The organism is Pimelobacter simplex, assembly GCF_900114845.1.
GTDB classification, from domain to species: domain Bacteria; phylum Actinomycetota; class Actinomycetes; order Propionibacteriales; family Nocardioidaceae; genus Nocardioides; species Nocardioides simplex.
On the sequence record NZ_FOUK01000006.1, the window covers coordinates 57,672 to 112,987 of the forward strand.

Below are 55,316 nucleotides of genomic sequence, written 5' to 3' on the forward strand. Positions count from 1 at the left end.
CGAGCTTGCTCGCACGCTCCTCGGCGAGCACGCGCAGCCGCGAGTTGGCCGCGACCCCGCCGCCGATCATCAGGTCCTCGATGCCCTCGGACGCAGCGGCGTCGAGCGCCTTGCGGACGAGCACGTCGCAGACCGCCTCCTGGAAGGACGCCGCCACGTCGGCCACCGGCACCGGCTCGCCGGAGCGCTCGCGGGCCTCGACCCAGCGCGCGACGGCGGTCTTGAGGCCCGAGAAGGAGAAGTCGAAGCGGTGCCGCTCGAGGTCGCGCCGGCTGGTGAGCCCGCGCGGGAAGTCGATGGCGACCTGGTTGCCCTCGCGGGCCGCCCTGTCGATGTGGGGACCACCCGGGAAGGGCAGGCCGAGCAGCCGGGCGACCTTGTCGAAGGCCTCGCCGGCGGCGTCGTCGATGGTGGCGCCGAGCGGGTCGACGCCGCCGTCGTGGCCGGTGATGTCGGTGACCTTGAGCAGGCTGGAGTGGCCGCCCGAGACGAGCAGCGCGAGCGAGGGCTCGGGCAGGGGGCCGTGCTCGAGCTGGTCGACGGCGACGTGCGCGGCGAGGTGGTTGACGCCGTAGATCGGCTTGCCGAGCGAGAGCGCGAGCGCCTTGGCCGAGGCGACGCCGACGAGCAGCGCGCCGGCCAGGCCGGGGCCGTGGGTGACCGCGATCGCGTCGACGTCGCGCAGGCTGACGCCCGCGGTGTCGCAGGCCCGCTGGATCGTCGGCACCATCGCCTCGAGGTGCGCCCGGCTGGCCACCTCGGGGACGACGCCCCCGAACCGCGCGTGCTGCTCGACGCTGCTGGCCACGGCGTCGGCGAGGAGCGTGTGGCCGCGGACGATCCCGACACCGGTCTCGTCGCACGAGGTCTCGATGCCGAGGACCAGGGGTTCGTCGCGGGTCATGGGTCCATTGTGACGGGTGTGCTGAGCACGAGCGCGGTGGTCCCGTCCCGGTAGTAGCGCGGACGCCGGCCGAGCTCGGCGAAGCCGTGCCGGTCGTAGAACGTGCGGGCGATGACGTTGTCCTCGCGCACCTCGAGCAGCAGCCGGGTCGCGCCCCGCTCGGCGGCGAGGGCGCGGGTGGCGGCGAGGAGCGCCGCCGCCACGCCGGTACGACGCAGCGCGGGCGGGACCGCGATCCGCTGCAGCTCGGCGTCCACGTCGACGACGCTGACCACCGCGTAGCCGGCGAAGACGCCGTCGTCAGGAGAGCGGGCGGCGAGCAGCGCCATCGTCGGCACCAGGCCGCCGACGGCCTCGCGGAGCAGGTTCGGCGACCACGGGTCGAGCGGGAAGGCGGCGGTCTCCAGCGCGGCGATCTCGTCGATGTCGCCGGATCCGGCCGGGCCGACCCGGACGTTCACCGCGGCGACGGCTCGTCGGCGAGGACCGCCTTGGGCGCGCGCGGGATCTCGGCGTCGGGACGACGCAGGTAGAGCGGCTCGGGCTCCAGCACCGTGAAGCGGCCGGCGACCACGCCGCGCGCCAGCCAGGCGGCGCTCGGCCGCTGCGGTCCCCGGGCCACCGGGAAGGCGTCGGGGTAGAGGGTCGCGCCCTCCCCCACGACCGGACGGTCGCTGGCGAGGGTGGCCGGCCGGTCGACGACCGGGTCGTCCTGGCGCACCGCACCGGCGTCGTACGACGCGAGGTAGACCTCCTTGCGCCGGGCGTCGGTCGCGACGAGGAAGTCGCCGTCGACCGCGCCGGTCTCGACCGCCTCGAGCGCGAGCGGGTCGAGCGAGCAGACGCCGTGGACCGGGACGTCGAGCACGTGGGCCATGGTGCGCGCGGTGACCAGGCCGACCCGCAGCCCGGTGAACGGGCCGGGGCCGACGCCCACCGCGATGCCGGTCAGGTCGGCGGGCGTCGCGCCGCCGTCGGCGAGGACCTGGGCGATGAGCGGAGCGAGCTGCTCACCGTGGCGCATGCTGCTGGTGGCGGTCGCCTCGGCGACGACGTCCGTGCCGTCGTGGAGGGCGACGGTGACCGTCGGGGAGGCGGTGTCGAACGCGAGCAGCACGCTCCGAGCGTAGTCGGTGCGTGCCGCCGCGCCCTCAGGACCAGGCCTTGACCCAGTCCACCGTCAGCGTCGAGGTGTCGGGCATCTTGGCCGTGCGGGTGTTCCACGCGAGCCCCCACACCTGGGTGAGGATCATGTAGAACGGCTTGTCGAACGGCTGCGCCCCGGTCATGCCGGTGGGCTTCCAGGAGTGCGAGTAGCAGAGCCGGCCGTCGTAGTAGAAGCGCATGACCTTCGGCGTCCACTCGACCGCGTAGTTGTGGAACGCGGTGCTCGCGGTCGGCATCTTGCAGTTGTAGCCCGAGCTGAGCCGGGTGTCCTCGCCCGCGTAGTGCACCGACGGGTAGACGTTGGCCGGCAGCCCGCTGAACCACTCGGCGATGTCGACCTCGCCCGAGCCGGGCCAGCGTCCGTAGGCCTGGTCCTGCGGGTAGAGCCAGAAGGCCGAGTGCGAGCCGGGGATCCCCGACTCGGCGGGCAGCTTGAGCCGAGCCTCGAAGCGGCCGTACGTCTGGGTGAACTTCGAGCGGGTGGCGACGGTCGAGACCTCGGCGTTGGTCGTGAACGAGCCGTAGGGGCTGCGGCAGAGGAACTCGGTGGGCAGGATCGTGGACGTCAGCCGGAGCAGTCCGCCGCGGACCTGGACGGTGCGGTCGTTGTCGACGTAGCAGCCCTTGCTGCCGCCGTACATGCCGCTGAACGCGGTCTGCTGGACCATCCACTTGCTGCGGTCGAGCGTGTCGCCGTCGAAGTCGTCGTAGAAGCTGCAGGCGTAGTAGCCGCCCTCAGCGCGCTTCGGGCGGCTGCCGCAGGTGTCGACCGGCGCCGGAGCGGCGGGAGCGGCAGGCGCCACGACGGGCGTCACCTGGCGCTTCTGGCTCACCCGGCCGGCCGCCTTGACCCGGTAGGTCCGTGCGGTTGCCGGCCGCGCCACCACGATCTTGAACGCGCCCTTCTTGGTCGCCCGGCGCTGGGCGACCGTTGCCCAGCTCGCGTGCCGGCGCTCCTGCAGCCGGACGACGGCCCGGGCGCGGGTGCGGCCCGAGAAGACGACGGTGGAGCTGCGCGCCACCGGCTTCGTCAGCACCGGGCGCTCCGCGCGCTCCGGCGCGGCACTCGCCGTCTCGGCGGTGACGGGCGCGGCCAGCGCGCCCATGCAGATCAGGGCCGTCAGCACGGCCTTCAGTCCCCCCATGGAACTTCCCCTCCAGAAAGTTGAACCCTCGCTCTGGAGACTAGGAAGGAAGCACTTCCTGACGACACGGGTACGCGGTCGGACTCGACCGGGTCCGTGGGGACTACGGCGTGCGGGACCGGTCCTCGATCAGCGGGCCTAAGGTCCCAGGTCGGGAAGCGCGGTCGCGAGCCAGCGCAGGCCGACCGGGTCGAGCTCGACGACGCGGGGGTCGGCCTCGGGGTCGACGTCGGTGCGCGCGGTGGCGCGCGCGATCCGGATCTCGAGCCGGTCGTCGGACAGGCTCTCGGCCACGCCGGTCCCCCACTCGACGACGGTCACCGCCGCGTCGAGGTCGGTGTCGAGGTCGAGGTCGTCGAGCTCGGCCTGCCCGCCGAGGCGGTAGGCGTCGACGTGGACGAGCGCCGGGCCGTCGGCCAGCGAGGGGTGCACCCGGGCGATGACGAACGTCGGCGACGTGATGCCGCCGCGCACGCCCAGTCCTGCGCCGAGACCCTGCGTGAAGGTGGTCTTGCCGGCACCGAGCTCGCCACTCAGGACGAGCACGTCGCCCGCGCGCAGGTGACCGGCCACCCGGTGGCCCAGGTCGCGCATCGCCTCGGCGCTCGGGACGTCGACCGTGACCGGCACCGGCCGCGCCATCTCGACGTACGGCGCATGCCGGGCCGTCTGCACGAAGCCCATGTCGCGCCAGAAGCCCACGGTGCGCGGGAGCTCCTCGCGGGCCAGGATGACCACCCTGGTCGCGCCCATCGTCCCGGCGGCGCGGAGCCCGGCCCGGACCAGGGCCCGGGCGAACCCACGCCCCTGGGCGGCCGGGTCGATGCCGAACCGGCGCAGGTAGACCGCGTCGCCGACCGGGTCGAGCACGACCGCACCGACCGGCTTGCCGTCGGCGCGGATCAGCAGCCCGCCGCCGGGCGCGAGCATCGCGGCGATCGACGCCTCGTCCTCGGCGAGCGCCTCGGTGGGCGGGTCGAGCACCGGGCGCGCGGCGAACGCGGCCCGGACGACGGCCAGGACGTCGGCGGCGGCCTCGGGGCCGACGCGCGTGGTCTCGACGGTCACCGGGCCGCTGCCCTCGCGGTGGCGGCGGTGATGAGCTGGTCGAGCTCGGCGTTGACCAGCTCGTGGCGCTCCATGATGACCATGTGCCCGGCGCCCTCGCACTCGAGGAGGCGGGAGCCGGGGATGCGCGAGTGCAGCTTGCGGGAGTGGCCGATCGAGGTCAGCTTGTCGGCGGTGCCGCAGATGACCGACGTCGGCACCTGGCCGAGCAGCTCGACGAAGTCGAACTTGTCGAGGCCGGCGAAGTTCGGGAAGAAGTCGGCGACGACCTCGAAGGGCGTCGCGGCGAGCATCCTGTCGACGAACTCGACGTAGCCGCGCGGCACCTCCTCGCCGAAGGCGAAGCGGTCGGTGGCGACCGTCGCGACGGCGCCGCCCGCCCGTCGTACGCCGTCGATGGCGTGGTGGCCGAGGTGCAGCGTGCGGACCGCGCCCCGGGTGAAGGGGCCGGCGAGCCGGGCCGGCACCATCGGCAGCAGCACCCGGCTCGGGTCGAGCCCGCCGGCCGTCGTCGAGATGAGCCCGACGCCGATGATCCGGTCGCCGATCAGCTCGGGCAGCTGCTCGGCGAGCGCGACGATCGACATGCCGCCCATCGAGTGGCCGACGAGCACGACCGGTCCGTCGGGGACGACCTCGTCGAGCACGCGCTGCAGGTCGCGGCCGAGCTGGTCGATGGTCGCGTGGGCCCGGTCGGAGCGCCCGGAGCGGCCGTGGGAGCGCTGGTCGTAGTAGACCGCGCGGACCAGGCCGCGGTAGGCCGCCCGCTGGAAGTGCCAGCAGTCGAGGTTGAGGCAGTAGCCGTGGACGAAGACGACAGTGACCGGCGACGGGCTCGTCCCGCGGCGCAGCAGCCGCTCGACGGCACCGCCCGGCGGGGGCGGGTCGACCTCGTCGACCTCGACGTGGAGCGGCACGCCGTCGTCGGCGACGACGGTGATGGGGGGCGAGTGCAGGGAGCCGAAGGGAATGTCGTCGCCGGCCCGGCGGCTGATCGCCCGCTGCTGGCGGGCGATGCCGAGCGCGGCGCCACCGGCCGCGGCGACGCCGAGGGCGCCCGCGACCGAGCCGAGGATCCGGCTGCGGCGGCTCATGAGGCGTCCCCGGTGGCCTGGCCGACGTACCTGCGGGTCATCCGGCCCCCGATCCTGGTGACGATCTCGTAGTTGATGGTGCCGCACGCCTCGGCCCAGTCCTGGGCGGTGGGCCCGCCCGCGGAGGGCGGCCCGAACAGGATCACCTCGCTGCCGACCGGCGGGCGGTCGCCACCGAGGTCGACGACGACCTGGTCCATGCACACGGTGCCCCGGATCGGACGGCGCTTGCCCTCGATGCCGACGGCCGCGGCAGCGTCGGGCGCGTCGGGCCGCGAGGCGTGGCGCGGGAGCCCCTCGCCGTAGCCGACCGGGACGAGGCCGACGGTCGTCGGGTGCTCGGCGACCCAGTGCTGGCCGTAGGAGACGGCGTCGCCGGGGGCGAGGTCCTTGACCATGAGCAGCGGGGCGCGGACGGTCATCGCCGGGACGAGGCCGATGTCGGTGGCCTCGCCGGGCGCCGGGTCGAGCCCGTAGAGCGCGATGCCGCAGCGCACGGCGTCGAAGCGGGACGACGGCCGCAGGATCGCCGCGGCCGAGTTGGCCAGGTGGCGCAGCTCGGGGCGCAGCCCGTGCTCGCCGGCGAGCGCGAGCGCGTCGTGGAAGGCCTGCTCCTGGCTGTCGTTGGCCGGGTGGTCCGGCTCGTCGGCGCAGGCGAAGTGCGACCAGAGGCCGGTGATCGTCCAGGAGCCGGCCTGCTCGCCCTCGCGGGCCCGGGCGAAGAGCTCGGCCCAGGCGGCGCGGGGGGCGCCGCTGCGCGACAGCCCGGTGTCGACCTTCAGCTGCACCCGCGCGGGCCGGCCCGCCGTCGCGGCCGCCGCGGCGAGCGCGTCGAGGTGGGCGGCGCTGGACGCGGTCACGTCGAGGTCGGCGGCGACCGCGGCCGCCAGGTCGGTCGCGGGCCCGATGATCCAGCAGAGCACGCGGCCCTCGACGCCGGCCGCGCGCAGCGCAAGCGCCTCTTCGACGGTGGCGGCGGCGAGCCACTCGGCACCGCCCTCTTGCGCGGCGCGGGCGCAGGCCACCATGCCGTGGCCGTAGCCGTCGGCCTTGACCACGGCGATGAGCGGGACGCCCGCGGTCGCGCGCAGCAGCCGCGCGTTGGCCCGGACCGCGGCCAGGTCGACGACGATCTCGGCGGGGCCGAGGGGCTGGGTCATCTGCCTATCGTCCCATCACCGGGTGGTCAGGGTGGCGAGCAGGTCCGGGAGCGCCGCGGCCACGTCGGAGGCCACGATGGGTCCGTCCTGGGCCGCCAGCGTGGCTGCGGCCCCGTGCAGCCAGGAGCCCACGGAGGCCGCGTCGAAGGGGTCCAGGCCGGTTGCGAGCAGCGCGCCGACGAGGCCGCCGAGGACGTCGCCCGCGCCGGCCGTGGCCAGCCAGGGGGTGCCGGTCGTGGTCACCCGGGCCCGGCCGTCGGGACGGGCGACGACGGTGTGCCGGCCCTTGAGCAGGACGACCGCGTCGTGCTCGCGCGCGGCCCGGCGGGCGTGCTCGAGCCAGCGGGCCTCGACGTCGGCGCGCTCGACACCGAGCAGCCGGGCCAGCTCGCCGGCATGCGGGGTCAGCACCGCGGGACGGCCCCGGGTCAGCCGGGCGAAGGCGAGCGCGTCGGCGTCGACCACGATCGGGACGCCGTCGGCGACCGCGGCGCGCAGCGCGTCCTCGGCGCCGTCGTCGCTGCCCGAGCCGACCACCCAGGCCTGCACCCGGCCGGGACCCACGACCTCGGGGTGCGCGGCCCGGACCAGGTCGAGGGCGGCCGGGTCGCCGTCGTAGCGGACCATGCCGGCCAGGCCGCAGGCCGCGCCGGCCACGCTGAGCAGGGCGGCACCCGGGTAGGCGGCGGAGCCGGAGCGGACGCCGACGACGCCGCGGGTGTACTTGTGGGCGTCGGCGGCCGGGCGCGGCAGCAGGGCCGCGACGTCGGCGGCCTGGAGCGCCTCGACGGGTGCCTCGGGGAGGTCGAGCCCGATGTCGACCAGCTGGAGCGCGCCGCACGCCTGGGCCGCCGGGTCGACCAGGTGGCAGACCTTGTGGGTGCCGAAGGTGACCGTCAGGTCGGCGGTGACGTGGGAGCCGCTGATCTCGCCGGTGTCGACGTCGACGCCCGACGGCGTGTCGACGGCGACCACCGGGACGCCGGCCACGTGGGCGAGCGCCGCGACCGCGTCGGGCCGCAGCCCGGGCCGCCCACCGATGCCGACGATCCCGTCGACCACCACGTCGAGGCGGCCCGTGGGGCCCGGGGTGCCGATCCGGCCACCGGCACCGCGGAGCGCGGCGACGCCGCCCTCGTGCGCCGACGACGACAGCAGCCAGGCCTCGACCTGGACGCCGCGCCGGGCGAGCACGGCTCCCGCGTGGAGAGCGTCGCCGCCGTTGTCGCCGGAGCCGACGAGGAGCAGCACCCGGCGGCCGTAGCCGCCGCCGAGCAGGTCGAGCACGGCATAGGCCAGGCCGGCCGCGGCGCGCTGCATGAGCGCGCCCTCGGGCAGCCGGGCCAGCAGCGCGGCCTCGGCCGTGCGGACCTGCTCGACTGTGTGGGCGCGGAGCATCAGGACTCCAGGACGACCACGGCGGAGGCGATGCCGCCGTCGTGGGTCAGGGACAGGTGGACCGAGCGCACGCCCTGCGCGTCGGCCTCGGCGAGCACGGTGCCGCGCAGCACGAAGCGCGGGCGGCCGCTGTCCTCGGAGACCACCTCGGCGTCGTGCCAGGACATCCCGCGCGGGGCGCCGAGCGCCTTGGCGAGCGCCTCCTTGGCCGCGAAGCGGGCCGCGAGCGAGCGGACGTGCAGCGTGCGCTCGGCCTCGGTGAAGAGCTTGTCGACCAGCGCCGGCGTACGACGGCACGACTCCTCGAACCGGGCGATCTCGCACACGTCGATGCCGACGCCCACCACCGGCATCGGGTTACTCGACGGTGACGGACTTGGCGAGGTTGCGCGGCTGGTCGACGTCGTGACCGAGCACGGTCGCGAGCTCGCAGGCGAACAGCTGCAGCGGGACGATCGCGACGAGCGGCTGGAGCAGCACGGGCACCTTGGGCAGCCGGATCAGCTCGTCGGCGTAGGGCTCGATGGAGGTGTCGCCCTCCTCGGCCAGGCAGATGGTCCGGGCACCGCGCGCGCGGACCTCCTGGATGCCGCTGAGCATCTTGCCGTGCAGCTGGTCGCGGCCCTTGGGCGGCACCACGCACAGCACCGGCAGGCCGTCCTCGACGAGCGCGATCGGGCCGTGCTTGAGCTCGCCGGCGGCGAAGCCCTCGGCGTGGAGGTAGGCGAGCTCCTTGAGCTTGAGCGCCCCCTCGAGCGCCACCGGGTAGCCCGCGTGGCGGCCCAGGAAGAGCACCGAGCGGGACGACGCGTGGTCGGCGGCGAGCGAGTAGACGGCGTCGGCACCGGAGAGCACGGTCTCGATGTGGCCGGGCATGGCCTCGAGGTGCTCCATGATCTCGTCGATCTCGTCGCCGAAGCGGGTGCCCTTGACCTGCGCGATGTAGAGCGCGAGCAGGTAGCAGGCGACGAGCTGGGTCAGGAAGCCCTTGGTCGAGGCGACGCCGATCTCGGGGCCGGCGTGGGTGTAGATCACCGCGTCGGACTCGCGCGGGATCGAGGAGCCGTTGGTGTTGCAGATCGCGAGCACCTTGGCGCGCTGGGAGCGCGCGTGCCGGATCGCCTGGAGCGTGTCGGCGGTCTCGCCGGACTGGCTGATCGCGACGATCAGCGTGGTCGCGTCGATGATCGGGTCGCGGTAGCGGAACTCGGAGGCGAGCTCGACCTCGACCGGCGTCCGGGTCCAGTGCTCGATGGCGTACTTGGCGACCATGCCCGCGTAGAAGGACGTGCCGCAGGCGATGATGATGATCTTGTCGATGTCGCGCAGCTCCTCGTCGGCCAGGCGCATCTCGTCGAGCTGCAGCCGACCGCTCGCGTCGCGCCGGCCGAGCAGGGAGTCGGCGACCGCGCGCGGCTGCTCGAAGATCTCCTTGCGCATGAACCAGTCGTGGCCGTCCTTCTCGGCCGACGAGAGGTCCCAGTCGACGTGGAAGCGCTTGGCCTCGACCGGCCGACCGTGGAAGTCGGTGACGTCGACCCGGTCGCGGGTCATCACGACGATCTGGTCCTGGCCCAGCTCGAGCGCCTCGCGGGTGAACTCGATGAACGCGGCGACGTCGGAGCCGAGGAAGTTCTCGCCCTCGCCCAGGCCGACGACCAGCGGCGAGTTGCGGCGCGCGGCGACGACCGTGTCGGGGTCCTCGCCGTCGATGGCGACGAGCGTGAACGCACCCTCGAGCTGCTGGCACACCCGCTGCATCGCGGTGACCAGGTCGATGCCCGACCGGACCTGCAGCTCGAGCAGGCGCGCCACGATCTCGGTGTCGGTCTCGGAGACCAGCTCGTGGTCGTCGGCCTCGAGCCGCGCGCGCAGCTCGAGGAAGTTCTCGATGATGCCGTTGTGCACCAGCGCCACCCGGCGGGCCTCACCGGTGTGCGGGTGCGCGTTGACGTCGTTGGGCGGCCCGTGGGTGGCCCAGCGGGTGTGCCCGATGCCGATCTGCGCCCGCGGCATGGGCGTCTCGTCGAGCACCTTCTCGAGGTTGGCCAGCTTGCCGGCCCGCTTCTCGGTGCTCAGGACGCCGTCGCTCACGACGGCGACGCCGGCGGAGTCGTAGCCGCGGTACTCGAGCCTGCGGAGACCGTCGATGACGGTGTCCTGGGCCGACCGGGGCCCGATGTATCCGACGATGCCGCACATGATCGGCCAGTCTAGGCGCTGCGGCCCCGCTTCCCCGCCTCGGCAGCGGTGTGGCGCCCGACGCGCCGGCCCGCCGCGCTCCCCCGCGACGTCCGGATCGAGGACGCACCGGAGGCCGCGCCCGACCCGGCTGGAATGATCGGCGCCATGACGACGGGCGCGAGCACGGCGGAGCCGCACCACGGCGAGGAGGCGCCGCGGGAGGCATCGCCGTACGTCGAGCTCGACCGGGCGACCTGGGCGCTGCTGGCCTCCGAGACCGAGAGCCCGCTCACCAAGGACGAGGTGCACCGGCTCCGGGGCATCGGCGACTCGCTCGACCTGCGCGAGATCCGCGACGTCTACCTGCCGCTCTCGCGGCTGCTGTCGATGCGGGTGAGCGCGGCGACCGAGCTGCACCACGCGCAGGAGGAGTTCCTGCACGGACGGACGCCGCCGCGCACCCCGTTCGTGATCGGCCTGGCCGGCTCGGTCGCCGTCGGCAAGTCGACCGCCGCTCGCGTGCTCCAGCAGATGCTGGCGCGCTGGCCCGAGCACCCCAACGTCGCGCTCGTCACCACCGACGGCTTCCTCTACCCCAACGCCGAGCTCGAGGCGCGGGGGCTGCTGCAGCGCAAGGGCTTCCCCGAGTCGTACGACCGGCGCAAGCTGCTGAAGTTCGTGATCGACATCAAGTCGGGCATCGACGAGGTCGAGGCGCCGGTCTACTCGCACCTCGTGTACGACGTGGTGCCCGACGAGAAGATCGTCGTCAAGCGCCCCGACATCGTCATCGTCGAGGGGCTCAACGTCCTGCAGCCCGCCCGGGTCCGCGGGGACGGCAAGACCGGCCTGGGGCTGTCGGACTTCTTCGACTTCTCGATCTTCGTCGACGCCAACACCAACCACATCCGCGACTGGTACGTCGACCGCTTCCTCAAGCTGCGCGAGACCGCCTTCCGCGACCCGTCGTCGTACTTCGCGAAGTACGCGTCGCTGACCCACGACGAGGCCGTCGACGAGGCGCGCCGGATCTGGGACGCCATCAACGGCCCCAACCTCGCCCAGAACGTGCTGCCCACCCGGTCCCGGGCGACGCTGGTGCTGCGCAAGGCGGCCGACCACTCGGTGCGCTACGTCAGGTTGCGCAAGATCTGAGGCAGAACGGCCGGATCGCGCGGATTCCGCGGGTTTCCGACCCCCTTTCGGGGCAAGTACTCAGAGCATGAACACGCGCAAGAAGCTGACCGTGCTCACCGCCCTGCTCGCCACGTCGACCCTCGCGCTCTCCGCGTGCGGCGACGACGAGCCCGACAGCAAGGGCAGCGACCCGACCCCCGAGGCGACGACGGAGGCGACCGAGGCCAGCACCGACGCCAGCACCGCGACCACCGAGTCGACCGAGACCGGCGCCGCGACCACCGGCGACGAGACCGCGCCGGGCACCGAGCTCGCGTTCGGCGAGCCGGCCGTCGTCCCGTTCTCGTCGGGCGACGCCACCGGCACCGTCCAGGTGACCGTCACCGGCATCACCCAGGGCTCCCCCGCCGACCTGGAGCCGCTGAACCTGGGCGACAAGGCCAAGGGCTTCGTGCCGTACTACATCATGCTCGACGTCAAGGGCGTCTCCGGCAGCGCGGACCTGTCGAGCTACTCGATCAACGAGTCGATCGAGGGCACGCTGCCCGACGGCAGCGAGGCCCAGAACATCTCCATCATCGGCACCTACGCGCCGTGCGACGGCGAGTCGTTCCCGAGCGGCTTCTCCGACGGCGCCACCTTCACGACCTGCGTGCCCTACCTGGCGCAGGAGTCCTCCGAGGTCAGCGGCGCCCGCTACGCCCCCAACGACGGCCCCTACGCCTCGTTCGACGGCAAGCCGGTCGTCTGGAAGCGGTAGTCCCCGCCCCCACCTGACCCACCGACCCACGCGGCCGACGTCCCCCGCCCGGGAGGGGACGTCGGCCGCGTCAGCGGTAGTCGTCGAGCGCGAACCGCTCCCGCACCAGCCGGGTCCGCCCGTGATCGGCGAGCACCGTGACGACGAGCGTCTCGGCCGCGCGCAGCACCGGGACGCCGCCGGGACAGCGCAGCTCGGGGCACAGCGAGCGGTACGGGCTGTCGGCGGTGATCCGGAGCTCGGAGACCGACGCGGTGCCGTCGGCGCCGGCGACCACGGAGTGCCGCGCCACCTTGGGGTTGCCCGGCAGCTCCCACTGCACCGCCAGGGTCTGGTCCGTCGCGAAGCCGCGCAGCTGGAGGTCGAACCAGTCGCACGGCGCGGGCACCCGCTGGCCGGTCTGCGCCTCGACCAGGTCCGTGGCGTCGCAGGTCGCCGACGGCACCGGGACCAGCTCGACCGAGCGTGGCTTGGCCGTGCCGCAGACCTCCCGCTCCGGTCCGTCGGTACGGCGCTCGCCCGCCACCGCGACCAGCCGGAGCCGAGCACAGCCCTCCGCTCCCCCCACCGGCACGTCGATCGCGAACGCCGGCTCGACCTGGCGCCACTGCCCGGCGTCGTCCTGGCGCTGGACGACGGTCCGCACGTCCCCCTCGTCGGGCGGCAGGTCGACCGTGACCGCCACGGCCCGGTCCCGGGCCACGACGCTCGCCTCGACCGCGGCCGGGGCGGCCGGCGCGGTCGCGCCGGCGTCCGCGGCCGGCGGCGGGGCGTCGTCGCGGGTGACCCACCAGGCCCCGGCCGCGAGGGCCGCGGCGACGAGCACCCCGGCAGCGAGGAGCACCGGCACCCGCCGGCGCCCGCCCCGCGACGGCGGTGGCGGCGGTGGTGGCGGTGGCGGGGCGGGGGGCCGGATCACGGTGTCCGCGGGCCGCGGCGGCGTCCACGCGCGCAGCACGGCGGCCAGCTCGGCAGCGCTCGCGTAGCGGTCATCGGGCCGCTTGGCCAGGCACCGGGCGACCACCTCGTCGAGCGCCTCCGCTCCCGGCACCGTTGCGGGCAGCGCCGGGACCGGCTCGTTGATGTGCGCGTGCGCGGCCTGGAAGCTCGTCCCCTCGTAGGGCGCCCGCCCGGCGAGCAGGTTGTAGAGCAGGCAGCCCATCGCGTAGATGTCCGTGGCCTCCGTCGCCGGCTCGCCCAGGTGCCGCTCGGGCGCCATGAACGGCGGGCTGCCGGGCACGGCGCCGGTCTGGGTGAGGCTGAGGTCCGCGGCGACCGCGATCCCGAAGTCGGCGAGCACCGGCCGCAGCTCCTCGCCGCGGCGCCACAGCAGCACGTTGGCCGGCTTCACGTCGCGGTGGATCACGCCGAGCGCGTGCGCGTCGGCCAGCCCCTCGGCGAGCGCCGCGACCAGCGGGACGGCGACCGCGGGCGGCATCGTGCCGTGCCGCTCCAGCCAGCCGGCCAGGTCGCCGTCGCCGAGGAAGTCGGTGACGAGGTAGAACCGGCCGTCGCTGCGGCCGTAGTCGAAGATCACCACGACGGACGGCGACCGGACCCGCGCCAGGATCGCGGCCTCGCGCTCGAACCGGCGCACGAACTCGGCGTCCACCAGCTCCTGGCGGATCACCTTCACCGCCACGATCCGGTCGAGCACCCGGTCCCGCGCGCGGTGGACGACGCCCATGCCGCCGCTGCCGACGATCTCCAGCAGCTCGTAGCGGTCGTCGATCACCTCGCGCGGCGTCGGCGTCGGTCCCGGGGTCACGGCCGCTCCCTCAGTACCGCACCTGGAACGCGCACGTGGCCGCGCGCCCGGGGTAGAAGGCGCCCAGCACGTCGAGCGGGTCGACCGTGGGCCCGGTCGGCGCGGTGGTCGTCTGCTCGGCCGGCCGCACGTCGCGGACCACGGCCGGGGCCGGCGGCCGCGGCGGCGGGGCCTTGACCCGCACCCGGACCGCCCGGCGCGACATCGCCGTGGTCAGCCCGTCCTTGCCCTGGACCTGGACGGCCAGGACGTAGCGACCGGCCCGCGGCGGCTTGTAGGCGACGGTGAACCGGCCCTTGCGGTCGGTGCGGACCCGGACGTTCGCGCGGCGCAGCAGGCCGCTGCGGCCCGCCACGCGCACGGCGTACAGGTCGACGACGCGCTTGCCGCCGGGCACGACGCGGCCGGCGAGCAGCAGCCGGCGGCCGGCCAGCGCCGCCTTGCTGCGCTGGGCGAAGGTGACCGTCGGCGTGGCGACGACCCGGAAGGCGCCGGACGACTCGTCGGTCCCGTCGGCGCCTCGGGCCTGCGCCGCCACCCAGCCGTTGCGGCTGAACCTGATCGGCACCTGGTTGATCCCGGCCTGCGCGGTGCGGTCGTGCACCAGCGTGCCGGTGGCCTGGGTGTTCTCCACCGTCGAGAACCACACGCGCAACCGGCCCGCCCGCGCCATCCGGACCGGCTGGGTCGAGACGTTCGGGTACGACGGGTGCATGACCAGGCAGCCGCTCCGGCTGCCCACGAGCGGGTCGACGAGCCGCACGAAGTCGACACCCGAGGGCCGCAGCGTCCACCGGCCGCCCGGGTCGGCCGCGTTGACCCGGAACCGGACCTCGTCGCTCACCACGAACCGCCCGGTCACGCAGGCGGTCACCTTGGCGGGGATCGCGCCACCCCTGCGGCAGAGCGGGATCCGCTCGGAGGCCAGACCCGGCCGGCGGCGGAAGAGCGCGAGCTGCGGCACGGCGGGCAGGGCATCGTCGTGGAAGGCGAAGGAGAGCGAGCCCGGGCTCACCGGCGCGGTGACGTCGACCGCCGGCTGGAGGTCGCCGCTCGCGGCGTCGGTCGTCGTTCCCTCGACGACGGCCACGCCGGCCGCGGTCCGATCGGGGCGGTAGACGGCGTACAGCGGGTCGTCCGCGCTCGTCGCCGGGTCGCAGGGGCGACTCGCGTCACCCGCGGCGCCCGCCGTCCCGCAGCTGCCGGTGCCGAGCCGGGCCCCGCCCACGACGGTCCCGGTCGCGCCGACCGCGGCGCCGCCCGCGACGCTGAGCCCGCCGGAGAGCACCTCGATCCGGCCGGTGCCGTCGTACCGGACGTTGAGCGAGCTGCGCCCGCTCCCGGCCGACTTGGTCACCGTTCCGGCATTGGTGAGGTGCGCGAGCTCACCGTCCGGTCGGGCATTGGCCATGCCCTCGAAGACGCTGCCGTCGCCCTTCAACTCGAGCGTCCCGCCTGCTTCGACGGAGATCGCGGTGTCCCGGTCGGCGGCGACGTAGCCGGTGCCGCCGTCGACCCGGATCCGGCCACCGGAGGCCGCCTCGAGCCGGTAGCCGTCGGAGAGGTTCACGCCCCGTCCATGCACCTCGAGCGAGCCGCCGTCGCGCACGCGCAGCACGCCGGTCGTGGCGATGCCGGCGCAGGCAGCCACCTGCTGGCCGACGGGAAAGTCGGCGCAGTAGTCGTTGTCGAGCGTGGCCGCCCCCGTCCCCGACTCTCCCCACACGACGGTCCCGTCGAGGTCGATCTCGCCTGGTCCGCCGAGTGTGCTCTCCCGCAGGATCAGCGTCGCCGTGTCGTGGATGGTGGAGGTCCGGCTGGCGGCGGGTCCGTAGACCATGATCCGCGCGCCGGTCGCGTCGAGCGTGGCGTTGGCGACCTCGAGCGCCTGGACGTGCACGTGGGCACTGCTGTCGAGCGTGATCGTGGCGTGGCTGCTCGGCTGCACACAGACGAAGCCGCGCGCGCTGTCGTCAGTGCCGGGTACGGCGCCGTAGTACGTCGGCACGTCGTGGCCCACGTTCGCGCCGGTGCGCTGCCAGTGGCTCGGGTCGGTCCACGAGCCGCTCCCGCCGATCCAGGTGAAGCGGACATCGTTCGTCCCCAGTGCTCCGGTGCAGCCGGTCACCGTGGCGGCGCGCGCCGGAGCGGCAGCCCCGAGCACAGCCAGCACCGGCACCACCAGGCCCAGTACCACCAGGACCAGCACACCGCCGGCCCGTCGTCGTCTCGACATGACACCCCCCGGTCGTCGCCCGAGACCCGGGTTCAGCCTAGGCCGAGCGGCGACCGGCGTCCTGGGTTCAGCCGATGTCGCGACGCAGGGTGGTGAGCCGGCCGATCACGCCGAGCACGACGACGTACGCCAGGAGCACGAGGACCGCCGCCCAGCGCGGGAGCAGGTCGACGTCACCGGTGGCGCCGAGGAAGGAGGCGCCGATGAGCGAGTCCGCCGCTCCCCCGGGCAGGTACGCCGCCACGCCGGCCAGCGCGTCGACCTGGCTCAGCACCACGCGGGCCAGCGGCTCGACGAACTGCGTGAACGCCAGGATGACGACGATCGCGGCCACCTGGTTCGAGAGCACCGAGCCGACGGCGACGCCGATCACCGCCCAGAGCGCGATCGCGACGACGCTGAACAGCAGGCCGACCAGCACGTCGCTGCGACCGAGCATCGCGCCGTCGCCCTTGATCTGCAGCAGCGGGGCGCCGCCGGCCACCGTGGCGAGGACGCCGACCAGGCCGGCCACCAGACCGACCGGCACCACCGAGAGGACCTTGGCGACCAGGAAGCGGGTCCGGTCCGGCTCGACGAGCAGGCTCTGGGTGATCGTCTTGTGCCGGAACTCCGTGGTCATCGCCAGGCTGCCGATGATGAGCGGGAAGACGTAGCCGACGCCGTTGACGACCGAGTAGACCGACCGTGCCGCGGCCTCGCCGGCCAGCGGCGGCTCCTGGCCGTCGGGCACGAACACGAACGTCGTCGACACCACAGCGGCGATGAAGACCAGGTAGCCGACCATCACGATCAGCAGCAGCCACCACAGCCGCGTGGTGAGCAGCTTGCGGTACTCCGCGACCAGTGCGGCCCTCATCGGGCCTCCTCCGGCCGGGTCAGCTCGAAGAAGAGCGCCTCCAGGTCGACGTCGCGGCGGACGAGCTCGTGCAGCTCCAGTCCGGCCGCGTGCGCGGCGGCGCCCACCTCGGCCGCGTTCGCGCCGTCGACGAGGGTGCCGTCGCCGTCGGGCTGGACGGTCCAGCCGCGGTCGGCGGCGAGGGTCGCCAGGGCGTCGGGCCGCGGCGTCTCGACGTACGCCGCGGGGGTGGCGCGGGTGCGCAGCTCGGCGAGCGTCGAGGCGTGCCGGAGCCGCCCCTGCGCGATGACCACGACGTCGTCCACGCTCGCCTCGACCTCGCGCAGGAGGTGGCTGGAGACGAGGACGGTGCGGCCCTCCGCCGCGAACTGGCGCAGCAGCCGGCGGATCCACACGATGCCCTCGGGGTCGAGCCCGTTGGTCGGCTCGTCGAGCACGATGACGGGCGGGTCGGCGAGCAGCGCCGTCGCCAGACCGAGCCGCTGGCGCATGCCGAGCGAGTACTTGCCCACGCGCTGCTTGGCCGCGTGGTCGAGCCCGACCGCCTCGAGCACCTGGCGGCAGCGCTGCTTCGAGACCCCCACCTGGGGTGCGAACACCTCGAGGTGCCCGAGCCCGGTGCGGCCGGGGTGGAAGCTCGACGCCTCGAGCGCCGCGCCCACGACCGTGCCCGGCCGCTCGTACGACGTGTAGGGCCGGTCGCCGACCAGGGCCCGGCCCGCGGTGGGCCGGGTGAGCCCGAGCAGCATCCGCAGCGTCGTCGTCTTGCCGGCGCCGTTGGGCCCGAGGAATCCGGTGACGGCGCCCGGGCGGACCGTGAAGGCGAGGTCGTCCACCGCCTTCACGGCGCCGAATTGCTTGGTGAGTCCGTCGATGACCAGTGGGGGGACTGTCATGGCCCCACCCTGTCAGGTCGGCTCCGGGCTCAGATCGCGAGGCGCTCCCGGACGACGTCGGCGAGGCCGTGCGCCACGTCGTGGGCCTGCTCGGCGGTCGGCGCCTCGACCATCACGCGCACCAGCGGCTCGGTGCCGGAGGGCCGCAGCAGGATCCGCCCGGTGTCGCCGAGCTCCTCCTCGGCCGCCGCGACGGCCGCGAGCAGGGCCGCGTCGTCGGTGCGGGCACGGTCGACGCCGGCGACGTTGACGAGCACCTGGGGCAGGCGCGTCATCACGCCGGCGAGGTCGGCGATCGACCTGCCCGTCGCGACCATCCGGTGCAGCACCTGCAGCGCGGTGAGCAGGCCGTCGCCGGTGGTGGCGTACTCGCTCATGATCACGTGCCCGGACTGCTCGCCGCCGAGCACGTAGCCGCCGGCCTTCATGTCCTCGAGCACGTAGCGGTCGCCCACGGCGGTCTGCCGCACGGTCACGCCGGCCGCGGTGAGCGCCTGGACGAAGCCGAGGTTCGACATCACGGTCGCGACGACGGTGTCGTCGGTGAGCCGGCCCTGCTCGCGCAGCGAGAGCGCCAGGACGGCGAGGATCTGGTCGCCGTCGACGACCTGGCCGGCCGCGTCGACGGCGAGGCAGCGGTCGGCGTCGCCGTCGAGCGCGAAGCCGACGTCGGCCCCGTGCTCGCGCACCGCCGCCTGCAGCACCTCGAGGTGGGTCGATCCGCAGCCGTCGTTGATGTTGAGGCCGTCGGGCTCCGCACAGATCGCGACCACCTCGACGCCCGCGTCGCGCAGCGCCTTCGGCCCGACCACGGACGCCGCCCCGTGGGCGCAGTCGAGGACGACCTTGAGCGGGCGCCCCCCGGTGCCCGCCGCGGGCGCGAGGTCGCCCACGGTCGCGACCAGGTGGGCGGCGTACTCGTCGACGGCGGTGGGGTGCGGGGTGACCCGGCCGACGTCCGCGCCGGTGGGGCGGTCCCACGGCTCCTCGAGGCGCGCCTCGATGGCGTCCTCGATCGCGTCGTCGAGCTTGACGCCGCCGCGGGCCAGGAACTTGATCCCGTTGTCGGGCATCGCGTTGTGCGACGCCGACAGCATCACGCCGAGGTCGGCGCCGAGCGCCGCGGTCAGGTGCGCCACGCCGGGCGTCGGCAGCTCGCCGAGGAGCAGCACGTCGACGCCGGCCGAGGCCAGCCCGGCCACGACGGCGGCCTCGAGGAACTGCCCGGAGATCCGGGTGTCCCGCCCGACCACGGCCAGCGGCCGGTGCCCGGCGAAGGTGCCTCGCTCGGCCAGGACGTGGGCCGCGGAGACGGACAGGTCCAGCGCCAGCTCGGCGGTGAGCTTGTCGTTGGCCAGGCCACGGACCCCGTCGGTTCCAAAGATGCGCGCCACGCGCTCCCCCTTCAGTGCGGTGTGCTGGGAGTAAAACGGCCGACAGGGCCACGGACCGCGGCAGCGGTGCGTGGCCCTGTCGTGTGCTGTCTGCCTGGGCGGCGGATCAGCGCTTCGAGTACTGCGGGGCCTTGCGGGCCTTCTTGAGACCGGCCTTCTTGCGCTCGGTCGCCCGGGCGTCGCGGGTCAGCAGACCGGCCTTCTTGAGGGTCGGGCGGTTGGCGTCGAGGTCGATCGCGTTGAGCGAGCGAGCCACGCCGAGGCGCAGGGCGCCGGCCTGACCGGTGATGCCGCCGCCGTGGATGCGGGCGATGACGTCGAAGCGGCCCTCCAGGCCGAGCGCCGCGAAGGGCTCGTTGACGACCTGCTGGTGCAGCTTGTTGGGGAAGTAGTCCTCGATGGTCCGGCCGTTGATGGTCCAGGTGCCGGTGCCGGGGACGATGCGCACGCGGGCCACGGCCTCCTTGCGGCGGCCGGTGGCCGCGCCGGGCGCGATCGTGGCGGGGCGGGCGTCGACGGCGGCCGACGGAGAGGTCTCGCTGGTGTAGGCGACACCCTGCTCGTCGGTCTCGAAGGTCTCCTCGACCTCGGTGGTGTTCTCAGTCACTTGATAAGTCCTCAGTCCTGGTCAGCTCTGTCGAGAAGTCACTGGGAGATCTGGGTGATCTCGTAGGGAACGGCCTTCTGGGCCTGGTGGGGGTGAGCCGGGCCGCTGTAGACCTTCAGCTTCTTGATCATCTGCCGGCCGAGGCGGTTCTTCGGCAGCATGCCCCACACGGCCTTCTCGACGGCCTTGCGGGCGTCCTTGTCGAGGATCTCGCCGATCGGGGTCGCGGTCAGACCACCCGGGAAGCCGGAGTGGCGGTAGACCATCTTGTCGGCGCGCTTGTTGCCGGACAGGGCGACCTTGTCGGCGTTCACGATGATGACGAAGTCACCCGTGTCGGCGTTGGGCGCGAAGATCGGCTTGTGCTTGCCGCGCAGCAGGTTCGCGGCGGTGACAGCCAGGCGACCGAGGACGACGTCCGTCGCGTCGATCACGAGCCAGGCGCGCTCGACGTCGTCGGGCTTCGGAGCGTAGGTGCGCATGATGCGTACCCTCCTTGCTAGTTCGTTTCCACGGGCGACGGTCGTCGCCCGGGTGGTGCCCTCGCAGCGGGCTGCTCGGGCGACGTCTCCTGACGAACTCAGCCCGGCCCACGCACGCTCGTCGTCACGACGATCCGAGGGCGATCCGGGTCTGCCTCACGAACGGGCGCGAAGCGGCAGAAGACGCGACCGCCAAGGCTACGGGAGCCTGAGAACGCAGGTCAAAACGGTGCGCCGCCCGGCCCACGCCGCCGACGACCCTGTGACCTGTGCCACACTCGGGCCGCATGGACTCCGGACTGGTCGCGGTCGGCCTGCCCGCCGCACTGGCGATCATCATGTTCGGTCTCGGCCTGGCCCTGACCGTCGACGACTTCCGCCGGGTCGGCAGCGCGCCGCGACCGGTCGTCGTCGCGCTGCTCGCCCAGCTGGTGCTGCTGCCCCTGCTCTGCTTCGGGCTGGTCCTCGCGCTCGAGCTCGAGGCGATCCTCGCGGTCGGCATGATGCTGCTCGCCGCCTCGCCCGGCGGCACCACGGCGAACCTCTTCAGCCACCTCTTCCGCGGCGACGTCGCTCTCAACATCACGCTGACCGCGGTCAACTCGGTGATCGCCGTGGTCAGCCTCCCGCTGGTGGTCAACTTCGCCGTCGGGTGGTTCGACCCCGCCGGCGCCGACGACATCGGCCTGCAGCCGGCCAAGACCGCCCAGGTGTTCGCGATCGTGCTGGTGCCCGTGGCGATCGGGATGCTCGTGCGCCGCTCCTCCCCCACGTTCGCCGAGCGGGCCGACCGGCCGGTGCGGATCGCCTCGGCCGTCGTCCTGGCGCTCGTCATCGTCGGCGCGCTCGTGGGCGAGCGCGAGAACCTGGGCGACTACCTGGCCGACATCGGCATCGCGACCACGCTGTTCTGCGCGGCGAGCCTGGCGATCGGCTACACGCTGCCCCGGCTGCTCGGCGTACCGGAGCGCCAGGCGCTGTCGTCGGCCTTCGAGGTCGGCATCCACAACAGCACGCTGGCGATCGCGGTCGCGCTGAGCGTCCTCGACAACGACACCCTGGCGGTCCCCGCCGCCGTGTACGGCGTCCTCATGTTCCCGCTCGCGCTGCTCGCCGGATGGCTGCTCAGCCGCGGCCGGCCGAGGGGCCCGGGTCACGCTTCGGGACACCGGCTACCGGCTCTGTGACCTGGCCGACTAAGTTGGCAGGGTGACTGACTCTCTCACCGTACGCGACAACCGCACCGGCGCGGAGTACGAGATCCCGATCGTCGACGGCACCATCAAGGCCGCGGACCTCGGGCAGATCAAGCTCAACGACGACGAGCCGGGACTGGCCACCTACGACCCGGGATTCGTCAACACCGCCTCGTGTCGTAGCGCCATCACCTTCATCGATGGCGACAAGGGCATCCTCGAGTACCGCGGCTACCCGATCGAGCAGCTGGCGGAGAAGTCGAACTTCCTCGAGGTCGCCTACCTCCTGATCCACGGCGAGCTGCCCACCAAGGAGCAGTACGAGAACTGGGTCCACGAGATCACGTTCCACACGTTCGTCCACGAGAACGTCAAGGGCTTCATGCAGGGCTTCCGCTACGACGCGCACCCGATGGGGATGCTGATGGCGTCGGTGGGGGCCCTGTCCACGTTCTACCCGGAGTCGAGCCGCATCTCCGACCCCGACAACCGGCACATCCAGATCGTCCGGATGATCGCCAAGATGCCGACCCTCGGCGCCTGGTCGTTCCGCCACGCGCAGGGCAAGCCCTACGTCTACCCGGACAACGAGCTGTCCTACGCCGAGAACTTCCTCTCGATGCTCTTCAAGATGAGCGAGACGAAGTACGCCGGCGACCCGCGCATCGTCAAGGCGCTCGACACCCTCTTCATCCTCCACGCCGACCACGAGCAGAACTGCTCGACCAACGCGGTCCGCTCCGTCGGCTCCTCGCAGGTCGACCCGTACTCCGCCGTCGCCGCCGGCATCGGCGCCCTCTTCGGCCCGCTCCACGGTGGCGCCAACGAGGCCGTCCTCAAGATGCTGCGCCGGATCGGCACCGTCGAGAACATCCCCGCGTTCATCGAGGGCGTCAAGAACGGCGAAGAGCGCCTGATGGGCTTCGGCCACCGGGTCTACAAGAACTTCGACCCGCGCGCCAAGATCATCAAGAAGGCCTGCGACGACGTCTTCGAGGTCACCGGGGTCAACCCGCTCCTCGCCGTCGCCAAGGAGCTCGAGAAGATCGCGCTCGAGGACGAGTACTTCATCAAGCGCAAGCTCTACCCCAACGTGGACTTCTACTCCGGCCTCATCTACGAGGCCCTCGAGTTCCCGCCCGAGATGTTCACCGTCCTCTTCGCGATCGGCCGCACCCCCGGCTGGCTCGCGCAGTGGCTCGAGCTGACCCAGGACAAGGAGCAGAAGATCGCTCGTCCCAAGCAGATCTACACCGGCGCCCGGACGCTCGACTTCGTCCCCGCCGAGGAGCGCTGGGCCTGAGCCCTCGCCCCGATCGCACCGCGACCCCGACCGCTGCCTGCAGTGGTCGGGGTCGTTGGTTTTCCAGTGTGCTCAGGCGAGCAGGGCGTCGAGGTCGACGGGGACCTCGACATCGCCGTAGGTGAGCACGACCTGGCCGCCGGTGTGGCGGGCGGTCTCGACGTAGAACTCGTCGACGAGCCGCATCGTGACCACGACGTGGTCGCGCGGATCGACGATCCAGTACGACGGCGCCCGCCAGGCGGCGTAGCGCTGGACCTTGGCGACGTAGTCGTTGGCCCGGTTGGACGACACGATCTCGGCGACCAGGTGCGGGACGCCGGACAGCGCCCGCTGCTCCTCGGTCTCGTCGTGGACCATGAGGTCGGGCCCGAGCTCCTCGCGCACCCCGGTCGGGATCCAGCCCCAGCCCCCGGTGACGTCCGTGCCGGGCGCGAGGTGCTGGAGCAGGATGGCCTGCAGGCGGAACTGGATCTTCTGATGACGTTGAGAAGGTTGTGCGGCCACGACGAGTGCGCCTCCGTAGTACTCACTCGGGACCACGTCCGCTTCGAGGTACTCCTCCCACGTCATCGGAAAGCGCTGCAGCTCGTCACCTCGACGGATCGCCTCCATCGCCCCAGTCAACGCAACCCGCGACGCCCTGGCAACCAGCGGCCTCAGCCCTGTGGAAAACCCGGCAGCGCCGTCTCGTACAACCACGGCCCCAGCAGCCCCGCGACGTCCGCCCCGGTCCGCTCCCCCGCGAAGTCGAGGAACTCCGACGTCGTCACCGACGCCCCGCGCCGCTCGGTCGCCCACGCCTTCAGCAGCCCGAAGAACGCCTCGTCGCCGACGGCGGCCCGCAGCGCGTGCAGCGTCAGCGCGCCGCGCTTGTAGACCCGGTCGTCGAACATGAGCTCCGGCCCCGGGTCTGCGAGCACCAGGTCCTGGGGCAGCGAGGCGAGGCGCTCGTGGTGGTGGCGGGCCCACTCGTCGCAGGTGCGGGGGCCGCCGGACTCCTCGGACCACAGCCACTCGGCGTAGCAGGCGAAGCCCTCGTGCAGCCAGATGTCCTGCCAGCGGCGCAGGGTGACGGCGTTGCCGAACCACTGGTGCGCCATCTCGTGGGCGATGAGGCGCACCTGCGACCAGTCGGTCGAGCAGAAGTTGCGGCCGAACGTCGACAGGCTCTGGCTCTCGAGGGGGATCTCGAGGTCGTCGTCGGTGACCACGGCGGCGTAGGCGTCGAAGGGGTAGTCGCCGAAGACGCGCTCGAAGAACGCCATCATCGCGGGCTGCTCGTCGAACGAGCCGGCCAGGTCGGCGTCGGGCGGCGCGATCGTGGTCAGGCCGGGGGCGTGCTCGGTCGTGACGTAGCGGCCGATCTGCACCGTCGCCAGGTACGACGACATCGGCCGGTCCATCACGTAGGTCCACGTGTCGACGCTGGCCCGGCGGCGCTTCTGCGCGAGCGTCCCGTTGGCGACGACGGTGTAGCCGGAGGGTGCCGACAGCTCGATCCGGTAGGTCGCTTTGTCGTCGGGCCGGTCGTTGCAGGGGAACCACGTGGGGGCGCCGTGGGGCTGGGCGGCGACGATGACGCCGTCCTCGAGCTCCTCCCAGCCGGCGTCGCCGTGGTGCGGGTCGATGACGGGCTGGGGCGAGCCGCCGTACGCGATGGTCAGGGTGAGCTCGCCGCCGGCGGAGACCGTGCGGTCGAGCTGCAGGATCAGCCGGCCCGAGCGGGCCGACCACTTCTTCAGCCGGGCGCCCTCGACGCGCAGCTTCGAGGCGGCGAGGCCGGCGAGGTCGAGCACGAGCCGCGAGGTGTCGTCGAGGACGACGACCGACAGGACGGCCGTGCCCCGCAGCCGGTTGCCGTCGGGCACGTAGGTCAGGTCGAGGTCGTAGTGCCGCACCGAGTACGACGGATCGCCGTGTCCCGGAAGGTAGGGGTCAGCGGTGGGAAGGCCGGGCACGTCGCGTCAGTCCTCGACCCACGGCCCGATCGGGTTCCCGATCCACCTCGTCTTGTCCGGCACCGTCTCCCCCCTCATCACCAACGACACCGGACCGACCGTAGCGTGCTTGCCCAGCGACGCCGCGGGCAGCACGACCGAGTTGGGTCCGAGGGTGGCGCCCCTGCGGAGCCGGACGGCGTCGGTGGCGAGCAGCCGGTCGTGGAAGAGGTGGGTCTGCACGACGCTGCCCTGGTTGACGGTCGCGCCGTCGCCGAGCTCGACGAGGTCGGGCTCGGGCAGCCAGTAGGACTCGCACCACACGCCGCGCCCGACCGTGGCGCCCATCGCGCGGAACCAGATGTTGATGAGCGGCGAGCCGGTCGCGAGGCCGGCGAACCACGGCGTCGCGACGACCTCGACGAAGGTGTCGGCGAGCTCGTTGCGCCAGACGAACGAGCTCCACAGGGGGTGCGCGCCGGCGCGGACCCGGCCGACCAGCAGCCACTTCGCGGCGATCGCGACGACGGCGGCCACCAGGCCCGTCCCCCACAGCAGCAGCGGTACGACGAGCACGCCGGCCGTCGCGCCGTGATCGGCCCACACGGCGAGGCTGCCGAGCACGACCAGCCCGTGGAGGGCGACGGCGAGCGCGACCGGGACGAACCGGGCGAGCTCCCAGCAGGCGCGGGCGACCTTGAGCCGGGTCGGTGGCGCATAGGTCCGCTCGTCGGCCGAGCCCTGCGCGGCCCGGCGCAGCGGGGCCGGCGGGCTGCCCAGCCAGGACTCCCCTGCCTTGACCGTGCCGCGCGCCGGCGCGGCGGAGAGGACCGCGACCAGCGAGCGCTTGGGCACCTTGCGGCCCGGCGCGGCCATCGCGGAGTTGCCGACGAAGGCGCGCTTGCCGACCTTGACCCGCTCCGCGCGCAGCCAGCCACCACCGAGCTCGTAGCCGCCGATCAGCGTGTCGTCGGCCAGGAAGGCCTGGTCGCTCACCGTCGTCAGCGACGGGATCATCAGCACCGTCGAGGCCTCGACGTCCTTGCCGATCCGGGCGCCGAGCAGCCGCAGCCAGACCGGCGTGAGCTGCGAGCTGTAGAGCGGGAAGAGCCAGGTCCGGGCCTCGTCGAGGACCCGGATCGTGCCCCACACGCACAGCGCCGAGCCGCTCTGCAGGGGGTGCGCACCGGGCTTGATCCCGCGCGCCAGCAGCCGGACGACGAGCAGCACCAGCAGCGCCAGCACGACGCAGCCGGCGACCACGCCGGGCACCAGCCACGGCAGCAGCGCCCGGACGGCGTCGCCGGCCGACGAGGTCGCCCCGAGGTCGGCCAGCAGCAGCACCGGGACGACGACCGCCAGGATCGCGAGGAGCGGCAGCAGCGCGAGCCCCGCCGCCGTGGCGGCGTACGACACGGCCCACAGGCGAAGCGAGCCGCGCGAGGCCGGCGGGCGCTCGGCCCACGGACCGCGCGCGGCCGAGCTGGCCCGGGTCGCGGGCGCGCCCGACCAGAACTCGCCGGCGGGCACCTGCCCGAACACCGCGGAGCCGGGCGCCACCTCGGCGTCGTCCCCGACGACGGCGCCGGGGCAGAGCATCGAGCGGGTGCCGACGCGCGCCCGCCGGCCGACCCGGATCCCGCCGACGTGGAGCGTGTCGCCGTCGATCCAGTAGCCGGTGAGGTCGACCTCGGGCTCGATCGAGGCGCCCTTGCCGACGGTCAGGTGACCGGTGATCGGCGGCAGCGAGTGGAGGTCGGCGCCGCGGGCCACCTTGGCGCCGAGCAGCCGCGCGTACCAGGTGATGTACGGCGCCCCGGCCAGCCTGGTGGCGCCCAGCTCGTCGGCGAGCCGGTCGGCCGCCCAGATCCGCAGGTGCACCTTGCCGCCGCGCGGGTAGGCGCCCGGCTCGACGCCGGCGAGCACCGCCTGGGCGAGCTTGGCCGCGACCAGCATCCGCCCCGGCGGGCTGACGAAGACGGCGAGCAGCAGCACGAGCACCCACCACGGCGCGGCCGGCAGCCAGGACACGTCGAGCAGGTCGTGCGCCAGCCGGGCCGCGGTGAGCGTCCCGGCGACCCAGCGGGGCGCGGCGAGCGCCCGCAGCACCGGGACGGCGAGCACCTGCGCGAGCTGGGTCTTGGGCGGGATCGGCTTCACCTTGCGGCTCTGCTCGGCCAGCGCCGACGGCTCGAGGGAGTCGAGGAAGCGCGCGAGAGCGTCGACCGTGGGGTTCTCGTAGAGGTCCGCGACGGTGAGCTCGGCGTGCTCGGCACGCAGCAGCGTGACCACCTGGGCGGCGGTGAGGCTGCCGCCGCCGAGGTCGAAGAAGTCGGCGCCCGGGCCGTCAGGTGCGGCCCCGATGACCTTCTGCCAGACCTCGGCGATGCGCGCGGACGTGCCGTGCAGGCCGGCGTCGGCGGGGTCGGCGGTCGGCAGCGGCCAGGGCAGCGCGTCGCGGTCGACCTTGCCGGACGTGCGGGTCGGGATGTCGTCGACGACCGCGAGCCGGGGGACGAGCGCCGCCGGCATCGTGGCCCGCAGGTGCGCGGTCGCCGCCGCGCCGTCGTACGAGGGGGTGGTGGCGAGGTAGCCGACGAGCAGCTGGTTGCCGGTGCTGGTGCGGCGCACGGCCGCCGCGGCGGCCGAGACGCCGGGCAGGGCCAGCAGCGCGGAGTCGATCTCGCCGAGCTCGATCCGGCGCCCGCCGACCTTGACCTGGTCGTCGGCGCGGCCGGCGAAGAGCAGGCCGGCCGGGTCGTTCACGACGATGTCGCCGCTGCGGTAGGCGCGCTCCCACCCGAGCGTCGGCATGGGGGCGTACTTCTCGGCGTCCTTGGCCGGGTCGAGGTAGCGGGCCAGCCCGACGCCGCCGATGATCAGCTCACCGCGTTCGCCCTCGGCGACCGGCTCGCCGCTCGCGGGGTCGACCACCACCAGGTCCCAGCCGGCCAGGGGCAGGCCGATCCGGACCGGGCCGTCGGCATCGACGAGCGCTCCGCAGGCGACGACGGTCGCCTCGGTGGGGCCGTAGGTGTTCCAGACCTCCCGGCCCTCGCGCACCAGGCGGGCGGCCAGCTCGGGCGGCAGCGCCTCGCCACCGAGGATGAGCAGCCGGACCTTCTCCAGCGCGTCGTCCGGCCAGAGGCTGACCAGGGTGGGCACGGTGGAGACCACGGAGATGTCGTTGGCGGTGAGCCAGGGGCCGACGTCGACCCCGCTGCGCACGAGTGCGCGCGGGGCAGGAACCAGGCAGGCGCCGTAGCGCCAGGCGAGCCACATCTCCTCACAGCTCGCGTCGAAGGCGACGCTCAGGCCCGCCATCACCCGGTCGTGCGGGCCGATCGGCGCGTCCTGGAGGAACATCCCGGCCTCGGCGTCGACGAACGCCGCCGCACTGCGGTGGGTCACCGCCACGCCCTTCGGCGTGCCGGTCGAGCCGGAGGTGAAGATGACCCAGGCGTCGTCGTCGACGCCGGGGTCGCGCCGGCTGCGGGCCGCCGCCTCGCGGCGCGGCTCGATGACCAGGCCGGTGCCGATGATCGCGGCCACCCGGGCCTCCCCGAACACCAGCCGCGCCCGCTCCTCCGGGTCGTCGGCGTCGACCGGGACGTAGGCCGCGCCGGCGAACAGGATCCCCATGATGGCCACGTAGAGGTCGGTCGTGCCCGACGGCAGCCGGACGCCGACCTTGTCGCCGGGCCCGATCCCGAGGTCGGCGAGGTCGACGGCCACCGCCTCGGCGGCCTCGGCGAACTCGGCGTACGTGACCGTGTCGTTGCCACTGTCGAGCGCCATCGCGTCCGGGTGGTCGGCGGCCGTGCGCCGCAGGACCTCGACCAGCGTGCGCGGCGCGGGTGCCTCGTCGCCGCGGAGCAGGGGGTTCACCTCTCGATCCTCGTCGATCGAGGTGAACGGGACGTGACCGGTTCGCAGGCACTCCGTTGTGCGGCTTTGTGATGTGGGCCACAATCGGCGAGGTGAGTGCGATGACGGAGCCCGAGAACCCCGCCCCTGCCACCCGCGCCTGGCCCCCTGCCACGCCGCCGGAGCCGACGTACGTCGACGACCGGCTCAACTACTGGGCCGAGGCGACCCCCGACGCCGAGGCGATGACCTACCTCGGCCGGACCTGGACCTGGAAGGAGTGGCACGACCGCGTCCACCGCGCGGCCGGTGGCCTGCGCGACCTCGGCGTCGCGCGCGGCGACGTCGTGTCCTTCCTCGACAAGAACCACCCGGCCTGCGTCGAGATCAGTCTCGCCGCCGGCTCGATCGGCGCCGCCAACGCGATCATCAACTGGCGCTCGGCCGGCGACGAGATCGACTACGCCGTCAACGACTCCGGCGCCAAGGTGCTCTTCGTCGGTCGCGAGCTGATGCCGACCATCACCGCGATCCGCGACCGGCTGCCGAACGTCGAGAAGATCATCGAGGTCACCCCCGACGGGGGCGAGGACGACGAGTACGAGCAGTTCCTCGCCGCGTCCACCGCCTGCGCCGACGGCCCCGACGTGCTCGAGGACGACGTCTGCCTGGTGATGTACTCCTCCGGCACGACCGGGCGGCCCAAGGGGGTGATGCTCACCCACCGCAACATGGTCCAGCACACGATCAACGCCCATGACGGCTGGGGATTCGAGCCCGGCGACAAGTCCATGGTGGCCATGCCGCTCTTCCACGTGGGCGGGTCGTCGTACGTGCTGTTCGGGATCCACGACGGCATCCCCAGCGTGATGACCCGCGAGCCCGACGCCGCCTCGCTCGCCGGCGCGATCCTGGCCGGCGCCAACCGGACCTTCCTGGTGCCCGCCGTCCTCGCGCAGGTGCTGCAGGCCGGGCCGGACGCCGTCCAGCTGTTCGGGCTGCTCAAGACCTACACCTACGGCGCGGCCCCGATGCCGCCGCCGCTGCTGCGCGCGGCGATGAAGGCGTGGCCCGACACCGACTTCATCCAGGTCTACGGCCTCACCGAGGTGGCCGGCGTCGCCACCCACCTGATGCCCGAGGACCACCGCACCGCCGAGGCCGACGGTCACCCCGAGCGCCTCGTCTCGGCCGGCAAGCCCGTCCCCGGCTGCGAGGTCCGCATCGTCGACCCGGCCACCCTCAGCGACGTCGGCACGGGCGAGCACGGCGAGATCTGGCTCAAGACGCCGCAGCTGATGAAGGGCTTCCTCAACAAGCCCGAGGCCACCGCCGAGGTGATCACCGACGACGGCTGGTTCCGCACCGGCGACATGGGCCACGTCGACGACGACGGCTTCGTCTTCGTCTCCGACCGGCTCAAGGACATGATCATCACCGGCGGCGAGAACGTCTACTCCCCCGAGGTCGAGCGCGTGCTCTCCGAGCACCCGGCCGTCCTCGAGGTCGCCGTGATCGGCGTCCCGGACGAGCGCTGGGGCGAGTCGGTCAAGGGCGTCGTCGCGCTCAAGGAGGGCTCCGACGCCAGCGAGGTCGAGCTCATCGAGTGGACCCGCGAGCGCCTCGCCCACTTCAAGGCCCCCAAGAGCGTCGACATCATCCCCGCCCTCCCCCGCAACCCCACCGGCAAGATCCTCAAGCGCGAGCTCCGCAAGCCCTACTGGGACTCCCAGGAGCGCCAGGTCTGACCCACGAAGTACGCCGGTTGCGGGTCCGAGATGCGAGCATCACTCGTATCTCGGACCCGCAACCTCCCCACTTCGCGCCCGCAACCCACCCACTTCGTCAGTGCGCGATCGCCGCCCGGACGCGGGCGGCGGTCGCGCCGAACTTGGGGAGAGCGCGGATCTCGTCCGGGGCGAGGTCCGGGTCGGCGGAGAACGGGACGAGCTCGTCGAGCACGATCCGGCCCGGGCGGGGGCTCATCACGAGCACCCGGGAGCCGAGGAAGACCGCCTCGTCGACGCTGTGCGTGATGAACAGGATGGTCTTGCCGGTGGCGCGCCACAGCGACAGCAGCTCGCCCTGCAGGCGTTCGCGGGTGAGCGCGTCGAGGGCGCCGTAGGGCTCGTCCATGAGGATCACCTCGGGGTCGCCGGCGAGCACCCGGGCGATCTGGGCACGCTGCTGCATGCCGCCCGACAGCTCGTAGGGACGGCGGTCCGCGGCGTCGCTGAGCCCTACCAGGTCGAGGTACCGGTCCGCGATCGCGAGCCGCTCGGCCCGGCCGACGCCGCGCAGCCGCGGCCCGAGCGCCACGTTGCGGCGGACGTCGAGCCAGGGGTAGAGGTTCGGCTGCTGGAAGACGACGCCCCGCTCCACCCCGGGCCCGGTGACCGGCACCCCGCCCACCGAGATCGACCCCGTCGACGGCGACGCGAAGCCGGCGATCATCCGCAGCAGCGTGGTCTTCCCGCACCCCGACGGCCCGGCGAGGGTGACGAGCTCGCCGGGCGCGATGTCGAGGTCGATCCGGCCCAGCGCCGCGACGGCGCCGCCGCGGGCCGGGAAGGCGTGCTCCAGACCGGCGACGGCGATGCCCTTGCTCATCGGCGCCCGCTCATCGGCCCGCGGCCGCCGCACCGGACGGGTCGACGCCGGCGGCGTACACGTCGGGCGCGGCGACGGCGTCGATGCCGTCCTGGGTGAGCAGGAACTGCGCCGTGGCGTGGAGGTCCTGGCCGAGCTTCTCACCGAGCCACTCCGCCTTGGCCTGGTCGACCGCGCGGAGGTAGGTCAGCCCGGCGAACTGCGCCTTCGCCTCGTCGGGCGTCACGCCGACCTCGACCGCCACGCTCTCCGCGGCCTTGTCGGGGTCGGTGAGGATCTGCTCGATGGCGTAGTCCTGCGCCTTCGCCCACACCTCGAGCACCTTCGGGTTCTCCTCGATGAACGACGTGCTCGCCAGCCCGAGGTCGTACGTCGGCTTCCCGGCCGCCGCGGTGTCCGCGCTGGACAGGATGACGGTGCCGCCGTCCTTCTTCAGCTGGGACAGGGTCGGGTCCCAGATCCAGGCGGCGTCGATGTCGCCCTTGGCCCAGGCCGGCGCGATCTGCTCGGGCTCGCTGTTGACGAGCTTGTAGTCGGACGGGTCCTCGCCGGCGTCGGCGATCGCCTGGAGCAGCGAGTAGTGCGCCGTCGACCCGTACGGCGTCGCGATCGTCTTGCCGACGAGCCCCTTGATGTCGGTGATCTTCGGGTCCCGGACGACGAGCGACTCGGCCTCACCGATGACGTCGTGGATCCAGACCACCTTCACCGGCAGGTTCAGCGGCGCCGAGAGCGCCTTCGTGGACGGCGACGAGCCGGCCAGGCCGAGGTCGAGGCTGCCCCCGCCGAACGCCTGGATGACGTCGCCGCCGGAGGCGAAGTTGCTCCACTCGATGGTGGCCTCGGGCAGGCAGGACTCCAGGATCCGCTGGTCCTTCACGACGACGTCGCCGTTGGGGATCTTCTGGTAGCCGATCCGCACCTTGCCGGTGACGGAGCTGTCGGCCTTCCAGGGGCAGTCGCTCGCGGACGCCTCCTTGTCCTCCCCCAGGCTGCAGGCCGACAGGGGCAGGACGAGCGCGGCGACGAGACCGGCGGCGGCGGTCCAACGGGTGCGGTTCATTTCAGGCCTTTCCTCGCCAGGGCACGACGAGCTTCTCGATGGAGCGGATGACGGCGTCAAGGGCGATCGCGGTGAGGCCGATGACGAGGATGCAGGCGACCGACAGCGCGATCTTGTTCTGCGTTCCCGAGAGATAGGCCAGGCCCCCGATGCCCGGCAGTCCGTTGACGAGCTCCGCCGCGACGACCGTCGTCCAGGCGAAGCCGACGGCGACCCGCAGGCCCGACAGGATGTCGGGCAGGGTCGCCGGGAGGATCACGTGCCGCGTGGTCTGCAGGCGCGAGGCCCCCAGGCTCCGTACGGCGTTGAGCTGGTCGAGGCGCACGCCTCGCACGCCGTTGACGGTGGCGAGCGTGATCGGCGGGAACGCGGCGAGGAACAGCAGCCACACCTTCAACGTGTCGTAGATGCCGAACCACGCCACCAGAAAGCCGATGTAGGCCAGCGGCGGCAGCGAGCGCAGGAAGTCGACGTACGGGCCGACGAGGTCGCCGATCCAGCGCACGCTGCCCATGAGCAGGCCGAGCGGGACGCCGACGACCACACCGAGCGCGAGCCCGAGGCCGATCCGGCGCAGGCTGACGAGCAGGTGCTCCCAGAGGAAGTAGTTCTCCTCGCCCCGCACGACCCGGTCGATCCCGCCCCCGACCGCGTGGTGGCTGTTGGCCCGCACGAACGCGTGCCACACCTCCAGCGGGCTGGGCGTCAGGTAGTGCGGCTGGACCAGGTCGGCCGCCGCGACCACCGACCAGACGACCAGCAGCACGACCAGGCTGAGGGCGAGGCCGGCCCAGCGGCGGGGCGCGGAGACGGAGGAGCGGGTGGGCACGCGCCGTAATCTATAGCGAGTTGGTCAACTTTGTGCATTTGGGTCTGGTGCGCGAGACGCCGACGCCCTGTGCAGGCTCAGAGGAAGTCCTCACCTCGGTCTCAGCGGGATCACAGGGAGCCTGCGCACCATGGAGGACATGACCCAGGTCCCGCCTCCCCCGCCGTTCCCGCCGCCCTCCCCCTTCGAAGGAGTGCCGGCTTCCCCGGGCCGGCGTCCCCGGCGGACCGGCTTCGCGGTCGCCGTGCTGAGCGGCGCACTGCTGGTGGTAGGCGGGGCCGGGGTCGCCGGCGCCGCGCTCTACGACAACGCCAACGGCGACGGGAGCCCGACGAGCAGCAGCTCACCGCTCCCCGTCGTCGACAACGGCAACCCGCCGGCGGCGTCCGGCAGCGTCGAGTCCGTCGCGTCGGCCGTGCTGCCGTCGGTCGTCGAGCTCAACGTGAGCGGCGGCGGCTCCGGCGGCAGCGGCTCGGGCGTGATCCTCGACGCCAGCGGCCTGATCCTCACCAACGACCACGTCGTCACGCTGGGTGGCCAGATCAAGGCCGACCAGGCCGAGGTCACCGTCTCGTTCAACGACGGCAAGAAGGCCCGCGCCACCGTGGTCGGCACCGACCCGCTCACCGACACCGCGCTGGTGAAGGTCGAGGGCGTCGACGGCCTCAAGCCGATCACCATCGGCAAGTCCAGCAACCTCGACGTCGGCGAGCAGGTGGTCGCGGTGGGGTCGCCGTTCGGCCTCGCCGCCACCGTCACCAGCGGCATCGTGAGCGCGCTCGACCGCCCCGTCGAGGTGGCCCGGGACCAGAACGGCAATGCGACGGCGTACCCCGCCATCCAGACCGATGCGGCGATCAACCCCGGCAACAGCGGCGGTCCGCTCGTCAACATGGACGGCCAGCTCGTCGGCATCAACGCCTCGATCCGCTCGACGGGCTCGGCCCAGGGCGGTGCGGAGTCCGGCTCGATCGGGCTCGGCTTCGCGATCCCGATCGACGAGGTGCTGCCGATCATCGACCAGCTCCGGGCCGGCGAGACGCCGACCCACGCCCGGCTGGGCATCCAGGTCCAGGACGCCGCCGGTCAGGCCGGGTCGAGCGACACCACGCTGACCGGCGCCCGGATCCAGAGCATCGAGAGCGGCTCCGCGGCCGGCAAGGCCGGGCTCGAGAACGGCGACATCATCACCGGGATCGACGACCACCAGATCGACACGACCGAGGGCCTGATCGCGACCGTCCGCTCGTACCGCCCCGGCGACACGGTCAAGGTGACCTACCAGCGCGACGGCAAGCAGGCCACCACCGACCTCGAGCTCGGCTCGGACGGCTGATCCGGGCTCGGGGTCGGGGCCGGACCCCACCAGACGGGCCGGTGGAGCGCGGCCGACCTGCGGGGCGTGTCGGGGGGCACGCCCGCAGGAGCCTCTTAGGAGCCGCCTCCGCCGGCCTTCCGCCGGTGCATCCGCGGTCCGCCGCCGGCCACCTCGGAGCCGTGGGCCTTCTCCTTGACCGGGCCCTCCTCGTGGACGCCCTTCTCCTTGTTGTTCTTGCGGTCCAGGGCCTCGCGCATCTTGGCCTTCAGGTCATCGTTCGCGTTGCTGGCAGCCATGGGTCCACCGTCGCACCCGGGACCCGTCCGGGCCAAGGGGTTATCCGGCGCGGCGTTGCAGCTCTGCCGAACGGGCCCGCGGGACGAAGCCCAGCTGCTCGTTGATGCCGATCATCGGCCCGTTCTCCTCGGCGTTCCAGGTGACCACCCGGCGGCCCGCGACGTCGGCGTCGCGCTGCAGGCCCAGCAGGTTGGCCACCTTGAGCGCGGCGCCGAGCCGGTGCCCGCGGTGGTCGCGGCGCACGAGCGTGCCCCACTGGTGCACCCAGTCCGTGTCGTACGACGGCAGGACGAGCTCGCTGTAGGCCACCACCTCGCCGTCGCCGGTGAGCGCCACGGCGTGCCAGGACGTGCGCCGCTGGCGGGCGTGGATCGCCTCGCGCTGGCGGAAGGCGGCGACGTCGGCGGACTCGGCCTCGCGCTCCACCTCACCGGTCGGCGCCTCCGTGGTCAGCGTGCTCGACACCGCGAGCCAGCCTGCGACGAGCGCGTCGGGCACCGGACCGCACCACGCCTCGATCCGGTACGCCGCGTGGTGCGGCGCCGCGGCCGCGGCGAGCGCGGCGAGCCGCTCCTCGGCGACCGGCAGGTCGAGCTCGCGCTGCACCTCGCCGATCCCGAAGCGGTACCCGCGCCGCGCGGCGAACGCGATGCCCGGCGTGCGGGCGCCGTCAGCAGGGCCGCCGTAGGGCCACTGGGCGCGGGCGTCGAGGCGGCTCCGGCCGTCGTGCGCGGCGATCTCCTCGAGCCGGTCGAGCACCTGGCCGCCGTACCCCAGCCGGCGGTGCGCGGGCAGCACGTGCACGTCGACCTGGGCGCCGTCGAGGTTGTCGAGGAGCCGCAGCGCGAGCCAGCCCGCGGCGACCGGCTCGCCGTCGACCAGCCCGAGGTGGAAGCCGTCGCGGCGCAGGCCGTCCGGCTCCTGCGCCACGACCGCGAGCTCCTCGGCCAGCCACGGTGTCGCGTGCCGGCCGATCTCGTGACGCAGGGACGCGGCGACCACGTCGGCCCAGGCCCGCAGGCCGGCGTCGTCGCCGGGCCGGACCTCGACGATCTCGAGGGCCGCGCTCACCGGGTCCGCTCCACCCGTCCCTCGTCCCAGACCGGGCCGTCGGACTCGTAGACCGTCCCGTCGGAGCCGAACACGCAGAACCTGTCGAAGCCGCGCGCGAACCAGCGGTCGTGGGTGACCGCGACGACCGTCCCGTCGAAGGCCTCGAGCCCCTCCTCCAGCGCCTCGGCGGACTGCACGTCGAGGTTGTCGGTCGGCTCGTCGAGCAGCAGCAGGGTGGCGCCGGACAGCTCGAGCAGCAGGATCTGGAAGCGCGCCTGCTGGCCGCCCGAGAGCGACTCGAACGGCTGCTCGGCGCTGTCGGCGAGCTCGTAGCGGTCGAGCACCCGGCTCGCCTGCTCGCGGCCCATCCCCTGCCGGCCCTGCGGCGTCCCGTCGCCGCGGTGCAGGATCTCGAGCAGCGTGCGCCCGGTCAGCTCGGGGTGCTCGTGCGTCTGGACGAACCAGCCCGGCCGCACCCGTGCGCCCAGCCGGGCCCGCCCGGTGTGCGCGACCGGCGCGATCGGCACGTCGCCGACCGGCCGGTGCTCGACGTCCGGATCGGAGCCGCCCGCCGCCAGCAGGCGCAGGAAGTGCGACTTGCCCGACCCGTTGGAGCCCAGCACGGCGACCCGGTCGCCGTACCAGACCTCGAGGTCGAAGGGCTTCATCAAGCCGGTCAGCTCGAGGTCCTCGCAGACCACCGCCCGCTTGCCGGTCCGGGCGCCGGACAGCCGCATCGTCACCTGCTGCTCGCGCGGCTGCTCGGTCGGCGGCCCGGCCTCCTCGAACTTGCGCAGCCGGGTCTGCGCGGCGCGGTACTGCGACGACATGCCGTCGTTGTACTCGGCCTTGATCTTGAGCCGCAGCACGAGCGCCTTGATCTTGGCGTGCTCCTCGTCCCAGCGCCGGCGCAGCTCGGCGAACCGGGCGAACCGGTCCTTGCGCGCCTCGTGGTACGACGCGAAGCCACCCGGGTGGGTCCACGCGCTGTTGCCCGTGCCCCCGGCCCCGAGCTCGACGGTGACCACGTGCGTGGCCGCATTGGCCAGCAGCTCGCGGTCGTGGCTGATGAACAGGATCGTCTTGTCCGAGGCCGCGATCCGCTGCTCCAGCCAGATCTTGCCGGGCACGTCGAGGAAGTTGTCCGGCTCGTCGAGCAGCAGCACCTCCTCGGGCCCCGCCAGCAGGTACTCCAGCACCAGCCGCTTCTGCTCGCCACCGCTCAGCGTGCGCAGCTCGCGGTACTTCGCCCGGTCGTAGGGCACCGCCAGCGCCTTGACGGTGCACACGTCCCAGACCACCTCGACGTCGTACCCGCCGGCGTCGGCGTACTCGGCCAGCGCGTGCGCGTAGGCCAGCTGGGTCGCCTCGTCGTCGGTGTCCATCAGCGCCAGCTCGAAGCGATCCACCTCGGCGGCCGCCCTCTGCACGCGCTCGGGCGCGAGACCGAGCAGCAGGTCCGCGACGGTCGGCTCCTCCCCCAGCCCACGGTCGACCATCTGCCGCATCACGCCCAGCCCACCGGAGCGCGTCACCGCGCCGGCGTGCGGCTGGAGGTCGCCGGTGATGATCCGGAACAGGGTGGTCTTGCCCGCGCCGTTGGCTCCGACGAGCGCGACCTTGGCCCCCTCGCCCACCCGGAACGACACGTCGTCCAGGAGCACCCGCCCGTCGGGCAGCTCGTACCGGACGCCGGAGACCTCTACATGACCCACGAGGGTCGATTGTCCGGGGTCGGCGGTTGGTTCGCGAACGAGTTTCGGGCGGCGGTCGTCACCGGACCTGGTCGAGCAGCGCGGCAACGGCATCGCGGTCGTCGCGCACGACGAGGACGGCGTGCCGCCCCTGCCGGACGAAACCGGACCACCGGGACCGGCCGCCGGCCTCCGCGCGGGACACCTCGCCCTCGGCCGTGGCCGGCTGGAAGGTGGCGTCGTCGAGGAACCAGACCCCCTCGCTGTCGGCGCTCGGCCCCACGCACTCCGGGCCGGGCGTGACCTGGACGTAGGCGCCGCAGTCCTTGCGCGACCAGGCGCCCGGGACGGTGAGCCGGACGCCGTCGTAGGTGACGACCTGCTCGTCGCCCCCGCACGGCGCACCCCCGGTGGCGGACGGGTCGGCCCGGACCGTCGCCCGCACCAGCGCCGTCACCGCGGGCGTCGGCGCCCGGACCGTCACCGCGAGACCGTCGACCGCCGTCCCTCCGGGGCAGACGGTGACGGCGGCGCCCCGCGGCTGCTCCCAGCGCAGGCCCCGGCCAGCGGTGTCCTCCCACGCGCTGCCGTCGACGACGGGGTCGCCGTCCCGGCGGGCGGTGGCGAGCACCCGGCGGACCAGGTCACGGTCGGCACCGGTGACGTGAAGCGCCCGGTCACCGGCCGGCACGTAGCCCGTCCAGGCGGTGCCGACGTCGGAGCGGACCAGGACGCCGGGTCCCACCGTCAGGGTGACGGCATCCGTCCCGAGGAAGGTCGCCAGGCTCGGCCCCGCGCACGGCTCGTCGCCGGGCGGCGCCCACCGGCTCGTTCCGCCCTCGCACCGGACCTCGCGCCAGTCGGCCGGCACCTCGGCCCGCGCGTCGCCCTGCGCGATCGTCTGCCAGCCGCCGGTCGGCCGGGGGTCGTGAGCGACGGGTCCGGCGCCGGGTCGGCTGCCCCACAGCACGGCCGACCCGGCGACGACCAGCAGGACGACCGCGACGAGCACCCGCCGCTGCCGCCGGACCCGCCCCCGGCGGCGCGCACCGTCGGCCAGCGCGCCGGCGGCCGGGGTCGGCGCCTGGCGTGCGACCGCCGCCAGGATCGTGCTCACCCGCTCCTCGGCATCACGCATCCTGCTCACCTCGCTCACCTCGCCCGTCGTGGTCCACGAAGTGGGTCCGCAGCGCGGCGAGTCCCCGGGAGACCCGGGAGCGGACCGTTCCCTCGCGCACCCCGGTCAGCGCAGCGATCTCGGCGTAGTCGAGCTGCTCGTAGTAGCGCAGCACCACCGCGGTGCGCTGCGCCTCGGGGAGCGCCTGGCACGCGGACCAGACGGCGCGGCGCTCGTCGTGCTCCGGTCCGTCGCCCTCGCCCGGACCGGGCACGGTCTCACCTGTCGCGACGAACGCGCTCGGGGACTCACGCCGCCGGAACCGGCGCCACCAGGACGTGTGCGCGTTGACCACCATCCGGCGGACGTAGGCGTCCAGGTCGTCGGCCTGCACGATGCGGTCCCAGCGCGGCAGGGCCCGCGAGAGCGCGTCCTGGACGGCGTCCTCGGCGTCCGCGGCATTGCCGGTCAGGACGTACGCCAGGCGCAGCAGCGCCGGTCCGCGTGCGGCCACCCAGGCGTCGAACGCGGGCGGGCTCGCCGTCTCCGCGTCCTCGCCGTCGTCCGTGATCACTGCCTCCACGCCCTTCCGACGCCGCACCGGCCGTTTCCGTTGCGAGCGACCGGGAGCAGTCTGCCTGTTCGGCCGCGCGATCCGGCAAATCCGGTTAACCTGCGGCGATGATCCCCCGACTCTCCGCCTGGCTCGCCCTGATCCTGGCCGCCGGCTCATTGGCCCTCGTCACCACCGCCACCGCACCCGCCCACGCGAGCGCACCGGCGCACGCCCGCGCCGACCGGGACTGCTCGGACTTCCCCAACCAGGCCGCCGCGCAGGCGTTCTACATCGCCAACGGCGGCCCCGCCTCCGACCCGCACCGCCTCGACGCCGAGGGCGACGGCGTCGCGTGCGAGACGCTTCCCTGCCCGTGCTCGACGAGCACCGGCGGCGGGGGCGGGGGCGGGCACCAGCCGCCGGCGGCGCCGGCCAAGACCCGCGTGGTCAAGGTGCTCAGCGGCGAGCTGGTGCGTGTCCGCAAGGGCAAGCAGCGCCCGTACGTCGTCCACCTGATGGGTGTGAAGGTCCCGCGCGACGCGTGCCGGTCACGCGCCGCCAAGCGCGACCTCCGCTCGTGGGTCGAGCCGGGCATGGTGGTGCGCGTGGTCGACGGGCGGAAGTCCCGCAAGCGCGACAAGCAGGGCCACCTCTACCGCTACCTCGTGCGCGTCAAGGGCGGCTACGACGTCGGCGGCTCGCAGATCGCCACCGGCTTCGGCCAGGTCGACCGCAAGCTGCGGTTCGCGAAGAAGCAGCGCTACCTGCGCGCGGAGTCGCGGGCGCGGGCCGAGAGCCGCGGGTACCACGGCACCTGCTGAGGACTCCTCAGCGAGCCCACTCGGCCGGGCAGTGCTCGTGCTCGCGGCAGCAGGCGTGGGGGTACATCTCCTCGTCGGGCCACGGGTGCGACCAGCCGGCGCCGGACAGCTCGGGGTGCGTGCACTTGTAGCGCTCCGGGCGGTCCGGCGCCGCCGCCTGCTGCAGGACGGCGGCGCGCGCGTGCGTCAGCTCGCCCTGCCGGTCGAGCAGCCGGGCGACGTCGGAGAGCCGGCTCACTCCGCGACGAACCGGGCGTCGACCTCGGAGGACACCTCGATGTCCTCGGGCGAGAGCTCGAGCTCGTGGCCGCCGGCGCTGTCCTTGGCCGCGGCCATCCGCGAGAACTGCGCGCTCCCGCCCCCACCCATCGGGGTGATCCCCTCGCCGAGCATGCCGGCGTCGGCCACCGCGACGGGGCGGACCGGGCCGAGGCCGAGCGCCTCGGCGTACTCCTGGGCGCGACGGGCGGCGTCCTGGACGGCGCGCGTGCGGACGGCGCGCTCGAGGTCGTGCCGGTTGCTCTCGGTGAGCGCCCAGACGACGCCGTCGAGGCGGAAGCCCTCGGTGCCGGCGACGTGCTCGCTCACCCAGGCCGAGAGGGCGGCGAAGTCGCGGAACTTCACGTCGACGCCGACGCTCGCGTGGTGGACCAGCGGAAGCTGCTTGCCGTCCTGGTTCCAGGGCCGGTTGGCCCAGGTCCGGATGTGCTTGGTCGACCACCAGGTGACCGGACCGGCCTCGGGGTTGTGCAGGCGCTCGACGGACTTCTTCACCGTGTCGAGGTCACGGACCACGCGGTCGTAGACGGGCTGCATCTTCGGACCCTCGAAGCCCAGGGTGACCTGGGCGGTGCCCCGCTCGGGGCGCTGGAACGCGGTGTGCGAGCCGCGGACGGTGAACTCGGTCGGCATGCGCCCACTGTAGGGCGCCCGCGGTGGGGCCGGCCGCGGCTCAGCCGCGCCGCGCCTCGAGGACCCGGAACCCCTTCGCGCTCGCGATCCGCTCGGCCGGGAAGCCCTGCTCTCCCAGCCAGCGCTGCAGCGAGTCCGCACCGAGGTTCTTGCCCACCACCAGGACCGCCCGTCCGCCGGGGGCGAGCCGGGGCAGCCAGGTCAGCAGCAGCTCGTGCAGCGCGGCCTTGCCGATCCGGATCGGCGGGTTCGACCAGATCTCGTCGTACGTCGCCGCTGGGTCGACCTCCTCGGGCGTGGACGCCGCATAGCGGTCGGTGACGCCGAGCGCCTCGGCGTTCTCGTTGGCGAGCAGCACCGCACGCTGGTTGACGTCGACCGCCGTGACCACCGCCCCCGGGACCGCGACGGCGACTGCCAGCCCGATCACGCCGTACCCGCAGCCGAGGTCGAGGACCCGGCCCCCGGCCGGCGGCTCGGTCTCGCGGAACAGGACCGCCGTCCCGATGTCGACACGGCCTTGGGCGAACACCCCGGAGCCGCTCACCAGGTCGAGCTCGTGCCCCCACACCTCGGCCCGGACCGGCGCGCGCTGGAAGGCCACCGACGGGTCGGCGGAGAAGTAGTGCTCGTCGCTCATCCCTCGGCTCCTTCGGGCTCCGGCAGGGTACGGCGCGCCGAGGCCTGCGCGACCCGGTCGGCGAGCTCGGCGTCGTCGGGGTAGGCGACCTCCTCGAGCGTCAGCCCGTGCGCCGGGACGACGACCACGTTCTGGTCGCGCTGCCGCCCGGTCAGGATCTCCACCGCCCACGCCGGGTCCTTGCGCCCCTCGCCGACCGCGATCATGCAGCCGACCAGCGCCCGCACCATCGAGTGGCAGAACGCGTCGGCCTTGACGTGGCCGACCAGCAGGCCGTCGTCGGTACGACGCCAGCCGAACTCCAGCAGCGTGCGGATCGTCGTCGCACCCTCACGGTGCTTGCAGAACGCCGCGAAGTCGTGGAGCCCCACCAGCGAGCCCGCCGCTGCGTCCATCGCCGCCACGTCGAGCGCCCGCGGCCAGAACAGCACGTGGTTGCGCACGAGCGGGTCGACCCGGGCCGGGTCGTCGACGATCCGGTACGCGTAGCGCCGCCACAGCGCCGCGAACCGCGCGTCGAACCCCTCGGGCGCCACGCCGATCCGCCGCACCCGCGCGTCCTTGGCCAGCACCCCGTTGACCCGCCGGGCCAGGACGTCGAGCTGCCCGAGCTGCCGCGCCGCCGTCTCGGAGCCCACCGCGGGGTCCTCCGGCACGTCGACGTGGACCACCTGCCCGCGCGCGTGGACACCTGAGTCGGTGCGCCCCGCGCACGTCACCCGCAGCGAGCCCTCCGGCAGCCGGAGCACCGTGGTCAGCGCGTGGGTCAGCTCGGCCTGCACCGTCCGCAGCCCCGGCTGCGCCGCCCAGCCGCGGAAGTCGGCGCCGTCGTAGGCGAGGTCGATCCGCAGGCGCACCCGAGAAGCCTAGGGGGTGGCGGTCTTGGGAGTCAGTCCCGGTGCTGTGCCTCGGCGATGAGGAGCAGGAGGTCCGTCTGACGTCGCTGCTGCACGGTGACCAGCCGCAGCTGGAAGACCGTCACCAGCACCAGGCAGCCGACGCCCGCCAACGCTTGGACGGAGCTGTCCGCGAGCAACAGCAACAGGACGCCACCGAGACCGACGAGGGCGCAGGCGATGTCTTCGAGAATTCGAATCACGGCGTCATCGTGCCCGACGAACAGGACCCGCGGCGCAAGTCAGCGGATCTCCAGAGCGTCCAGGTCCTCCCGGGTCGGCGGGTCCGCCCCCACCCGGCCGACGGTCACCGCCGCCGCCCGCGCGGCGTACGCCAGTGCGGCGGCCCAGTCGTCCGGCGCCAGCGCGCAGATCCGCTCCCGCCCGCCGGGCCCGAGGAGCGGCCACAGGTGGTCGACGAGGGCGGCGGCGAAGGTGTCGCCGGCGCCGATGGTGTCGGCGACGTCGACCGGCGGCGCGTGCACCCCGCCCGTCGACCAGTCCGCGCCGGAGCAGGCGTGCCACGAGGCGCCCTCGCCCCCGTGCGTGACGACGACGGCGACCGGGCCGCCGTCGAGCGCGAGGAGGGCGGTGGCCGACTCCCCCACGAACCGGTCGGGCCAGAGGGCGAGGAGGTCCTCGTCGGAGGCCTTGACGACGTCGGCGAGCGCGGCCATCCGCAGGACGGCGTCGGCCACGTCGGGTCCGGTGCCGGTGATGGCGGGGCGCAGGTTGATGTCGTAGGTGATGGTGGCACCGGCGCCGCGCAGCCGCTCGACGAGGGCGAAGGTGTCGGCGGCGCCGGGGGCGAGCAGCGGCGCCTGCGAGGTCACGTGGACGACGTGCACGGCGCCGTCGCCCTCGAGGTCGAGGTCGGCGTCGAGACCCGAGGGCAGCGCCCACCCCATCTCGAACGTGTACGACGCCCCGCCGTCCGCGCCGATCACCGCCTCCGCGCGCGAGGTCGCCCCCAGCACCAACGGCGAGCCGGCCGGCGCCACGCCCGCGGCGCGCAGGTGCGCGGCGACGAGGGCACCGGCCGGGTCGTCGCCGTACGACGTCGCGAGCCGGACCGGCCGACCCAGGCGGGCCAGGGCGACGGCCACGTTGACGGCGGACCCGCCCGGCCGCTCCACGGGCGCGCGTCCCGGGGCCCGGACGACGTCGAGCACGGACTCCCCGATCACCAGCGCATCCATCACGACACTCTAGGCTCGCAGCCGTGTCCCTGGAGACGTCCCTCGAGAAGCCGGCACCGGTCCGGGCGATCGCGAACGCGATCTCCGGCTGGATCGACCGGCTCGGGGCGGTGTGGGTCGAGGGCCAGGTGACCCAGGTGAGCCGGCGGCCCGGGCTGGCGACGGTCTTCCTGACACTGCGCGACTCGGTCGCCGACATCTCCGTCCCGGTCACCTGCTCGCGGGTGATGTTCGACAGCCTGCCGACACCGGTCACCGAGGGCGCGAGCGTCGTCATCCACGCGCGGCCGTCGTACTACGCCAACCGCGGCACGCTCTCGCTGCAGGCCCGCGAGATCCGGATGGTGGGGCTCGGCGAGCTGCTCGCCCGGCTGGAGCGACGCCGCCAGCTGCTCGCCGCCGAGGGACTCTTCGCGCCGGAGCGCAAGCGCCGGCTGCCGACCGTCCCGACCCGGGTCGGCCTGGTCACCGCGCCCAGCTCGGCCGCCGAGCGCGACGTGGTCGAGAACGCCACCCGCCGCTGGCCCGCCGTCGTCTTCACCACGGCCTACGCCTCGATGCAGGGCAGCCGCTCGGCCGCCGAGGTCATCGAGGCGGTACGACGCCTCGACGCCGACCCCGCCGTCGACGTGATCGTCGTGGCCCGCGGCGGCGGCTCGGTCGAGGACCTGCTGCCCTTCTCCGACGAGGGCCTGATCCGGGTGGTCGCCGCCACCCGGACCGCCGTCGTCTCGGCGATCGGCCACGAGCCCGACACCCCGCTGCTCGACCTGGTCGCCGACGTCCGCGCGTCGACGCCGACCGACGCGGCGAAGCTGATCGTCCCCGACATCGACCAGGAGCGGGCGATGCTCGACCGCGCCCGCGACGCCCTGCGCCGCGCGGCCCGGGGCCGGCTCGACCGCGAGCAGGCCCAGCTCGACGCGATCCGCTCGCGGCCCGCGCTCGCCCACCCCGGCAGCCTGCTCGACGCGCGCCTCGACGAGCTCGACGACTGGCGCGCCCGGATCCGCCGTCAGCTCGAGTGGCAGCTCGACCGCGCCGCCGACGACCTCGACCACCGGCGGGCCCGGGTCCGTGCGCTGTCGCCGCTGGCGACGCTGCGCCGCGGGTACGCCGTCCTCCAGGACGACGCCGGGCGCGTCGTCACCTCCGTCCACGAGGTCGCCGCCGACGCCCCGCTCTCGGTCCGCGTCGCCGACGGCCGCATCCACGTCACCGCCACCACGACCGAGCCGATCGAGGAGACCCATGACTGAGCGCACCGACGAGCCCTCCTACGAGGAGGCCCGCGCCGAGCTGGTCGAGGTCGTCCGCCAGCTCGAGGCCGGCGGGACGACGCTCGAGGAGTCCCTCGCGCTCTGGGAGCGCGGCGAGGCACTGGCCACCGTCTGCCAGGGCTGGATCGACGGCGCCCGGGCCCGGCTCGACGCCGTGCTGGGCGACGCCGAGGACGCCGACGACCTCGCGGACGATGAGGACTAGGACGAGGACGAGGTCGAGCGGATCGGCGTCGTGACGAGCGCGTCGATGATCGACTGCAGGTCCTGCTTCGAGGCGGAGCCGAACACCAGCACGGTGTTCTCGCCGACCTTCGCGACGTACGCCGAGTCGCCGCCCTTGTCGGTGTAGCCCTTCCACTCCCGCGCCACCGGCGCCGCGACCGACGCCGGGACGGTGTAGCCCGCACCCGCCTGGGTCTCCTCGTCGACCCACTTGGTCAGCAGCGCGGACGACGTCGCGCGCTCCTGGCGGACCGCGACGAACCGCTCGTCGTCGCTGAGCATCCGGATCATGAAGACCGGGTCCTCCGGCGAGGGCGTGACGTCGACACCGGTCGCGATCCAGCCCTTCGGCAGCGCGCTCGGGTAGACGGGCGTCAGCCCGGCCTGCTGGGCCGACTGCACCGTCTCGAGGTAGTCGACCGCCTCGGGCTCGATCTCCGTCGAGTTGCGGAAGGCGCCCATGAAGTAGAGGAGGCCGCCGATGACCAGGACCGTCACCAGCAGCGAGGAGATGAGGCCGTTGAAGGAGCGCTGGTAGCGGCCGGGACGGCCGGGGGACTCGGTCTGCTGCGTGCTCATCTCGCCCCCAGTCTCCCAGCCGTCCCCCAGGAGGACGCATCCGGGCGCCGATCCGTCTCACCTGCGACCTTTTTTCGCGCAGAACAGTTGCAGATGCGGCAGGATGGCGCCATGACCGACTACCGCGTCGCCGAGGCCGCCGAGCTGCTCGGCGTCAGCACCGACACCGTGCGCCGGTGGATCGACGCCGGCCGGGTCGCCAGCGCGACCGCCGAGGGCCGCACCGTCATCCCGGGCGCCGATCTCGCCGCGCTGGCCGCGTCGCTGGTCGACGAGGCGGACCGGACCCGGACCCGCTCCGGCGAGGTCAGCGCCCGCAACCGGATGACGGGGATCGTCACCCGGGTCCTCGCCGACACGGTGATGGCCCAGGTCGAGATGGTCTGCGGTCCCTACCGGGTGGTCTCGCTGATGAGCGCGGAGGCCGCAGCCGAGCTCGGCCTCGAGCCGGGCGTGAAGGCGATCGCGTCGGTCAAGTCCACCACCGTCGTCGTCGAACGACCCGTCTCCCCGAGGAAGAGCTCCTGATGAAGAACACCTGGCTCCGGCTCGGTGCCGCGAGCGCCGCCGTCCTGCTGACCCTCCCCCTCGCCGCCTGCGGCGACGACGGCGACAGCAAGGGCGCGGACGGCAAGGGCGGCGACAAGACCGTGCTGACGGTGTTCGCCGCCGCGTCGCTGACGAAGACGTTCGAGGAGCTGGAGAAGGAGTTCGAGGCCGCCCACTCCGACGTCGACGTCAAGCTCTCCTTCGGCGGGTCCTCCGACCTGGTCGCGCAGATCACCGAGGGCGCCTCGGCCGACGTCTTCGCCTCGGCCGACACCGCCAACATGGACAAGCTGGTCGCCGCCGGTCTCACCGAGGGCGAGCCGGAGGAGTTCGCCACCAACACGCTCATGATCGCCGTCCCGCCGGGCAACCCGGCCGGGATCACGAGCCTCGCCGACCTGACCAAGAAGGACGTCGACCTGGTGCTGTGCCAGCCCGAGGTCCCGTGCGGCAGCGCGTCGGCCAAGGTCGCCGACGCCGCCGGGCTCGAGCTCAAGCCGGTCAGCGAGGAGCAGTCGGTGACCGACGTCCTCGCCAAGGTCGAGTCGGGCGAGGCCGACGCGGGCCTGGTCTACGTCACCGACGTGACCGCGGCCGGCACCAAGGTCGAGGGCGTCGAGTTCCCCGAGGCGGCCGACGTCGTCAACCACTACCCGATCGTGGCGGTCAAGGACGCGAAGCAGGCCGAGCTCGCCCAGCAGTGGATCGAGCTCGTCCTCGGCGAGGGCCAGAAGGTCCTCGAGCAGGCCGGCTTCGGCGCGCCCACCCCGTGAGCCACCGGTGAGCCGCGGCGGGCGCACCCGGCACGTCGGCCTGCCGCGTTGGCTCTTCGGACCGGCGCTGCTGGCCGCCGTGTTCGTGGTGCTGCCCGTCGTCGCCATGACGACGCGGATCGCCTGGGGGGACTTCTTCTCGCTCGTCTCGTCCGAGGCCGCCCGCTCCGCGCTCTGGCTCAGCCTGCGCACGTCGACCGCGAGCACGCTGCTCTGCCTCGTGCTCGGCATCCCGCTGGCCACGGTGCTCGCGCGGAGCGAGGCGCGGTGGCTGGGCGTGCTGCGCTCGCTCGTGCTGCTCCCGCTCGTCCTGCCGCCCGTCGTCGGCGGCATCGCGCTGCTCTCGGCGTTCGGGCGCCAGGGGCTGCTCGGCTCCGAGCTGGAGGCGCTCGGGATCCGGATCGCGTTCAGCACCGTCGCCGTCGTCCTCGCGCAGACGTTCGTGTCGCTGCCCTTTCTCGTGGTCAGCCTGGAGGGGGCGCTGCGCACCGCCGGCGAGCGGTACGACGTCGTGGCGGCCTCGCTCGGCGCGCGGCCCACGACGGTGCTGCGCCGGGTGACCCTCCCCCTGGTCCTGCCCGGCCTCGCCTCGGGCGCCGTGCTCGCGTTCGCCCGCTCCCTGGGCGAGTTCGGCGCCACCATCACGTTCGCCGGCAGCCTCGAGGGCACCACCCGCACGCTCCCCCTGCTGATCTACAACCTCCGGGTCACCGACGCCGACGCCGCGGTGGCGATGTCCCTCGTGCTGGTCGCCGTCGCCGTGCTGGTGATCGGCCTGGTCCGGCCGCGGGGGGCGCTGTGAGCGCGCTCGTCGACGTGACCGTCACCGAGCGGGACGTCGACGTCAGCTTCGAGGTCGCCGACGGCGAGACGGTCGCGCTGCTCGGCCCCAACGGCGCCGGGAAGTCCACCACGCTGTCGGTGCTCGGCGGCCTGCTGCGCCCCGACGCCGGACGGATCGTGCTCGACGGCGAGGAGCTCACCGGCCCCGGGACCTGGGTCGCGCCGCACGCCCGTCGTACGGCGCTGCTGGCGCAGGACCCGCTGCTCTTCCCGCACCTGTCGGTGCTCGAGAACGTCGCCTTCGGCCCCCGCAGCACGGGGACCGGACGCCGCGCCGCCCGCGCCGCCGCCGAGCACTGGCTCGCCGAAGTCGACGCCGCCGAGCTCGCCGGGCGTAGGCCCGCCCAGCTCTCCGGCGGCCAGGCGCAGCGGGTCGCGGTCGCCCGGGCACTCGCCGCGGACCCCCGTCTGCTGCTGCTCGACGAGCCGATGGCCGCGCTCGACGTGGCCGTCGCGCCGGCGCTGCGGACCCTCCTGCGCCGGGTCCTCGCCGACCGCACCGCCGTCATCGTCACCCACCACGTGCTCGACGCGCTGCTGCTCGCCGACCGCGTGGTCGTCGTCGAGGGCGGCCGGGTCGCCGAGCAGGGGCCGACGTCCGAGGTGCTGTCGCGGCCGCGCAGCGCCTTCGCGGCGCGGTTCGCGGGGCTCAACCTGGTCTCCGGCGTGGCCACGCCCGACGGCGTACGGCGTCCGGACGGGCTGCTCCTGCACGGGACCGCCGCCACCGGCGACCACCCGCCCCCCGGCTCCCCCGCCGTCGCGGTGTTCCGCCCCTCGGCGGTCGCGGTGCACCGGGAGCCGCCCGGCGGCAGCCCGCGCAACGCCCTCGCGGTCGTGGTGACCGAGCTCGAGCCGCTCGGGGACGTCGTCCGGGTGCGGGCGGGCGAGCTCGCCGCGGACGTCACCGTCGCGTCGGTCGCCGAGCTCGGGCTCGCCCCGGGCAGCGACGCGACGTTCGTCGTCAAGGCGACCGAGGTCGACGTGTACGCCCAGTGAGAAAGCGACCGATAAGGTTCGCCCTATGAACGACGCCCTCGCCGTGGAGCCGCCCGCCCCCGACCGCAACCTCGCTCTCGAGCTGGTACGGGTCACCGAGGCGGCTGCCATGGCGGCCGGCCGGTGGGTCGGCCGGGGCGACAAGAACGGCGCCGACGGCGTGGCCGTCCAGGCGATGCGCGTGATGATCTCGACGGTCAGCATGAACGGCACCGTGGTCATCGGCGAGGGCGAGAAGGACAACGCCCCCATGCTCTACAACGGCGAGACCGTCGGCGACGGCACCGGCCCCGAGTGCGACGTCGCCGTCGACCCCATCGACGGCACCACGCTGACCGCGAAGGGCATGGCCAACGCGGTCGCCGTCCTCGCAGTCGCGCCGCGCGGCACCATGTACGACCCCTCCGCCGTCTTCTACATGGAGAAGCTCGTCACCGGCCCCGAGGCCGCCGACCTGGTCGACATCCGCTACCCGGTCGCCGAGAACATCCACCAGGTCGCCAAGGCCAAGGGCTCGAACCCGTCCGACGTGACCGTCGTCCTCCTCGACCGGCCGCGCCACGACAAGCTCGTCGACGAGATCCGCGCCACCGGCGCCCGGATCAAGTTCATCACCGACGGCGACGTCGCCGGCGCCATCATGGCCGCCCGCGCCGACACCGGCATCGACCTCCTCCTCGGCATCGGCGGCACGCCCGAGGGCATCATCGCCGCCTGCGCCATGAAGGCCATGGGCGGCACCATCCAGGGCCGCCTCTGGCCCACCGACGACGACGAGCGCCAGCGCGCCATCGACGCCGGCCACAACCTCGACCCCGACCACATCCTCACCACCGACACCCTGGTCACCGGCGACGACTGCTTCTTCGTCGCCACCGGCATCACCGACGGCGAGCTCGTCCGCGGCGTCCGCTACCGCGGCGGCGGCGCCGTCACCCAGTCGCTCGTCATGCGCTCGCGCAGCGGCACCATCCGGACCATCACGTCCGAGCACCAGCTCTCCAAGCTGCGCGGCTTCAGCGCGATCAACTTCGACTGAGCCCACGGTCGTACCGGACAAAATGGTCGTGAATCGGCCCGATCAACGACCGAATTGTCCGGTACGACGGGGTCAGCGGGCGTCACGGACCAGCTCGAGCAGCCGCGCCACGTCGGCCACCGCGTCGGCGACGGGATCCTCGTCGCCGGCCGCGGCGCCGTAGAGCAGCGCCGCGTCGAGCATCCGGACGACGAGGTCGAAGTCCGCGCTCGCGCCGACCTCCCCCCATCCGCACCGGTCGAGCGTCTCGCGCAGCGCGGCGAGCAGGGCGGGCCGGGAGGCGGCCATGATCGGACGCAGGTCCGGGTCCGAGGTGGCCTCGAGCATCGGCTGGAGGCGGCGGGTGACGACGGCGCGGTCGAGCGCCGGCGCATAGAGCACCTCCAGGAGCAGGGCGGCCGTGGCCGTGGCCGAGCGCCGGCGCCGGGGCAGGGCCGCCGCACGGGCGGCGGCACCGGCAGTCCGCACGCCCTCGGCCGCGGCGACCGCAGCGGCGTAGAGCTCCTGGCGCGTCGGGAAGTAGTAGCCGGCCGAGCCGGCGGGCACTCCCGCGGCGGCGGCGACCTTGCGGTGGGTGACCGCGTCGGGTCCCTCCTCGATCAGCAGGCGAGCGGCGGCGTCGACCATCGCCTGCTGGCGCTGGGCGCTGCGTGCCCGCGCCTTGGGTCGGGGTGCGGTGGCCACGGCGCCAACCCTACGGGCGACCCCGCGGCCACGGAATAACTAAACGCGCGTATAGGTTCTGCCTGGTGAGGGCCGAGATCCGGCCCCACGGTTGGACTCGAGGTGCAGCACGATGAACACCCTGGTGGCCCAGGAGGGCCTGAAGATCGACTGGGCGAACATGCCCACGTACAACACGATCATGGCGGTCGCCGTCGGCGCCGCACTGATCGGACTGGTGATGCTGGGCCGCCAGCTCCTCACCTCTCCCGAGGAGGTGGAGGCGGACGGCTGGGCGCTCACCTTCGGCGTCCTCGGCGGCATCCTCACCGCGACCGGTCTGCACATGACGCTGACCTGGCCGCTCGCCGCCGGCGGATTCCCCTTCGACAACATCATCTTCGGCGAGACGAGCCTCGGGTTCGGCGTCCTGCTGCTCGGCGCGGCGCTCTACCTGTGGAAGCGCGGCGCGGCCGCCCTCGCCTCGAGCAAGCCCGTCGAGAAGCTGGCGCGTGTCGCCCAGCCGATCACGGTCTTCGTCGGCGGCCTCGGGCTGAGCCTGGTCGCGATCGCCGTCGCCGGCATCAAGTACAAGCTGTTCGCCGCACCCGCCGAGGAGCCCATCTCGGGCCAGTTCGCGGACTACCCGATGGTCGAGGCGACCTTCATGTCCCTGCTCATCGCCGTCGTCGGCCTCGGCGCCCTGGCCTTCGCCGTCCTGGTGAACCGCCTGCGCAGCACCGGTACGGCGGGCGTGTGGGCCCGGATCACCGGTTGGCTGTGGACCGTCTCGGGCGTGCTGCTCCTGCTGTTCGGCGCGATGAACTTCTTCACCCACATCGGGCTCATCGTCAACACGATGTGAGCCGCCGGCTCAGGCCGAGTCACGCCCCATCCGCACGGAGACCCCGGCGGGTGGGGCGTTCAGCGCCCGGACGACGACCTCGATCACCCGCGGGTCGACGGCCATGCCGATGTGCGAGGCGCGCACCTCGACCGCCTCGCCCTGCGGGTCGCGGCAGGCCCGCCAGTCGACGATCCCGTCGCGGCGCGAGTAGATGTTCGTCATCGCGACGTCGGCCCGCAGCGGCTCCTGCGACTCGGTGAAGCTCAGGTGGGCGCACTCCCCCGCGACGCAGTCGGCCGACATCAGGCCGGGCACGCCGGCGTCGGCGAGCCGGTTGAGGACCCGCACCCCCCGGGTCAGGACGGCGTGGTGCGCAGCCGGCGCCCGCATCGGGCTGCCCATCGTCACGATGCCGGCGACCAGGTCGGGGCGCCGGGCGGCGAGGCCGCGGGCGATCATCCCGCCGAGACTGTGCCCGACGATCCGGACCCGGGCGTCGCGCCGCTCGGCGAGCTGCTCGAGGCGGGCCTCGAGGACCAGTGCGGAGCTCAGCGTGCAGCCGATGTTGGCGTGGATCTGCGAGCGGTAGGTCCGGAACCCCTGGGCCCGCAGCTCGGCGGCCATCGCGGTGAGGGTCCAGTCGCCGGCCAGGAAGCCGGGCACGAGCAGCACCGGCTCGGCGGCCCGGGCCGCGGCACGCGCCGCATAGGGCGTTCGCCGGCGGGCGTGGCGGGTCGCGCTCCGGCGGGCGGCGTAGCGCCCGGCCTCGGTCACCAGACTGCCCTCGCGCAGCAGCGCGGCCAGCGCCGGACGGCCGTAGCCGTCGGGCAGCAGCCAGGGCGCCAACGTGTTGCTCACGTCACAGACGTTACCCAGTTGAATGAGCAACTAGTCGCAATTGTGCAGACTGGAGGGCATGTCAGCCGAAATGACCGTCTCGGACGAGCTGCTGGCGCCACTGACCAGCGGGGTCGAGCTCTGCTACCAGACCTTCGGCGACCCGGAGGCCGAGCCGCTGCTCCTCGTGATGGGCCTGGGTGGCCCGATGACGTGGTGGCCGCGCGACCTGTGCGTGCAGCTGGCCGAGGCCGGCTTCTACGTCATCCGCTACGACAACCGCGACACCGGGCGCTCGAGCCGGGCGACCGGGCGGGTCACCACCAGCCGCCTGGCCCGCGCCTTCGTCGGCGCGCGGACGCCGGCGCCGTACTCGATCGGCGACCTGGCCGCCGACGCGCTCGGGCTGCTCGACCACCTCGGGCTGCCTGCCGCGCACGTCGCCGGCATCTCGATGGGCGGCATGATCGCGCAGACCCTCGCGCTCGAGGCGCCCGAACGGGTCCTCAGCCTGGTGAGCATCATGTCGACGACGGGCCGGCGCGGCGTGGGCTGGCAGAGCCCCGCCCTGCTGCCCACGCTGGCCTCCCCGCGCGGTCCGGGCAAGGAGGCCTACATTCGACGGGCGCTCGTCGTCTGGCGGATCATCGGCTCCCCCGGCTTCCCCACCGACGAGACCGACCTGCGGGCGCGGGCCGGCGAGACCTGGGACCGCGGCGTCGACGAGGCCGGCGTGCTGCGCCAGATGCTCGCCGTCCTCACCCAGCCCGACCGCACCCGGCGGCTGGCCGAGGTCACCGCACCGACGCTGGTGATGCACGGCCTGGCCGACAAGATGGTGCACGTGTCGGGCGGGCGGGCCACCGCGGCCGCCATCCGCGGCGCGGAGGTCGTCGTCGTCCCCGGCTGGGGCCACGACCTCCCGGCGCCGCTCTTCCCGACGTTCGTCCGCGGGATCCGGCGGACGGCCGACCGGGCCGCCCGCCGCTAGCCCTCCGCTACCCCTCCGTGGGTGCACCAGCCGCGACCTCGGCGCCCGGGATCCGCCCGGCCCGCTCGTGGTCGACGGTGAGGTTCTCGCCGGTCGCCGGGTCGAACAGGTGCATCCGGCTGCCGTCGACCCAGATCTCGGCCTCCTCGCCCTCGGCGATCCGGCTGCCGCCGTCGAGCGAGACGACGAGCTGGGTGCGCAGCGCCTCGCCGTCGAGGTCCTTCTCGAGCTGCAGCAGCTGCGCCTTGACCTCGTCGGGCGACTCGAACGGGATGTAGGCGTAGGTCTCGTTGCCCAGCCACTCGACGACCTCGACCTTGGCCCGGAAGGTCGAGCCGGTGCGCCCGTCGGCCGCGGCGAGCGAGGCGTCCTCGAAGTGCTCGGGCCGGATGCCGGCGATGAGCAGGCCCCGCCCGGCAGCCCGCTCCGCACGGTCGGCCGGGATGTCGACGCTGCCGAAGGGCAGCTGGACCTTCGTGCCCTCGACGGTCGCGGGGAGGAAGTTCATCGGCGGTGAGCCGATGAAGCCGGCCACGAAGAGGTTGCCGGGGTTCTCGTAGAGCTCGCGCGGCGTCGCGAGCTGCTGCAGCAGCCCCCGCTTGAGGACGGCGACCCGGTCGCCGAGCGTCATCGCCTCGGTCTGGTCGTGGGTGACGTAGACCGTCGTGATGCCGAGCCGCTTCTGCAGGCGCGCGATCTCGGTGCGCATCTGGCCGCGCAGCTTGGCGTCGAGGTTCGACAGCGGCTCGTCGAAGAGGAACGCGTCGGCCTGGCGGACGATCGCGCGGCCCATCGCCACCCGCTGCCGCTGGCCACCGGACAGGTTGCCCGGCTTGCGCTCCAGGTGCTCGTTGAGCTCGAGGGTGTCGGCCGCGTCGCGCACCAGCCGGTCGACCTCGTCGTCGGGCATCTTGGCCAGGCGCAGCGGGAAGGCGATGTTCTCGTAGACCGTCAGGTGCGGGTAGAGCGCGTAGTTCTGGAAGACCATCGCGAGGTTGCGCTCGCGCGGGGCCAGGTCGTTGACCCGGCGGTCCCCGATGATCATGTCGCCCGAGGTGATGTCCTCGAGGCCGACGATCATCCGCAGCAGCGTGGACTTCCCGCAGCCGGAGGGCCCGACGAGGATCATGAACTCGCCGTCGGCGACGTCGATCGAGACGTCGTTCACGGCGGGGAAGCCGTCGCCGTACTTCTTGACGATGTGGTCCATCGTGATGCGGGCCATGGGAACCTCACCCCTTCACCGCGCCGGACGTCAGGCCGGCAACGATCTTGCGTTGGAAAATCAGGACGATGACGATGATCGGGATGGTCGCGATGACGGCTCCCGCGGCCAGCAGCGAGGCCGGCCGGTTGAACGGATCGGCGCCGACGAAGAACGACAGCGACGCCGGGATGGGTCGGGCGTTCTCGGTCGAGGTCAGCGAGATGCCGAAGACGAAGTCGTTCCAGGCGAAGAAGAACGTCAGGATCGCCGCGGTGAAGACACCCGGCGCCGCCAGCGGCACGATCACCTTGCGGAACGCCTGCCAGGACGTCGCGCCGTCGACCTGGGCGGCCTGCTCCATCTCCCAAGGGATCTCGCGGAAGAAGGCGGACAGCGTCCAGATCGCCAGCGGCAGCGTGAACGACATGTAGGGGATGATCAGGCCCGGCCACGTGTCGTAGAGCCCGGTCGCCCGCCACATGTCGAACAGCGGGCCGATCAGCGAGACCACCGGGAACATCGCGATCGCGAGGGCGATCGTGAGCACGAGCTTCTTGCCGCGGAACTCCAGGCGCGCGATGGCGTACGCCGCGAGGGTCGCGACGATCACCGACAGCAGCGTCGCGATCAGGCTGATGCCGATCGAGTTGAAGATCGCGCGGCGGAACTGCTCGTTGTCCCAGACCGCCTTGTAGTTGTCCCAGCCCGCGCCCGTGCCGTCACCCGGGAAGAAGCCCGGGTTGCCGTTGGTGATCGAGGCCTCGGACTTGAAGGACAGCGAGATGATCCAGGCCACGGGCAGCAGGCACCAGATGAGGATCAGGATGCAGCCGACGACGAGGCCGACACGATTGCTGGTGCGATTCATCTCAGGACTCCTGCCGTGCCTGCGCCAGGTCGACGCGGAAGAGCTT

General features: G+C 73.5%; 56 protein-coding genes (2 of these 56 cut by a window edge). 16 read left to right on the top strand and 40 right to left on the bottom strand.

Annotation, left to right across the window (positions count from 1 at the left end; genetic code table 11):
* The 10 genes from tsaD to glmS all read right to left on the bottom strand — a co-directional run.
* Positions 1-904 carry the 5' portion of a tRNA (adenosine(37)-N6)-threonylcarbamoyltransferase complex transferase subunit TsaD gene (gene tsaD, locus BM223_RS22405; protein ID WP_038677349.1) on the bottom strand. It extends 158 nt beyond the left edge of the window, so the window shows 904 of its 1,062 coding nt (coding positions 1-904); its start codon is at positions 902-904; its stop codon lies off the left edge, out of view.
* Positions 901-1,365, bottom strand: coding sequence for a ribosomal protein S18-alanine N-acetyltransferase (gene rimI, locus BM223_RS22410; protein WP_038677348.1), 465 nt, complete (start codon positions 1,363-1,365; stop codon positions 901-903). The genes tsaD and rimI overlap by 4 nt, the downstream gene beginning before the upstream one ends.
* Positions 1,362-2,021, bottom strand: a complete 660-nt coding sequence (gene tsaB, locus BM223_RS22415) for a tRNA (adenosine(37)-N6)-threonylcarbamoyltransferase complex dimerization subunit type 1 TsaB (RefSeq protein WP_038677345.1) — start codon at positions 2,019-2,021, stop codon at positions 1,362-1,364. Before tsaB ends, rimI begins: the two co-directional genes overlap by 4 nt.
* A gap of 34 nt (positions 2,022-2,055) precedes the next feature.
* A complete protein-coding gene (locus tag BM223_RS22420; protein WP_038677343.1) occupies positions 2,056-3,216 on the bottom strand; it encodes a glycoside hydrolase family 16 protein in 1,161 nt (386 codons plus the stop codon).
* Between the two features lie 138 nt (positions 3,217-3,354).
* Entirely contained in the window at positions 3,355-4,284 is a 930-nt protein-coding gene (tsaE, locus tag BM223_RS22425) for a tRNA (adenosine(37)-N6)-threonylcarbamoyltransferase complex ATPase subunit type 1 TsaE (protein ID WP_038677342.1), read from the bottom strand.
* Entirely contained in the window at positions 4,281-5,378 is a 1,098-nt protein-coding gene (locus BM223_RS22430; protein ID WP_038677341.1) for an alpha/beta fold hydrolase, read from the bottom strand. Before BM223_RS22430 ends, tsaE begins: the two co-directional genes overlap by 4 nt.
* Positions 5,375-6,538, bottom strand: a complete 1,164-nt coding sequence (gene alr / locus BM223_RS22435) for an alanine racemase (RefSeq protein WP_038677340.1) — start codon at positions 6,536-6,538, stop codon at positions 5,375-5,377. Before alr ends, BM223_RS22430 begins: the two co-directional genes overlap by 4 nt.
* Before the next feature lie 15 nt (positions 6,539-6,553).
* On the bottom strand, positions 6,554-7,936 hold the full coding sequence (locus tag BM223_RS22440) for an NAD(P)H-hydrate dehydratase (protein WP_038677339.1): 1,383 nt from the start codon (positions 7,934-7,936) through the stop codon (positions 6,554-6,556).
* Positions 7,936-8,289, bottom strand: coding sequence for a holo-ACP synthase (locus BM223_RS22445; RefSeq protein WP_038677338.1), 354 nt, complete (start codon positions 8,287-8,289; stop codon positions 7,936-7,938). The genes BM223_RS22440 and BM223_RS22445 overlap by 1 nt, the downstream gene beginning before the upstream one ends.
* Before the next feature lie 4 nt (positions 8,290-8,293).
* Positions 8,294-10,138: a glutamine--fructose-6-phosphate transaminase (isomerizing) gene (gene glmS / locus BM223_RS22450; RefSeq protein ID WP_038677337.1), complete on the bottom strand. Its 1,845-nt coding sequence runs from the start codon at positions 10,136-10,138 to the stop codon at positions 8,294-8,296.
* Between the two features lie 147 nt (positions 10,139-10,285).
* Here glmS and coaA point away from each other — a divergent pair, with 147 nt between their 5' ends.
* Both coaA and BM223_RS22460 read left to right on the top strand, forming a co-directional pair.
* A complete protein-coding gene (coaA, locus tag BM223_RS22455) occupies positions 10,286-11,275 on the top strand; it encodes a type I pantothenate kinase (protein ID WP_038683686.1) in 990 nt (329 codons plus the stop codon).
* A 67-nt stretch (positions 11,276-11,342) separates the two neighbouring features.
* Positions 11,343-12,017: a hypothetical protein gene (locus tag BM223_RS22460; protein WP_052138313.1), complete on the top strand. Its 675-nt coding sequence runs from the start codon at positions 11,343-11,345 to the stop codon at positions 12,015-12,017.
* Between the two features lie 70 nt (positions 12,018-12,087).
* On the opposite strand, the gene BM223_RS22465 is transcribed toward BM223_RS22460, so the two are convergent.
* The 7 genes from BM223_RS22465 to rplM form a co-directional block, all read right to left on the bottom strand.
* On the bottom strand, positions 12,088-13,785 hold the full coding sequence (locus tag BM223_RS22465; protein WP_052138312.1) for a serine/threonine-protein kinase: 1,698 nt from the start codon (positions 13,783-13,785) through the stop codon (positions 12,088-12,090).
* A gap of 10 nt (positions 13,786-13,795) precedes the next feature.
* A complete protein-coding gene (locus tag BM223_RS22470) occupies positions 13,796-16,021 on the bottom strand; it encodes a hypothetical protein (protein WP_141267115.1) in 2,226 nt (741 codons plus the stop codon).
* 67 nt (positions 16,022-16,088) lie between these two features.
* Positions 16,089-16,880 (bottom strand): ABC transporter permease, encoded by a 792-nt coding sequence (locus tag BM223_RS22475; protein ID WP_038677335.1) that lies wholly within the window; start codon positions 16,878-16,880, stop codon positions 16,089-16,091.
* Complete coding sequence (locus BM223_RS22480; RefSeq protein WP_038677334.1) at positions 16,877-17,776, bottom strand: ABC transporter ATP-binding protein; 900 nt, start codon at positions 17,774-17,776, stop codon at positions 16,877-16,879. The genes BM223_RS22475 and BM223_RS22480 overlap by 4 nt, the downstream gene beginning before the upstream one ends.
* Before the next feature lie 29 nt (positions 17,777-17,805).
* On the bottom strand, positions 17,806-19,170 hold the full coding sequence (gene glmM / locus BM223_RS22485; protein WP_038677333.1) for a phosphoglucosamine mutase: 1,365 nt from the start codon (positions 19,168-19,170) through the stop codon (positions 17,806-17,808).
* Positions 19,171-19,276: 106 nt separating this feature from the next.
* The gene (rpsI, locus tag BM223_RS22490; protein WP_038677332.1) at positions 19,277-19,792 is read right to left on the bottom strand and encodes a 30S ribosomal protein S9; all 516 of its coding nucleotides are present in this window, start codon (positions 19,790-19,792) and stop codon (positions 19,277-19,279) included.
* Positions 19,793-19,815: 23 nt separating this feature from the next.
* On the bottom strand, positions 19,816-20,259 hold the full coding sequence (gene rplM / locus BM223_RS22495; protein ID WP_038677330.1) for a 50S ribosomal protein L13: 444 nt from the start codon (positions 20,257-20,259) through the stop codon (positions 19,816-19,818).
* 287 nt (positions 20,260-20,546) lie between these two features.
* Here rplM and BM223_RS22500 point away from each other — a divergent pair, with 287 nt between their 5' ends.
* Together BM223_RS22500 and BM223_RS22505 are read left to right on the top strand one after the other, a co-directional pair.
* A complete protein-coding gene (locus BM223_RS22500; RefSeq protein WP_052138310.1) occupies positions 20,547-21,446 on the top strand; it encodes a bile acid:sodium symporter family protein in 900 nt (299 codons plus the stop codon).
* A 22-nt stretch (positions 21,447-21,468) separates the two neighbouring features.
* Positions 21,469-22,758 carry a citrate synthase gene (locus tag BM223_RS22505; protein WP_038677329.1) on the top strand — a complete coding sequence of 430 codons (1,290 nt, stop codon included), beginning with the start codon at positions 21,469-21,471 and terminating at the stop codon, positions 22,756-22,758.
* Between the two features lie 72 nt (positions 22,759-22,830).
* Here BM223_RS22505 and BM223_RS22510 read toward each other — a convergent pair whose 3' ends face one another.
* The 3 genes from BM223_RS22510 to BM223_RS22520 are packed head-to-tail and all read right to left on the bottom strand — an operon-like array spanning position 22,831 to position 28,586.
* Positions 22,831-23,373 (bottom strand): Uma2 family endonuclease, encoded by a 543-nt coding sequence (locus BM223_RS22510; protein ID WP_038677328.1) that lies wholly within the window; start codon positions 23,371-23,373, stop codon positions 22,831-22,833.
* A gap of 44 nt (positions 23,374-23,417) precedes the next feature.
* On the bottom strand, positions 23,418-24,719 hold the full coding sequence (locus BM223_RS22515; protein ID WP_038677327.1) for a M1 family metallopeptidase: 1,302 nt from the start codon (positions 24,717-24,719) through the stop codon (positions 23,418-23,420).
* A gap of 6 nt (positions 24,720-24,725) precedes the next feature.
* Entirely contained in the window at positions 24,726-28,586 is a 3,861-nt protein-coding gene (locus BM223_RS22520) for a Pls/PosA family non-ribosomal peptide synthetase (RefSeq protein WP_235319176.1), read from the bottom strand.
* Positions 28,587-28,687: 101 nt separating this feature from the next.
* Between BM223_RS22520 and BM223_RS22525 the strand changes: the two genes are divergently transcribed.
* Complete coding sequence (locus tag BM223_RS22525; RefSeq protein WP_052138309.1) at positions 28,688-30,313, top strand: long-chain-fatty-acid--CoA ligase; 1,626 nt, start codon at positions 28,688-28,690, stop codon at positions 30,311-30,313.
* Between the two features lie 97 nt (positions 30,314-30,410).
* On the opposite strand, the gene BM223_RS22530 is transcribed toward BM223_RS22525, so the two are convergent.
* From BM223_RS22530 to BM223_RS22540, 3 genes are read right to left on the bottom strand one after another with little or no spacing between them, the layout of a single operon-like run.
* Complete coding sequence (locus tag BM223_RS22530; RefSeq protein WP_052139240.1) at positions 30,411-31,175, bottom strand: ABC transporter ATP-binding protein; 765 nt, start codon at positions 31,173-31,175, stop codon at positions 30,411-30,413.
* 10 nt (positions 31,176-31,185) lie between these two features.
* Positions 31,186-32,238, bottom strand: a complete 1,053-nt coding sequence (locus BM223_RS22535) for a taurine ABC transporter substrate-binding protein (protein ID WP_038677326.1) — start codon at positions 32,236-32,238, stop codon at positions 31,186-31,188.
* 1 nt (position 32,239) lies between these two features.
* Positions 32,240-33,067, bottom strand: a complete 828-nt coding sequence (locus BM223_RS22540; RefSeq protein ID WP_200887077.1) for an ABC transporter permease — start codon at positions 33,065-33,067, stop codon at positions 32,240-32,242.
* Between the two features lie 139 nt (positions 33,068-33,206).
* On the opposite strand from BM223_RS22540, the gene BM223_RS22545 reads away from it, so the two are divergent.
* On the top strand, positions 33,207-34,403 hold the full coding sequence (locus tag BM223_RS22545; RefSeq protein WP_038683671.1) for a S1C family serine protease: 1,197 nt from the start codon (positions 33,207-33,209) through the stop codon (positions 34,401-34,403).
* 95 nt (positions 34,404-34,498) lie between these two features.
* On the opposite strand, the gene BM223_RS22550 is transcribed toward BM223_RS22545, so the two are convergent.
* Genes BM223_RS22550 through BM223_RS22570 form a run of 5 tightly spaced genes read right to left on the bottom strand, consistent with a single transcriptional unit; the run spans position 34,499 to position 39,129 of the window.
* Positions 34,499-34,681, bottom strand: a complete 183-nt coding sequence (locus BM223_RS22550) for a DUF5302 domain-containing protein (protein ID WP_038677325.1) — start codon at positions 34,679-34,681, stop codon at positions 34,499-34,501.
* Between the two features lie 40 nt (positions 34,682-34,721).
* Entirely contained in the window at positions 34,722-35,753 is a 1,032-nt protein-coding gene (locus BM223_RS22555) for a GNAT family N-acetyltransferase (protein ID WP_038677324.1), read from the bottom strand.
* Entirely contained in the window at positions 35,750-37,450 is a 1,701-nt protein-coding gene (locus BM223_RS22560; RefSeq protein WP_038677322.1) for an ABC-F family ATP-binding cassette domain-containing protein, read from the bottom strand. Before BM223_RS22560 ends, BM223_RS22555 begins: the two co-directional genes overlap by 4 nt.
* A 58-nt stretch (positions 37,451-37,508) precedes the next feature.
* A complete protein-coding gene (locus BM223_RS22565) occupies positions 37,509-38,567 on the bottom strand; it encodes a hypothetical protein (RefSeq protein WP_038677321.1) in 1,059 nt (352 codons plus the stop codon).
* Complete coding sequence (locus BM223_RS22570) at positions 38,560-39,129, bottom strand: SigE family RNA polymerase sigma factor (RefSeq protein ID WP_235319174.1); 570 nt, start codon at positions 39,127-39,129, stop codon at positions 38,560-38,562. Before BM223_RS22570 ends, BM223_RS22565 begins: the two co-directional genes overlap by 8 nt.
* 98 nt (positions 39,130-39,227) lie before the next feature.
* Here BM223_RS22570 and BM223_RS22575 point away from each other — a divergent pair, with 98 nt between their 5' ends.
* Positions 39,228-39,923 (top strand): excalibur calcium-binding domain-containing protein, encoded by a 696-nt coding sequence (locus BM223_RS22575; protein ID WP_052138307.1) that lies wholly within the window; start codon positions 39,228-39,230, stop codon positions 39,921-39,923.
* Between the two features lie 7 nt (positions 39,924-39,930).
* Here the strand turns inward: BM223_RS22575 and BM223_RS22580 are convergent, their stop codons facing one another.
* The 6 genes from BM223_RS22580 to BM223_RS22605 are packed head-to-tail and all read right to left on the bottom strand — an operon-like array spanning position 39,931 to position 43,570.
* Positions 39,931-40,161, bottom strand: a complete 231-nt coding sequence (locus BM223_RS22580; RefSeq protein WP_038677319.1) for a hypothetical protein — start codon at positions 40,159-40,161, stop codon at positions 39,931-39,933.
* On the bottom strand, positions 40,158-40,835 hold the full coding sequence (locus BM223_RS22585; RefSeq protein WP_038677318.1) for an SIMPL domain-containing protein: 678 nt from the start codon (positions 40,833-40,835) through the stop codon (positions 40,158-40,160). The genes BM223_RS22580 and BM223_RS22585 overlap by 4 nt, the downstream gene beginning before the upstream one ends.
* A gap of 40 nt (positions 40,836-40,875) precedes the next feature.
* Complete coding sequence (locus BM223_RS22590; protein ID WP_038677317.1) at positions 40,876-41,475, bottom strand: class I SAM-dependent methyltransferase; 600 nt, start codon at positions 41,473-41,475, stop codon at positions 40,876-40,878.
* A complete protein-coding gene (gene truA / locus BM223_RS22595; protein ID WP_038677316.1) occupies positions 41,472-42,332 on the bottom strand; it encodes a tRNA pseudouridine(38-40) synthase TruA in 861 nt (286 codons plus the stop codon). Before truA ends, BM223_RS22590 begins: the two co-directional genes overlap by 4 nt.
* Positions 42,333-42,364: 32 nt before the next feature.
* Positions 42,365-42,574, bottom strand: coding sequence for a hypothetical protein (locus BM223_RS22600; protein WP_038677314.1), 210 nt, complete (start codon positions 42,572-42,574; stop codon positions 42,365-42,367).
* Positions 42,575-42,613: 39 nt separating this feature from the next.
* Positions 42,614-43,570, bottom strand: a complete 957-nt coding sequence (locus BM223_RS22605) for a PfkB family carbohydrate kinase (RefSeq protein ID WP_038677313.1) — start codon at positions 43,568-43,570, stop codon at positions 42,614-42,616.
* A gap of 23 nt (positions 43,571-43,593) precedes the next feature.
* Here BM223_RS22605 and xseA point away from each other — a divergent pair, with 23 nt between their 5' ends.
* The gene (gene xseA / locus BM223_RS22610; RefSeq protein ID WP_038677311.1) at positions 43,594-44,829 is read left to right on the top strand and encodes an exodeoxyribonuclease VII large subunit; all 1,236 of its coding nucleotides are present in this window, start codon (positions 43,594-43,596) and stop codon (positions 44,827-44,829) included.
* The gene (locus BM223_RS22615; protein WP_038677309.1) at positions 44,822-45,055 is read left to right on the top strand and encodes an exodeoxyribonuclease VII small subunit; all 234 of its coding nucleotides are present in this window, start codon (positions 44,822-44,824) and stop codon (positions 45,053-45,055) included. Before xseA ends, BM223_RS22615 begins: the two co-directional genes overlap by 8 nt.
* On the opposite strand, the gene BM223_RS22620 is transcribed toward BM223_RS22615, so the two are convergent.
* The gene (locus BM223_RS22620) at positions 45,052-45,654 is read right to left on the bottom strand and encodes a DUF4245 family protein (protein WP_038677308.1); all 603 of its coding nucleotides are present in this window, start codon (positions 45,652-45,654) and stop codon (positions 45,052-45,054) included. The genes BM223_RS22615 and BM223_RS22620 overlap by 4 nt on opposite strands.
* A 111-nt stretch (positions 45,655-45,765) precedes the next feature.
* Between BM223_RS22620 and BM223_RS22625 the strand changes: the two genes are divergently transcribed.
* From BM223_RS22625 to glpX, 5 genes are read left to right on the top strand one after another with little or no spacing between them, the layout of a single operon-like run.
* Entirely contained in the window at positions 45,766-46,182 is a 417-nt protein-coding gene (locus BM223_RS22625; protein WP_038677307.1) for a TOBE domain-containing protein, read from the top strand.
* Positions 46,182-46,976: a molybdate ABC transporter substrate-binding protein gene (gene modA / locus BM223_RS22630; protein ID WP_038677306.1), complete on the top strand. Its 795-nt coding sequence runs from the start codon at positions 46,182-46,184 to the stop codon at positions 46,974-46,976. Before BM223_RS22625 ends, modA begins: the two co-directional genes overlap by 1 nt.
* 7 nt (positions 46,977-46,983) lie before the next feature.
* Entirely contained in the window at positions 46,984-47,778 is a 795-nt protein-coding gene (locus tag BM223_RS22635; protein ID WP_038677305.1) for an ABC transporter permease, read from the top strand.
* Positions 47,775-48,818, top strand: a complete 1,044-nt coding sequence (locus tag BM223_RS22640; RefSeq protein WP_038677304.1) for a sulfate/molybdate ABC transporter ATP-binding protein — start codon at positions 47,775-47,777, stop codon at positions 48,816-48,818. The genes BM223_RS22635 and BM223_RS22640 overlap by 4 nt, the downstream gene beginning before the upstream one ends.
* 25 nt (positions 48,819-48,843) lie before the next feature.
* Positions 48,844-49,857, top strand: coding sequence for a class II fructose-bisphosphatase (gene glpX / locus BM223_RS22645; RefSeq protein ID WP_038677303.1), 1,014 nt, complete (start codon positions 48,844-48,846; stop codon positions 49,855-49,857).
* 72 nt (positions 49,858-49,929) lie between these two features.
* Here glpX and BM223_RS22650 read toward each other — a convergent pair whose 3' ends face one another.
* The gene (locus tag BM223_RS22650) at positions 49,930-50,541 is read right to left on the bottom strand and encodes a TetR family transcriptional regulator (protein WP_052138306.1); all 612 of its coding nucleotides are present in this window, start codon (positions 50,539-50,541) and stop codon (positions 49,930-49,932) included.
* A gap of 112 nt (positions 50,542-50,653) precedes the next feature.
* On the opposite strand from BM223_RS22650, the gene BM223_RS22655 reads away from it, so the two are divergent.
* A complete protein-coding gene (locus BM223_RS22655; protein WP_038677302.1) occupies positions 50,654-51,385 on the top strand; it encodes a DUF981 family protein in 732 nt (243 codons plus the stop codon).
* A 9-nt stretch (positions 51,386-51,394) separates the two neighbouring features.
* On the opposite strand, the gene BM223_RS22660 is transcribed toward BM223_RS22655, so the two are convergent.
* Positions 51,395-52,225: an alpha/beta fold hydrolase gene (locus BM223_RS22660; RefSeq protein WP_052138305.1), complete on the bottom strand. Its 831-nt coding sequence runs from the start codon at positions 52,223-52,225 to the stop codon at positions 51,395-51,397.
* Positions 52,226-52,283: 58 nt separating this feature from the next.
* On the opposite strand from BM223_RS22660, the gene BM223_RS22665 reads away from it, so the two are divergent.
* Entirely contained in the window at positions 52,284-53,195 is a 912-nt protein-coding gene (locus tag BM223_RS22665; protein WP_235319173.1) for an alpha/beta fold hydrolase, read from the top strand.
* Positions 53,196-53,202: 7 nt separating this feature from the next.
* On the opposite strand, the gene BM223_RS22670 is transcribed toward BM223_RS22665, so the two are convergent.
* The 3 genes in view from BM223_RS22670 to BM223_RS22680 are tightly spaced (at most 7 nt apart) and all read right to left on the bottom strand, a layout consistent with a single transcriptional unit that may run on beyond the window.
* Positions 53,203-54,420: an ABC transporter ATP-binding protein gene (locus BM223_RS22670; protein WP_038677300.1), complete on the bottom strand. Its 1,218-nt coding sequence runs from the start codon at positions 54,418-54,420 to the stop codon at positions 53,203-53,205.
* A gap of 7 nt (positions 54,421-54,427) precedes the next feature.
* Complete coding sequence (locus tag BM223_RS22675; protein WP_038677299.1) at positions 54,428-55,270, bottom strand: carbohydrate ABC transporter permease; 843 nt, start codon at positions 55,268-55,270, stop codon at positions 54,428-54,430.
* Between the two features lies 1 nt (position 55,271).
* A protein-coding gene (locus BM223_RS22680; RefSeq protein WP_038677298.1) for a carbohydrate ABC transporter permease crosses the window boundary here: on the bottom strand, positions 55,272-55,316 show its final stretch. It continues 900 nt past the right edge of the window; only the last 45 of its 945 coding nucleotides appear in the window; the start codon falls outside the window, past its right edge — the gene reads right to left on this strand; it ends in the stop codon at positions 55,272-55,274.

Bases quoted from the DNA above. Each gene is read 5' to 3' on its own strand.
- BM223_RS22460 (WP_052138313.1), top strand. From the start codon at position 11,343: ATGAACACGCGCAAGAAGCTGACCGTGCTCACCGCCCTGCTCGCCACG.
- BM223_RS22575 (WP_052138307.1), top strand. From the start codon at position 39,228: ATGATCCCCCGACTCTCCGCCTGGCTCGCCCTGATCCTGGCCGCCGGC.
- BM223_RS22545 (WP_038683671.1), top strand. From the start codon at position 33,207: ATGACCCAGGTCCCGCCTCCCCCGCCGTTCCCGCCGCCCTCCCCCTTC.
- BM223_RS22535 (WP_038677326.1), bottom strand. From the start codon at position 32,238: ATGAACCGCACCCGTTGGACCGCCGCCGCCGGTCTCGTCGCCGCGCTC.
- BM223_RS22500 (WP_052138310.1), top strand. From the start codon at position 20,547: ATGGACTCCGGACTGGTCGCGGTCGGCCTGCCCGCCGCACTGGCGATC.
- BM223_RS22550 (WP_038677325.1), bottom strand. From the start codon at position 34,681: ATGGCTGCCAGCAACGCGAACGATGACCTGAAGGCCAAGATGCGCGAG.
- alr (WP_038677340.1), bottom strand. From the start codon at position 6,538: ATGACCCAGCCCCTCGGCCCCGCCGAGATCGTCGTCGACCTGGCCGCG.
- BM223_RS22590 (WP_038677317.1), bottom strand. From the start codon at position 41,475: ATGAGCGACGAGCACTACTTCTCCGCCGACCCGTCGGTGGCCTTCCAG.
- BM223_RS22525 (WP_052138309.1), top strand. From the start codon at position 28,688: ATGACGGAGCCCGAGAACCCCGCCCCTGCCACCCGCGCCTGGCCCCCT.
- BM223_RS22430 (WP_038677341.1), bottom strand. From the start codon at position 5,378: ATGAGCCGCCGCAGCCGGATCCTCGGCTCGGTCGCGGGCGCCCTCGGC.
- coaA (WP_038683686.1), top strand. From the start codon at position 10,286: ATGACGACGGGCGCGAGCACGGCGGAGCCGCACCACGGCGAGGAGGCG.
- BM223_RS22480 (WP_038677334.1), bottom strand. From the start codon at position 17,776: ATGACAGTCCCCCCACTGGTCATCGACGGACTCACCAAGCAATTCGGC.
- BM223_RS22605 (WP_038677313.1), bottom strand. From the start codon at position 43,570: ATGGATGCGCTGGTGATCGGGGAGTCCGTGCTCGACGTCGTCCGGGCC.
- BM223_RS22440 (WP_038677339.1), bottom strand. From the start codon at position 7,936: ATGCTCCGCGCCCACACAGTCGAGCAGGTCCGCACGGCCGAGGCCGCG.
- rplM (WP_038677330.1), bottom strand. From the start codon at position 20,259: ATGCGCACCTACGCTCCGAAGCCCGACGACGTCGAGCGCGCCTGGCTC.
- BM223_RS22445 (WP_038677338.1), bottom strand. From the start codon at position 8,289: ATGCCGGTGGTGGGCGTCGGCATCGACGTGTGCGAGATCGCCCGGTTC.
- BM223_RS22620 (WP_038677308.1), bottom strand. From the start codon at position 45,654: ATGAGCACGCAGCAGACCGAGTCCCCCGGCCGTCCCGGCCGCTACCAG.
- BM223_RS22670 (WP_038677300.1), bottom strand. From the start codon at position 54,420: ATGGCCCGCATCACGATGGACCACATCGTCAAGAAGTACGGCGACGGC.
- BM223_RS22475 (WP_038677335.1), bottom strand. From the start codon at position 16,880: ATGAGGGCCGCACTGGTCGCGGAGTACCGCAAGCTGCTCACCACGCGG.
- BM223_RS22665 (WP_235319173.1), top strand. From the start codon at position 52,284: ATGTCAGCCGAAATGACCGTCTCGGACGAGCTGCTGGCGCCACTGACC.
- BM223_RS22625 (WP_038677307.1), top strand. From the start codon at position 45,766: ATGACCGACTACCGCGTCGCCGAGGCCGCCGAGCTGCTCGGCGTCAGC.
- glpX (WP_038677303.1), top strand. From the start codon at position 48,844: ATGAACGACGCCCTCGCCGTGGAGCCGCCCGCCCCCGACCGCAACCTC.
- BM223_RS22565 (WP_038677321.1), bottom strand. From the start codon at position 38,567: ATGCGTGATGCCGAGGAGCGGGTGAGCACGATCCTGGCGGCGGTCGCA.
- BM223_RS22585 (WP_038677318.1), bottom strand. From the start codon at position 40,835: ATGCCGACCGAGTTCACCGTCCGCGGCTCGCACACCGCGTTCCAGCGC.
- modA (WP_038677306.1), top strand. From the start codon at position 46,182: ATGAAGAACACCTGGCTCCGGCTCGGTGCCGCGAGCGCCGCCGTCCTG.
- BM223_RS22655 (WP_038677302.1), top strand. From the start codon at position 50,654: ATGAACACCCTGGTGGCCCAGGAGGGCCTGAAGATCGACTGGGCGAAC.
- BM223_RS22530 (WP_052139240.1), bottom strand. From the start codon at position 31,175: ATGAGCAAGGGCATCGCCGTCGCCGGTCTGGAGCACGCCTTCCCGGCC.
- BM223_RS22420 (WP_038677343.1), bottom strand. From the start codon at position 3,216: ATGGGGGGACTGAAGGCCGTGCTGACGGCCCTGATCTGCATGGGCGCG.
- BM223_RS22675 (WP_038677299.1), bottom strand. From the start codon at position 55,270: ATGAATCGCACCAGCAATCGTGTCGGCCTCGTCGTCGGCTGCATCCTG.
- BM223_RS22510 (WP_038677328.1), bottom strand. From the start codon at position 23,373: ATGGAGGCGATCCGTCGAGGTGACGAGCTGCAGCGCTTTCCGATGACG.
- BM223_RS22615 (WP_038677309.1), top strand. From the start codon at position 44,822: ATGACTGAGCGCACCGACGAGCCCTCCTACGAGGAGGCCCGCGCCGAG.
- glmS (WP_038677337.1), bottom strand. From the start codon at position 10,138: ATGTGCGGCATCGTCGGATACATCGGGCCCCGGTCGGCCCAGGACACC.
- BM223_RS22470 (WP_141267115.1), bottom strand. From the start codon at position 16,021: ATGTCGAGACGACGACGGGCCGGCGGTGTGCTGGTCCTGGTGGTACTG.